The organism is Faecalibacterium sp. An77 (assembly GCF_002161315.1).
Lineage (GTDB): Bacteria > Bacillota > Clostridia > Oscillospirales > Ruminococcaceae > Faecalibacterium.
The window spans coordinates 1-57671 of sequence record NZ_NFHK01000008.1; the positions used below are offsets into that span (position 1 = coordinate 1).

52 protein-coding genes and 1 pseudogene (1 of these 53 running past the window's edge) are annotated in these 57671 nt (G+C 56.1%); 26 read left to right on the forward strand and 27 right to left on the reverse strand.

The features are described from left to right. Window positions 1–531 precede the first annotated feature (531 nt). From B5G28_RS04485 to B5G28_RS04545, 13 genes are all read right to left on the reverse strand, one after another. Window positions 532–2484: an AAA family ATPase gene (locus B5G28_RS04485; protein WP_087246528.1), complete on the reverse strand. Its 1953-nt coding sequence runs from the start codon at window positions 2482–2484 to the stop codon at window positions 532–534. Window positions 2485–2495: 11 nt separating this feature from the next. Then, entirely contained in the window at window positions 2496–3320 is an 825-nt protein-coding gene (locus B5G28_RS04490) for a hypothetical protein (protein ID WP_087246529.1), read from the reverse strand. 18 nt (window positions 3321–3338) lie between these two features. Further along, on the reverse strand, window positions 3339–4295 hold the full coding sequence (locus B5G28_RS04495) for a hypothetical protein (RefSeq protein ID WP_087246530.1): 957 nt from the start codon (window positions 4293–4295) through the stop codon (window positions 3339–3341). 20 nt (window positions 4296–4315) lie between these two features. Continuing rightward, the gene (locus B5G28_RS04500) at window positions 4316–5563 is read right to left on the reverse strand and encodes a hypothetical protein (protein WP_087246531.1); all 1248 of its coding nucleotides are present in this window, start codon (window positions 5561–5563) and stop codon (window positions 4316–4318) included. Window positions 5564–5592: 29 nt separating this feature from the next. Then, entirely contained in the window at window positions 5593–7092 is a 1500-nt protein-coding gene (locus B5G28_RS04505) for a hypothetical protein (RefSeq protein WP_087246532.1), read from the reverse strand. Between the two features lie 59 nt (window positions 7093–7151). Next, window positions 7152–7952 (reverse strand): hypothetical protein, encoded by an 801-nt coding sequence (locus tag B5G28_RS04510; RefSeq protein WP_087246533.1) that lies wholly within the window; start codon window positions 7950–7952, stop codon window positions 7152–7154. Between the two features lie 133 nt (window positions 7953–8085). Next, on the reverse strand, window positions 8086–8931 hold the full coding sequence (locus tag B5G28_RS04515; RefSeq protein ID WP_087246534.1) for a hypothetical protein: 846 nt from the start codon (window positions 8929–8931) through the stop codon (window positions 8086–8088). Between the two features lie 15 nt (window positions 8932–8946). Further along, entirely contained in the window at window positions 8947–9918 is a 972-nt protein-coding gene (locus tag B5G28_RS04520; protein ID WP_087246535.1) for a hypothetical protein, read from the reverse strand. Window positions 9919–9941: 23 nt separating this feature from the next. Beyond that, window positions 9942–10862, reverse strand: a complete 921-nt coding sequence (locus tag B5G28_RS04525) for a hypothetical protein (protein ID WP_087246536.1) — start codon at window positions 10860–10862, stop codon at window positions 9942–9944. A 38-nt stretch (window positions 10863–10900) separates the two neighbouring features. Beyond that, window positions 10901–11428, reverse strand: a complete 528-nt coding sequence (locus B5G28_RS04530) for a hypothetical protein (protein WP_087246537.1) — start codon at window positions 11426–11428, stop codon at window positions 10901–10903. Beyond that, window positions 11406–11840 (reverse strand): hypothetical protein, encoded by a 435-nt coding sequence (locus B5G28_RS04535; protein ID WP_087246538.1) that lies wholly within the window; start codon window positions 11838–11840, stop codon window positions 11406–11408. The genes B5G28_RS04530 and B5G28_RS04535 overlap by 23 nt, the downstream gene beginning before the upstream one ends. Before the next feature lie 2 nt (window positions 11841–11842). After that, window positions 11843–12526, reverse strand: a complete 684-nt coding sequence (locus B5G28_RS04540; protein WP_087246539.1) for a hypothetical protein — start codon at window positions 12524–12526, stop codon at window positions 11843–11845. A gap of 59 nt (window positions 12527–12585) precedes the next feature. Then, the gene (locus tag B5G28_RS04545) at window positions 12586–13749 is read right to left on the reverse strand and encodes a hypothetical protein (protein WP_087246540.1); all 1164 of its coding nucleotides are present in this window, start codon (window positions 13747–13749) and stop codon (window positions 12586–12588) included. 440 nt (window positions 13750–14189) lie between these two features. Here B5G28_RS04545 and B5G28_RS04550 point away from each other — a divergent pair, with 440 nt between their 5' ends. The 12 genes from B5G28_RS04550 (at window position 14190) to B5G28_RS04600 (ending at window position 26034) form a co-directional block, all read left to right on the forward strand. Further along, window positions 14190–14753 carry a hypothetical protein gene (locus B5G28_RS04550; RefSeq protein ID WP_087246541.1) on the forward strand — a complete coding sequence of 188 codons (564 nt, stop codon included), beginning with the start codon at window positions 14190–14192 and terminating at the stop codon, window positions 14751–14753. Further along, entirely contained in the window at window positions 14750–15931 is a 1182-nt protein-coding gene (locus B5G28_RS04555) for a hypothetical protein (protein ID WP_087246542.1), read from the forward strand. Before B5G28_RS04550 ends, B5G28_RS04555 begins: the two co-directional genes overlap by 4 nt. A gap of 81 nt (window positions 15932–16012) precedes the next feature. Beyond that, entirely contained in the window at window positions 16013–16942 is a 930-nt protein-coding gene (locus B5G28_RS04560; protein ID WP_242967459.1) for an EcsC family protein, read from the forward strand. 3 nt (window positions 16943–16945) lie between these two features. Further along, window positions 16946–17371 (forward strand): DUF1810 domain-containing protein, encoded by a 426-nt coding sequence (locus tag B5G28_RS04565; protein ID WP_087246544.1) that lies wholly within the window; start codon window positions 16946–16948, stop codon window positions 17369–17371. Between the two features lie 13 nt (window positions 17372–17384). Continuing rightward, window positions 17385–18686 (forward strand): hypothetical protein, encoded by a 1302-nt coding sequence (locus B5G28_RS04570; RefSeq protein ID WP_087246545.1) that lies wholly within the window; start codon window positions 17385–17387, stop codon window positions 18684–18686. 97 nt (window positions 18687–18783) lie between these two features. Further along, complete coding sequence (locus B5G28_RS04575; RefSeq protein ID WP_087246546.1) at window positions 18784–19464, forward strand: HD domain-containing protein; 681 nt, start codon at window positions 18784–18786, stop codon at window positions 19462–19464. Between the two features lie 306 nt (window positions 19465–19770). Further along, window positions 19771–21978 carry an ADP-ribosylglycohydrolase family protein gene (locus B5G28_RS04580; RefSeq protein WP_158099576.1) on the forward strand — a complete coding sequence of 736 codons (2208 nt, stop codon included), beginning with the start codon at window positions 19771–19773 and terminating at the stop codon, window positions 21976–21978. Window positions 21979–22044: 66 nt separating this feature from the next. Beyond that, window positions 22045–23199, forward strand: a complete 1155-nt coding sequence (locus B5G28_RS04585) for a metallophosphoesterase (RefSeq protein WP_144265473.1) — start codon at window positions 22045–22047, stop codon at window positions 23197–23199. A 25-nt stretch (window positions 23200–23224) separates the two neighbouring features. Further along, window positions 23225–23890, forward strand: coding sequence for a hypothetical protein (locus B5G28_RS04590; RefSeq protein ID WP_087246549.1), 666 nt, complete (start codon window positions 23225–23227; stop codon window positions 23888–23890). A 19-nt stretch (window positions 23891–23909) separates the two neighbouring features. After that, window positions 23910–24488: a hypothetical protein gene (locus B5G28_RS14390; protein WP_144265474.1), complete on the forward strand. Its 579-nt coding sequence runs from the start codon at window positions 23910–23912 to the stop codon at window positions 24486–24488. A 59-nt stretch (window positions 24489–24547) separates the two neighbouring features. Next, the gene (locus tag B5G28_RS14935; protein ID WP_087246550.1) at window positions 24548–25546 is read left to right on the forward strand and encodes a macro domain-containing protein; all 999 of its coding nucleotides are present in this window, start codon (window positions 24548–24550) and stop codon (window positions 25544–25546) included. Continuing rightward, window positions 25543–26034 carry a hypothetical protein gene (locus tag B5G28_RS04600; RefSeq protein WP_087246551.1) on the forward strand — a complete coding sequence of 164 codons (492 nt, stop codon included), beginning with the start codon at window positions 25543–25545 and terminating at the stop codon, window positions 26032–26034. Before B5G28_RS14935 ends, B5G28_RS04600 begins: the two co-directional genes overlap by 4 nt. 134 nt (window positions 26035–26168) lie before the next feature. Here B5G28_RS04600 and yfcC read toward each other — a convergent pair whose 3' ends face one another. Further along, on the reverse strand, window positions 26169–27686 hold the full coding sequence (yfcC, locus tag B5G28_RS04605; protein WP_087246552.1) for a putative basic amino acid antiporter YfcC: 1518 nt from the start codon (window positions 27684–27686) through the stop codon (window positions 26169–26171). A gap of 202 nt (window positions 27687–27888) precedes the next feature. Here yfcC and B5G28_RS04610 point away from each other — a divergent pair, with 202 nt between their 5' ends. The 9 genes from B5G28_RS04610 to B5G28_RS04650 all read left to right on the forward strand — a co-directional run bounded on the left by B5G28_RS04610 (window position 27889) and on the right by B5G28_RS04650 (window position 37324). After that, entirely contained in the window at window positions 27889–29211 is a 1323-nt protein-coding gene (locus B5G28_RS04610; protein ID WP_158098871.1) for a Sapep family Mn(2+)-dependent dipeptidase, read from the forward strand. 116 nt (window positions 29212–29327) lie between these two features. Continuing rightward, complete coding sequence (locus B5G28_RS04615; protein ID WP_087246554.1) at window positions 29328–30473, forward strand: glycerate kinase; 1146 nt, start codon at window positions 29328–29330, stop codon at window positions 30471–30473. A gap of 371 nt (window positions 30474–30844) precedes the next feature. Beyond that, complete coding sequence (locus tag B5G28_RS04620; RefSeq protein WP_087246555.1) at window positions 30845–31642, forward strand: DUF4097 family beta strand repeat-containing protein; 798 nt, start codon at window positions 30845–30847, stop codon at window positions 31640–31642. A 481-nt stretch (window positions 31643–32123) separates the two neighbouring features. Further along, window positions 32124–32816, forward strand: coding sequence for a hypothetical protein (locus B5G28_RS04625; protein WP_087246556.1), 693 nt, complete (start codon window positions 32124–32126; stop codon window positions 32814–32816). Between the two features lie 14 nt (window positions 32817–32830). Next, window positions 32831–33835, forward strand: a complete 1005-nt coding sequence (locus B5G28_RS04630; protein ID WP_087246597.1) for a GGGtGRT protein — start codon at window positions 32831–32833, stop codon at window positions 33833–33835. 252 nt (window positions 33836–34087) lie between these two features. Further along, complete coding sequence (locus B5G28_RS04635) at window positions 34088–34399, forward strand: hypothetical protein (RefSeq protein WP_087246557.1); 312 nt, start codon at window positions 34088–34090, stop codon at window positions 34397–34399. Between the two features lie 18 nt (window positions 34400–34417). After that, window positions 34418–35896 (forward strand): DNA methylase, encoded by a 1479-nt coding sequence (locus tag B5G28_RS04640; RefSeq protein WP_087246558.1) that lies wholly within the window; start codon window positions 34418–34420, stop codon window positions 35894–35896. A gap of 12 nt (window positions 35897–35908) precedes the next feature. Continuing rightward, on the forward strand, window positions 35909–36391 hold the full coding sequence (locus B5G28_RS04645; protein WP_087246559.1) for a hypothetical protein: 483 nt from the start codon (window positions 35909–35911) through the stop codon (window positions 36389–36391). A 21-nt stretch (window positions 36392–36412) separates the two neighbouring features. Then, on the forward strand, window positions 36413–37324 hold the full coding sequence (locus B5G28_RS04650; protein ID WP_087246560.1) for a CorA family divalent cation transporter: 912 nt from the start codon (window positions 36413–36415) through the stop codon (window positions 37322–37324). 83 nt (window positions 37325–37407) lie between these two features. On the opposite strand, the gene B5G28_RS04655 is transcribed toward B5G28_RS04650, so the two are convergent. The 9 genes and pseudogenes from B5G28_RS04655 to fucO all read right to left on the reverse strand — a co-directional run bounded on the left by B5G28_RS04655 (window position 37408) and on the right by fucO (window position 48479). Beyond that, on the reverse strand, window positions 37408–39501 hold the full coding sequence (locus B5G28_RS04655; RefSeq protein WP_343215542.1) for an alpha-galactosidase: 2094 nt from the start codon (window positions 39499–39501) through the stop codon (window positions 37408–37410). Continuing rightward, window positions 39489–40022 (reverse strand): annotated as a pseudogene (locus B5G28_RS15130) (PTS transporter subunit EIIB); the annotation flags it as partial. The gene B5G28_RS04655 and the pseudogene B5G28_RS15130, both read right to left, overlap by 13 nt. 16 nt (window positions 40023–40038) lie before the next feature. Continuing rightward, window positions 40039–40788 (reverse strand): GH32 C-terminal domain-containing protein, encoded by a 750-nt coding sequence (locus B5G28_RS14650; RefSeq protein WP_158099578.1) that lies wholly within the window; start codon window positions 40786–40788, stop codon window positions 40039–40041. Between the two features lie 180 nt (window positions 40789–40968). Then, complete coding sequence (locus tag B5G28_RS04670; protein ID WP_087246564.1) at window positions 40969–42654, reverse strand: FAD-dependent oxidoreductase; 1686 nt, start codon at window positions 42652–42654, stop codon at window positions 40969–40971. Window positions 42655–42893: 239 nt separating this feature from the next. Then, complete coding sequence (locus tag B5G28_RS04675) at window positions 42894–43322, reverse strand: cupin domain-containing protein (RefSeq protein WP_087246565.1); 429 nt, start codon at window positions 43320–43322, stop codon at window positions 42894–42896. 176 nt (window positions 43323–43498) lie between these two features. Then, window positions 43499–44326, reverse strand: coding sequence for a rhamnulose-1-phosphate aldolase (rhaD, locus tag B5G28_RS04680; protein WP_087246566.1), 828 nt, complete (start codon window positions 44324–44326; stop codon window positions 43499–43501). 37 nt (window positions 44327–44363) lie between these two features. Further along, window positions 44364–45782 carry an arabinose isomerase gene (locus B5G28_RS04685; RefSeq protein ID WP_087246567.1) on the reverse strand — a complete coding sequence of 473 codons (1419 nt, stop codon included), beginning with the start codon at window positions 45780–45782 and terminating at the stop codon, window positions 44364–44366. Between the two features lie 13 nt (window positions 45783–45795). After that, the gene (locus B5G28_RS04690; RefSeq protein WP_087246568.1) at window positions 45796–47103 is read right to left on the reverse strand and encodes a rhamnulokinase family protein; all 1308 of its coding nucleotides are present in this window, start codon (window positions 47101–47103) and stop codon (window positions 45796–45798) included. Between the two features lie 227 nt (window positions 47104–47330). Continuing rightward, window positions 47331–48479, reverse strand: a complete 1149-nt coding sequence (gene fucO, locus B5G28_RS04695) for a lactaldehyde reductase (protein WP_087246569.1) — start codon at window positions 48477–48479, stop codon at window positions 47331–47333. A gap of 204 nt (window positions 48480–48683) precedes the next feature. Here fucO and B5G28_RS04700 point away from each other — a divergent pair, with 204 nt between their 5' ends. Further along, on the forward strand, window positions 48684–49553 hold the full coding sequence (locus tag B5G28_RS04700; protein WP_087246570.1) for an AraC family transcriptional regulator: 870 nt from the start codon (window positions 48684–48686) through the stop codon (window positions 49551–49553). Between the two features lie 37 nt (window positions 49554–49590). Here the strand turns inward: B5G28_RS04700 and B5G28_RS04705 are convergent, their stop codons facing one another. The 3 genes from B5G28_RS04705 to B5G28_RS04715 are packed head-to-tail and all read right to left on the reverse strand — an operon-like array spanning window position 49591 to window position 51842. Further along, the gene (locus B5G28_RS04705) at window positions 49591–50367 is read right to left on the reverse strand and encodes a hypothetical protein (RefSeq protein ID WP_087246571.1); all 777 of its coding nucleotides are present in this window, start codon (window positions 50365–50367) and stop codon (window positions 49591–49593) included. A 13-nt stretch (window positions 50368–50380) separates the two neighbouring features. Next, on the reverse strand, window positions 50381–50818 hold the full coding sequence (locus tag B5G28_RS04710; protein ID WP_087246572.1) for a hypothetical protein: 438 nt from the start codon (window positions 50816–50818) through the stop codon (window positions 50381–50383). Window positions 50819–50843: 25 nt separating this feature from the next. After that, window positions 50844–51842, reverse strand: coding sequence for a LacI family DNA-binding transcriptional regulator (locus B5G28_RS04715; RefSeq protein ID WP_242967460.1), 999 nt, complete (start codon window positions 51840–51842; stop codon window positions 50844–50846). A gap of 416 nt (window positions 51843–52258) precedes the next feature. On the opposite strand from B5G28_RS04715, the gene B5G28_RS14945 reads away from it, so the two are divergent. The 4 genes from B5G28_RS14945 (at window position 52259) to B5G28_RS04730 (ending at window position 56595) form a co-directional block, all read left to right on the forward strand. After that, on the forward strand, window positions 52259–52486 hold the full coding sequence (locus B5G28_RS14945) for a hypothetical protein (RefSeq protein ID WP_242967461.1): 228 nt from the start codon (window positions 52259–52261) through the stop codon (window positions 52484–52486). A gap of 66 nt (window positions 52487–52552) precedes the next feature. After that, window positions 52553–54010, forward strand: coding sequence for an extracellular solute-binding protein (locus tag B5G28_RS04720; protein WP_242967462.1), 1458 nt, complete (start codon window positions 52553–52555; stop codon window positions 54008–54010). Between the two features lie 108 nt (window positions 54011–54118). Next, window positions 54119–55627 carry a glycoside hydrolase family 32 protein gene (locus tag B5G28_RS04725; RefSeq protein WP_087246573.1) on the forward strand — a complete coding sequence of 503 codons (1509 nt, stop codon included), beginning with the start codon at window positions 54119–54121 and terminating at the stop codon, window positions 55625–55627. Continuing rightward, complete coding sequence (locus tag B5G28_RS04730; RefSeq protein WP_087246574.1) at window positions 55624–56595, forward strand: carbohydrate kinase; 972 nt, start codon at window positions 55624–55626, stop codon at window positions 56593–56595. The genes B5G28_RS04725 and B5G28_RS04730 overlap by 4 nt, the downstream gene beginning before the upstream one ends. A 126-nt stretch (window positions 56596–56721) precedes the next feature. On the opposite strand, the gene B5G28_RS04735 is transcribed toward B5G28_RS04730, so the two are convergent. Next, window positions 56722–57671, reverse strand: partial view of an ABC transporter ATP-binding protein gene (locus B5G28_RS04735; protein WP_087246575.1) — the 3' portion only. It continues 685 nt past the right edge of the window; 950 of the gene's 1635 nt are visible here — the last part of the coding sequence; its start codon lies beyond the right edge, outside the window — the gene reads right to left on this strand; it ends in the stop codon at window positions 56722–56724.

The window sequence follows — 57671 nt, forward strand, 5'->3', positions numbered from 1 at the left end:
CCGGCGTATTAAGGCAAAGCTAAAGGGCCTGCCGCCTGCAATTCACAGACAACAAGCCCTTTCAGCTGTTTGAACTATTTTTATTTCAAATTATTGTCTAACTTTTTGGGGTCACTTCAAGGTCGCTCTGGCAGCGTCGATGCACAAATTGGTCTTTATTATCTTTGCAGTTTTGCGTGACCAGAAACCTTTTGAGCTGAAAACACCAGAGCAACATGCAGCTGAACAGGGATTTGTAAAGGCAGCCTGACACTTTTGAGAAACGCAGTCCCTGAAACAAATGCAGGGCTTTATTTGCTATGCCCAAATTAAAAATTTGGCAGCGTTTGCTGCCCTTGTTTTCCGCTTAGCGTAAGTGGCTGACAGGGTCAAGAGCGGCGAAGCCGTGGTGCAAACCATCTACTCTTGACCCCGTTGGTTACTTATGCTATTGACTTTGCTTAATTGGTCTGCCTCATTCAGAGCGTGAAGGTGAGGCTAAAATTCCGGCAGGATGGTATGCTTGATAAGTATACCTATTTCGTGCGGAGCTTACCATTGTTTATTTTCTGCTCGAAGATTCATCTGTTGGATTATCGGATCTTTAAGTTCGTTGAACATATTGATATCATATTTTGCCTGCGACACACACTTTAGTCCCTGGCGCCACTTCCATGTTTTTCCGTCAAAATGGATATCCGTAAAATCAAACGGGATATACTCGTATATTTTGTCTAAATATTCAACGTTGGACAGATTTTGAGGAACACCAACAACTTCTGGAACACCGACATTTAGGAAGGGATTTCTTTGCATATCACACCAGTATTCTACAGTTTCCTGGAAATTGGTTTCCCCATATGGCTTACTTTTTGCCGCAGCATAAACCAGAAGCTCAACAAGTTTCTCGGTACTGCAGGGAAGAATGCTTTCACCGCTACCAAACAGCATCATCTTTATATCCTGTACCAGCCCCTCTAAGTCAGCACCCGTGAAGAACTTGTGTTTCATATCTGCAATTTGATCGAACGCAGTGTTGCAGACGGATCGCAATACTTCCGTTTTCACCTTGCCATTCATTGTAATTGCAGCATCAAATAATTCAGGGGCGTCCAAAGCGGCTCTTTCAAGATGGGTGACAAGAATCTCCACACATTGTCTCTGCATGGGAAGGAATGTGTAGTATTTTCTCTCGAAACGGCCTCTGCGCAGGAGCTCGGACGGGAGGGAGTTGATGTGGTTCGCTGTGGCGCAAATAAAGCACTGCTTTTTGTTTTCCTGCATCCAATGAAGAATTTTTGCCAGGCAGCGTTTGCCGACACCAGAATCTCCCTTGCCGGAATCCTCTTTGTTGGGAAGTTCTTTTTCAATTTCGTCAATCCACACCACACACGGCGCGGATGCTTCAATCATTTTCAGTACCCGGTCCAGTTTGGCCTCCGTACCGCCTACATTTTCATTCAATACAGAAGCCATATTAAACTGAATCAGCGGGATCCCGAGGATTGTAGAAACATATTTGGCGAGCAAGCTCTTCCCGCTTCCCGGCAATCCAGCGAGCAGAACCCCTTTGGGAAATTTAACTGAATATTTTCTTGCCCTGACTGGGTCATCCAAAATTTTTTTCGCCTGCAAAAGCCAGGTTTCCAGTCCCTCCATACCGCCGGGTCTCACAATATTTTCTGTGTTGATGAAAGAGAGCGTGCCGTCCATAGAGAGCGCCTGTTGCTTTAACTTGAATATTTGCTTTTTTGCGGCAGTATCCAATCTGCTTTCTGTTTTATCAGAGCCAGTAAAGTATTTCTTGCGGGCAGCTTCGGAAAGCCCCCTCACAGAGCAGATCCCCTCTGTACTGGACAGCGTGTCCAGCACATACCGGATTTGTTTTCTGCTCATCCCTTTCAGAAATTCAGCATAGGGATCCGGATTCTGCAAATACGATTCTACTGTCAGTTCTGTTTTTGTATAGCCGGGAAAATTTTTCAGTGCAGCATTCTGGAACCCAACAATCATCTCGGCAATTTCGTACATGCCAATCAGCGGGATATCCACTACCTGAACAAATTGATCGTATCCTTCGGGAATCGTATCTTCCGGTGCAGAACCGGAAACAATGATCAAATTTTTTCCCAGAGCCTTTTCGGTGCCCGCCTGGTCCAGCATGCTGATATAGTTTGTAATAATATCCTTGAACATGCCGGGCCGAGATTCCATAAGTTTCCAGTCCAGGCATATGTGAATCTGCGGACCATCGATAAATCGGAAGTGATCCTGCCACTTACTAATCCATTGGGGCGCATGACCAAAGTTGAAGGACAGGTTATCATATTTCTCTCCCTTTCTGTATGCCACACACGCACCATCCCGCATCAGCTCAAAACAGTCCTCCCGGGACAGTAATGCATGAATTGCATCGCGATCCTCTGTAATCAGGTACAGGATGGGTTTCAGGTATTTGCTCTCCCGGATCTGTTCAGCAACTTCATCCAAAACGGGTTTGTACATACAAAGTCACCTCATTCCATCGGTGTCCACCGGATATCTTCTTGATTCAGGGTAACGTCGCGTACCGGCACAGATGGCAGCTCTGTACAAAATCGGAGATTATGAACCAAAGATCCATCTTCCTGCAAAACAACATAAAACATTTGATTCAGCAGGACTTTGACCGGCCGCTTTTTTGTATCTTCGATTTCAAAGGCGGAACCGTTGACCAAATGACCATCTATCGTAATTCCCAAATACCCCGAAGCAGGATTTTCCGCCACCGTTGCAAATCCCCTTAAAGGATAATTCTTTGCATCCGGGAGAGCGGCAACGAGCTGATCGCCATAATACAATTTTGGGTCTTTTCCATTGTGCAGCTCAATTCTTAGCTGCTGCCGGGCAGGGTTGCTAGGACAATCGGAGAGATAGCCTTGCTTTTGCAGGTATTCCAAAAATATTGACAGATCCTGCTCTGTCGCCGTGTAATCTGCGATTTCCAACAGTTCCAGTATAATATAGCTCACGCACTGAAATTTAGTTTTCATTTCATGATTTATTTTTTTCTCACAGTCAAGCAGCTGCTTGTGCAGCTCTGCATTGTGCTCAAAGCAGACGGTCTGATCGATCTTCCAATCACTGCGATATTCCTCTTGCCCAAAAAAATCGCTCAGTGCGGCGAGCAACCTCGAGAATCGGTCTTTTATAGTTTGCGGAAGATGCGGCAGGTCACACATATCGCTCACCCACTTCCAGATCGCAAATTGATTGTCAAGTTCAGTCAAGATGTCCGGCAAAAAGAACGCTTTGCGGAAGGCAGGTAAATTTTTATCTACAGTATATCCATGAATCAACATATATGACCCTATCCTTCCTCACCACTTGAACAGATCTTCTGTTGTTTTTTCGGGAGTATCCTTCTTGTTCTCGGGTTTGACAGGCTTTGGAATGGAGGCGTCCCGGCCTGCAGGCGCTGAACCCCCCAGGCCCGGAAGAGCGATCCTCAACGTTTCATCTGCAGGATTCTTCCAGGAAATTGCTCCGGCGGTCAGTTCACTGTCAATCATGATCCTCTCAATCGTCTTTCGGTGCTTCTCATCTGCAAAGCCCGTATATACGCTTTTGTATTCCCTGTTGTACTCGGATATCGAGCGGCAAAGGTCAAGGAAGCAGGCTTCCCACGATGGATAAGCTTTTTGCGTCCATTCCCGGGTGGAATTGTTTAAATAGTCATTGCACCGAAAACAATGAAACTCCGTCTCTGTTCCAAAAGAAACAGAGCATTGATGCATGCCATGAAAAAACGTTGTCCACGTCTTGCCGGCATATACCACGGCGTCTTCTTTTTTATCTGCGTAATGTTCTGAAATCGAGACGACAGCGGGAATGATCCACTCTTTGTCCGAAAAAAGCCGGTCCAAAAGGAGTTGCAATACATGATCGGCTCCTTCCCACAAAACATGGACGGGAAAGGAGTATGCAACGACCACAACGCCGCCCGTCGGCTTTTTGATCAGTTCAAGCGTAGACTCTCTGATAAAAGAAGAAATTGCTTCTTTGTATGTAACACTGGGGGTACAGTGAAAATCAAAATATTGGGGTGGAACAACAAAATCTGTTATCCCTTGCCATTCCACTTTTTTACAGCGAGAGCGAACGCTCACCAAGCCGGCGGACTTGGGTCCGCCGGCTTGCTTAGCTTTTGAACAGAATAATTCAGCCTCACCAATATGAATGCCGACCACAAACAGGGGAAGCATCCCCCTTTTGCCAGTGCAGGCAGTCAGCTTGCTTTTTCCTGCCGGTGAAAGGAACTCCGTTATTTTCTCCATTCCTAAACGACCCCTTATATTCAGAATTTGAAGAGATCCTCCGTTGTTTCGTCTTCAGGCCTTTTGACTTGCGCAGCCTTCTGTTCCCTCTTCACTGCCGGCATCAAGGGCTCCGGAATTTTGTTTCCTTCCGTTCTGAAAGAATTGGCGTCAACGGAAGAAGGGGGCTGCTGTTCATTGGGAAGGTTTATGGGGTTAAGACCATGTTTGTTTGTCTGCAGCTTCCGCGCTTTCGCCAAACCGACAAGACCGGCAGCCATGCAGACAACAGCTGCTGCCAGCGTACCCGTCAAAAGCAAACCGCTCATCCAGCCTGCTGTAATCGAGACGATCACCGAAATCAACAATACAGCGCCGACTGCAATTAAAAGGATGCTGACCTTTTTCCCCCGAAAATCGCTCCCGGAAGCATCTGCCTGGTCCCCGCCATTTACAGTCGCTGCTTTGTTGCGGCCTCCGGCTTCGTTTGTTCTGCCTGTATTGGCATAAGAGCTTTCGCTTTGGGAAAGGCCGGGACTCACCAAATCTTTTTCGTTGCCGGCCCGACTGTGGTTGCCGGTATCACCGCCGCCGCTGTTTTTCTCAATTCGGCGAGCCGTAGGAGGCTTTTGACCCGGTGTGCTCCGAGATACATATTGGAAGGCTGTTTTTTCATCCTTCAAATCGTAGATTGTAACATTCGTGCAAACGCTTATGGCCTCGCCGGCCGCGGCTCTTTGGATGGCATATCTCACCAACCGATCCGCATTTTCAGTGACTTCAATGTGGGCAGGTTTAAAATCGTCATTCCATGCTTTGCGGGCATTGCCGGGCAGATAGCGATAAGGCACCAGCTCCTGATGCTCTGCCCAGGCCGCATTTTTCGAAAGCTCCCAGTTGGGGCGAATGTATTCTGCAACCAGTTCTGCAAATTCGGTCAAGCTCGGAAAGGTGCAAACCTGGGTGAAATCTTTTTGCTTCCAGACATACCCAATGAAGCCGTAAACGGGGCGATTCACCTCATCGACACCCTCCCAACCGTCAGAAAACAGATCCCGCAAATAACATGCAATCCCTAAAACCACATAGCCTGATTCCGCAACGACGACCTCAACCTGCTTGTGTTCGCTGCGCAGAGGTTTTACCTCCTCCATTGCATTCATGGCATACTCCAGAATCGGTTTGACCGTTTTTGCAGAAAAATCCTCCGGCTGAACTTTGAACCAACCGCCGGGAAAGCCGATATGCCTTTCTTTGGTATAAATCAAAACAGATGCCTTGCCAACCATTGTGTACCTCCACATTTCAATTGAAGCACTTATAACTTAAACGGATCGTCATCATCACTTTGCGGCTTCACCGGTCGTCCGCTATTGTTCTGCTTGGTTCGCTGAATTAGCGGATCACTGTTTGTCGGAATTTGCAGATCCGGCTTTAAATGCTCTTTTTTACTTTTTGGGGTAACCCGAACTTTTGTTGCATCCGGGTTTTCTGCAGTAGGCTTGAAAAAATCTAAAAGGATCTCTTCTTTGGTCCGTAAGTGTATCTGAACATTATATACCACAATAAACACCCTGAATTCTTTTTCTCCATTCAAGCCGTTTACAACAAATCGACCTCTATTATTAATATGCCCCCATTCTTGTTTGCAAAAAAATATTAAGATATCTTTACAGATTTTCTTAAAATAATCCAAGCAAATAGGTTCGGGGAAAGAGAAGCGTATTAATTCTGGATCTTCAGTGAAAAACTTATAATCAATAGTATGTCCGTAGTAGTTACGAGAGGTCGTCACAAGGTACTCTATAAATCGCAAGTTAATCTGCCGTGTTGCATCGCACGGATCGTAATCGAATTTTAAAAACACATTCTTTGATTCTTTCATCTTTAATTTTTCATTAGAAGGAATAAGCTGTAATATCTTCGATAAAAATTTAAACCAGGATCTGCTATCAGCTTTGTTGTTTATAGAAATTCCAATAGTATCAGGCCGCTCTGCGGAATCCCAATCTGTTTCAGCCGATCTGCGATATTGCTCCGTTTCTGCTGCAGTCTCGGGCTTGGGTGTGCTTTTTGCGGGGGTGTAGCTTGCATTTTCAATACACACCACCGGGCCGCCTTTCAAGTCTGCGGTCATATTCAAAAAGACGCTTCCTTCTTCGTCAAAGTATAAGTCCGTACAAAGGGATACGATCTGCTTTTGGATGGCCTCCGAGATCGTCTGATGGATCAGCGCATTTTCTTTGCTTCTATCAAAGGAATAGATTTTCCTTTTGTTATGGTTCAGTGCGACGGTCTCAACGGGCGTCGGTAAAGGTTCCCCTGAAACTGCGTACTTATAGGGAAGCGCAATGCCTGCGCGGGTGTCATAAGCCCATACAGAGTTAATGGAATCTTCCCAATGTTCAAGAATCAGCTCATGAAACACGGCGCCAAAAATAGAAAGAGAGGGAAATACAATCTGTTGAACGGGTGTTGTTTCCAGATTCCAAACAAAGCCAATGAATCCGGGACATCCTCTGCCTGTGAAATCCACAAGTTGATACGGAATGTCCTGAATTTCCGCTGCCAGATACTGTGCATAACCGGAAATGCCCAAAATAAGGTACTTTCCTGTGCCGATAACTACACGCCTGAGAGACCCGCTTGCTTCAGGAATTTCACGGGGCTGATCCATTGCATCCTGCACATACCGGTGAATTTCTGTCAATTCCTCTTGCTTCATACCTTCCGGGTAATGAGAGAACAGTGAGGGAAAACCGATATGGAGCTGTCTCACTTTAATTAAGCAAGAAGCAAACCCATTCATCATTTCCATCCGTTATTCCTCCTAAATAAAAGTTTGCAGCGCTTGGTTTAATGCTGCATGGCCATTAATTATAGTTCTGATTCATCGATCAATTTTCCATCTTTATAGAATCTTACTCCCTTTAAATCACCATACGTCTTTCCGCACACCACTTTCAGGGCAGCAAGGAGCGGTTTTTCTGCATTGAACGGGCAGAACGGGCCTCCATCCATAAATTTATATCCCAATGCGCTGATGGGACAAATTGCTGCAATATGAGCGCCATGTCCCTTTTGTCCATCAAACCACTGAGGAAAAGTTTCCTTGACAATATGATCAAGCCTTGTGCTGTTCACCAGATTCGAATCTATCGTATCTATTTTTGTTACGACAAAACAAAGGAAGGGCAGCTTTCCGTCATTATGTCCGAGATAGTTGAGCAAGAAATTATCAATACCTAAACCTGATTCACCATCTGATTGATACCAATAATCTGCAATATCTTGTGTTGATCCAGTCGCATGCGCTATCGTGTTTCCATCCATGCAGATCATAATACAATCCGATTCGCGGACAAGATTCCAGTCATAGTCATCGCAACCTTGCACCACATGCCCACTTTTTACGTCCACCCACTCAATCGGAATCCTTCCACTGTGTTTGTCTTCCATATACAGTTCATAAATCATGTTATAGGGGCGTTCCGCAGGAATACGCTCAGAATAAGATAATGTTTGGTCAGACAGCGAAAATACTTCTGTGTAGAGTCTGCTGTAGGGCCATGAAATATATCCCATGGCGTTTTTACATTCCGTCAGCAAATTCTTTACCATCCCCAAAAAGAAGCAATACCGTCCCGCCGCTGTGGAACTAATAATAGAAATCTTCATACGTACACATCTTTCATCAATGATACGGACCTGGCAATCAAGAATTCATGGTTCCTCATTACAGCATATACTTGGCTTTCCTGCGGGCAAATGCATCCTGCACCTGCCCGCAGCCTATGCCGAGTTTGCCGGGTCAGTCCGGCCAGGAAACCTCACTCCCATTAACATACAGAGGTAATGCACGCAGGTCCTGCAATAAGTCGAATTGTTCCGCAGCCATCATTTGGTATACCGGGTGTGTATCCGGCAGTACATGAAGCATCTTGTATATATAAAAATACAAAGCTGCAAACAGTGGATATTGGACATTTCTAGGTCTCAGCTTACCGCCTTCCGCAATGTCCTTTCCCAGAGACACCGGGCAAATCGTGACCACACGGTCCATGCCCCCTCCCTGATAGAACAGAACAGGGATACAGGCTTTGACAAAGTCTTTGATTGTCTCTGAATCCTGCAGTTTGGGCGAAACTGCATCATATTTTGTGATCAAAATGCACACAGGAGGGAATACATCGGATTTTTCAGCTACACGCAGCAGAGCATTGCAAAGATCCGCACCATAAGCGCTGTAAAAGTCATCTGTAATATTGTCAAGATTATCTTTATTCCCCTGCAAAAAACTGCCGTCTACACATACAAACAGGCAGTCTACGCAGCATAATTTTTTAGAAAGACGATCTCGATTCCCCAAAAAATACTCGATTGGGCAATCAATCCACTGTACATCTGCAATCTTATTTCCGCTATCCAACAATTCAAAAGTGTATTCTTCCCAGCAACCATTAGTGTCTGGCCAACGTTTATTGGAAGGCAGGGATGCATCTGCCAGATTCACCATTTTATTTTTTAACTCTAGGCCTACCTTTAAATCGCTTATCTTAATTGAAAAATCACTTTTATCAAAAGCTATTTTTTTTAGCATTCCCAGAAAAAAAGAAGTTTTTCCACTGCCTGATGCACCGATGACGCCGATTTTCATAGATATTTCCCCTTCTTAATCTGGCCAGTTTACACTTTCACCGTTAATATACAAGGGCAGCGAATTCACCATCGCAAGCAAGTCTTTCAGATCGCTCTCGGCCGTATTGATCAATTCGATCACTGCCTGCTTCTGTTCCTCGGACAGAATGGGGGGCTTAGGGCTAATTATTCTCCCAAAGAAACTTTTTTCATTATAGGCTTTCGCCATCTGCTCGCTTCTCTCAAGGAAATTCCTGTATTTTTTTACGATCTCCTGCACAGCCGCATACTGCATCAAATAGGTGGCAAAGCAGATGGGACGTTCCACATTTTTAGGTCTCAGCTTACCGCCTTCCGCGATATCTTTCCCCAGAGATACCGGACAAATCGTGACCATACGGTCCTTGCCCTTCCCTTTACGGAACAGAACAGGGAAACAGGCTTTAGCGAAGGCTTTGATTGTTTCTGAATCCTGCAGTTCGGGCGAAACCGCATCATACTTTGTGAGCAAAATGCACACAGGGGGAAATGCATTGCCGGATTTCTCTTCTGCACGCATCAGCGCATTGCAAAGGTCCATACCGGAATGGTTATAAAAGTCATCTGCAATATCTTCAAGTTCGTCTTTATCTCCCTGCAGAAGACTACCATCCACACATACAAACAGGCAGTTAGCGCCGTCCAGAAGGTCAATAAATTTATCATCCACTCCCATTACATATTCGCCGGGATAGTCGACCCACTCCAGACTATCCAGCTTATTCATATTGTGGAGCAGATCCAAATTGTATGTTTCCAGCTTAGCACTGGGATCCGGCCAACGCTCATCCACGGGAACACTGGCGTCGCCCAAACGGAGGATACCGGCACGAAGCTTCCTGTATGCTTCACTGTCGTTGATCCGAAGGCTGAAGCCGCTGACGCCTCTCTGCATCTTATGAAGCATTCCATAGAAATAGCAGGTCTTGCCGGAACCAAGTGTACCAATGATCACGATTTTACTCATTTTTATATTCCTCCGATTTGTTTTTAGAAGCAAAATGGATCTTCCATTTGCTTAACTCTGTAATATGTGCCTACCTCATAATCATCATAGAACTTCTTTAGCGACTCAAACTTCTTCTGCATTTTTTCATACTTTGGGATTTCCTCGTTTTGCAGCACCTGAAAACGTTTTCTCGCTTCATTTCGTTCAGCATTAACTCCGAAGAAATCTGTTAAACCAGCCCAAAGACCAGATCCCCACTTATCATTGATTCTCTCAATCTCTGCCTTCAGTCTCTGTGCTTCCACAGATACCTCTCGGCTGTACCCAACCAACATTAAACAGGCCATTGCAAAGTCGAGATCCATCATACAATCCGGTGCACATGCAGTGGGGATCGCTATAAAAGCCAAATTATTATTTTTATCTGTGATCCTTTTCAAGTCGGACACAGAATCCAGCAGTCTGTTATAAGTTTTATCATTCAAATCAATTCTGTCAGATTGAGTAAATGCCACCATTATGATTTTTTCATGGTCATCCACTTTAAATGCGTTATTTAGGTGAGTATATAACTGATCAATTGAGTCCTCAATGTCTACTCCGTTGAGGATATCATATGAGCTGAGAAAAAGAATAACGGCATCGGATCTGCCAATCTCATAATGAAGCTGGCTTACATCGATATCATGAATGCTCTCACCGCGAATATCCGTAAGGGAGAAGTTCATTACAAAATCTCTTCCGGAATAGAAATTATAATCGTAACTGCTCATCTTAACGGTTGCATCAGGGTAGGTTCCATATTTCCGAAATTCCTGGTACGCATTATAAAGGTTCGCGTCTGCTTTCTCGTTTGTACATTTCACTTTGAAACCTTGAATTCCATCTCGCATCAAGCCATAGGTGCTCATCATGAAAGTCGTTTTTCCGACAGCTGAGTCACCTATCATTGTGATCCTCATAGACATCCTTCTTTCTGTTGAGTTATTCGTTTGGTTAATCAGAAAGCAGCTTTATTGATTCCCTCCTGATAGTCTGCGATGTTGGCCTCGCAATCAAGAATTTCATTCTTCAAAGATTCTACGAGAGAAGTCAGGTTGATCAGCTGTTCTTTTTTGTTTCGAAGAGTTGTTTCCCATTTGGATTTTTCTCTGTAAAGCGCAAGGGAATAGGATTGTTCGTCCATTTCTCCGTTTAAAAACTGAGCATACAATTCGTGGAACTTCTTTGTCTCCTGTTCCTCAGGGATTTCCGGCACTACTTCCCGAGGACCGCCGACATAATTGCCGGCTGTTTTTGAGGATGAAGTGCTGCGTCGTTCCATGCGGGAAAGGCGTTTTTTTGCATAGGCCCTCAAATCGACTTCCGAAATGGTATATCCTTTTCTGCCGGGGTCGCCCTCTTCTTGTACAAGCAGGTCGCCTGTACGAACAGCTCGTCTTAATGTTTCCAGACTGGAAGGCATTCGGTTGGCGCCATACTCTTTAGCCAGGAAGGTTAGTGCCTCAGGAATGGTATAAAACTTCATCGGGCTGCTCCTTTTCAAAGTTCTCTTCCCCATTTCCCGGTGTATCCGCCTCTTCGCTCTCTGCTATCCTTGTCAGTACCGTCTTATCAATCTCCAACCTAGTCAGCGGTTGTGCCAAAGCATATTTTGCCTCATTCGGTTCGCGAAGAAGCCAGTCCATCATCAGGAAAGCCCCTATGGGATGCAGGCCTGCATTTTCAACAAGACCGGAAACCGTGAACCCCTCAATCTCTCTGTCCGGAAAGTCTCCGATTTTATCCCACCGCAACAGCTCCTGCTGTAATTGTGGGTCCATCCGCTCGATTTTGAGGGCAGCGGACATTAAAGCCGCGCCGGAATACCCGTTTTTTTGCAATAACGGCAGCCACCGCTCACCTTCTGCGGGCTGCAGAACTTTAAAGTTCTTAAACATGATCAATGTCCTCCTAGGGGAACACTCATGCCATAAGCCCTTTGCCAAATTCTATTGGTAAAGTTTCTGGCATCAAATTCGATGGATTGTGATGAATATGCTTCCATGTCAAGTCCGGCATCCACATAATTTGCCGTTGTATAGCGCCATGCTCTTCTGCGTTGGTAGGAAACCCCGCGCGTATTGACCAGGGTCATGATTTCGAACTGCATAATATGGCGAAGTTCATGGATTACCGTTCCAACCAGATGTTCAAGCACATCCTCATTATCCAACCGAAGCAGATTGGCGTTTATGTATACCGTTTTTTGATCCACGCGGGTTCTGCCGAATATAACACCGCTGTCCGAAGAAAACAGTTCCGGGTCGTCGGTGACGATTACCTCTACATTCTCCAGGCCATAAATCTGAATCAATCGATGTGCAAAGTCTTCGATCACTTCACATCGGCTTTCAAAGTCCTCCGTTAAAAGCAACGAACCGGGTGGACCGGGGAAGAACTGTTGAATCAATTCCGAAGATTGTTCAATCAGCCTGTTCTCTTCGGGAGAATAAATATGCTGAATATCAACCCGATAGATTCCAAGCATACACTCAAGACGTTCACGGAGATACTCGACTTTTCGTTGTATGGAATGAATCATTTGGCCGACTGCGGTTTTTACCTTTTTAATCAGTATTGCCATCGTTTACCACCTTATAATGAAACACAGCCATGGCAGTCCGAATGCCGGGAAATGATTGCTTATACCTTGGCAAACGTTTCGGTCTTGCCCTGCAGGGTCTGCACAATCTTGGCTGCAACCCAGCAGATAACTTCTTTGGCTTTGGCAACACCATTCTTTACAGCAGGAATAATGTGATCGAAGGTATACTGATACACAGTCTTTGCACCGCACTTCAGGGCATTATATGTTGTATCTGCAATTTTCCCAGAAACATCAATTCCTTTTTCCAGCCACAAAGTAAACATGTCCGAAATACTGTCAATGCTGCCCAAGATCAAAATGCCCGCGACAATTCCGCCAATGAAACCGGTGCCAAACACATTGAATGCAGCTGCAGTGCCCACATACAAAAGGAGTTTCAGCGCATGCCACAGAACAAAACCCACTGCCAGAGTCAGCACAACGGCGCCGATCGCCTTGAGAATATCGTATGCGGCATCTGCGGTCATCTCTCCGATGCTGACCTTGGTTTCGATATTCACCACGTCAATGCCGTGACAAGCCCCCAGCACCAGATTGGCATCCGGCGTATCGTCGGGGATAGAGGGAACCTGGCCATTATGGTGGGCAACGCACACCGCGGCAGCTGCGCAGTACTTCAGGTCGTTGTCATTCCAGAGTTCGGTGGTCACCACGTGAATGTTCTCTGCATCGGCCTTACTTTCCAGGAAGGATTCAAACGCTTCGGTCATGTACAGGGGCAGTACAGAGTCTTCGATGGAAGCAATCAAAGCCTCATCGATCCGCTTCACCATCTCAGGAGTAAAGGCCTCGGATTCCAACATGGCCTTTTCATCTTCGGTCAAGCACTCTTCTTCTCCGTCTACAGCACCGGCGTTCAGTTTGCGGATGGCCTGAAGAACCCCCAGCTTATACCTAGCGGCCTCCTGCTCATTTAGTCCCTGCTTCTCAATAGACTCAGCCATCTTCTGAGAGATCCAGGTCCCGACATCGCCTTCGAAGGCTTCACGGCAGGATGCATTATAGGAATTGACGGTCGGAATCACAATCTCATCAATCAGTTCCGCCGCTGCTTCTTCGGAATATCCATTTGCTGCTGCATATGCAACCAGGGCTTCACGGATGTTCGTAGCGTTGTCGACAGCGGAAGCGATTTCTTCTGTGCGCATGGCGATGGCCTTCTGCTCTTCCTCGGTAATCGCAAACATCTTGTTTTCCATAATGAACGCACCTTTCTAATGAATATAAATAAAATGTCAGACGATCAGGCGGCTCCTTTTGAACAGGCCGATCCTTACGATAACAAAATAATACTACACAATTGTAAGAATGTCAACATTTTTTTGACTGTGTAGTGCTTTTTGAAATGTCATCCATCTGCAGCAGGGAAACAATGCAGCTTTCTGAACATATTTTACGAACACGACCCATCATTCGACGATTGAGATTGTGCGGAGCGTCGATTATATGTGTCGCAAAGTAATACAACATATTGACAACAATTAAATTGTGTAGTATTATGCTTGTATAAATTGCCGTGATGATACAGTCGACTGAATGAAATCTATCAGGGATAGCCTGTATCAGGGAATATCTGCAGACCGTCAAACTGCTCCGAGCGGCTGCGGAATTCTGCAACAATGGCCAAGTACAGAATGCTTTGGAGATCCTCTATAATGCGGGTTCCGGTGTTCCCAAAAACGATCTAATTTCGCTGTATTGGTTTGACCGCGCTTCTGACAATGGAATTACGGAGGCCAAGGCGGATCTGAACGGTATCTTGAACGCATACCGCAGCAGCCTGTCTGCAGAAGAACCTCCTCGAGCGGAAGAAACTATGAGCATTGAACAGCAGCGGAAGAATATAATTCGGATTTGCATGAGAAGAATGCCAGAGGTGATTCAGAAAAACACAAGCCTGGCAGGAATCTGTAAGCCCTGTCGGGCCAGGTTCGATCATCCTGGTACACCCAATATCGGATTCTTTCAAGTGGAGCCTACCGAGCTAAACGGAAAACCTTATGCCTTTAAAATTGGTATATTTCGTGCACGTGCTGACCTTTTGGTCTCCTCGTACATGATCATGAGCAGGATGGAGGATATCCTCGGGTATCTGTCGGATAAAAGTCATCTGCCAGTGCTGGTATCTACTTTTCAAGATTTTCTGAATCGGTGGATGAACAATTGGAATGAAAGTATAAAGACAAAGAGGACTTTTTTATGACTGGTAAGCAATTATACGATATCATCTGCCGTTTTCCACAAGAAATCCTGCCGGGGGGCCTGCGGGCAGAGATGGCGTTTATCCATTGGAAACAGGAATCTGGATGGATTGGAGAATTTTGCTTTTCTGCCCCGGAAATGGTGCTGCCCCATCTATACATGAAACTTCATCTTCCGGGCGGAGAATTACTGGTGTTAAAAAATCGGGCCCCGGGATGTTATGTTATTCCAGAGGGGCAACCTCGTCTGGAACCTAAACAAGAGATATTGTCGTATCTGGATCAATGTGCTCCGTACATTGAGGGTGGAGCGCCAGATGACAATGTTAAGAAAAAAATATTGGAAGATTGGCCCTGTTGCCTCAAGATCTCAAAGACTTTGTGGAAATGGTGGATTAATTGCCTCGAACGTGAAGGAAATCTCAATCTACGTAAACATCATCCTGAACTTGGAAATCATCCCGAGCTATGCAATACTCCGCCGCCTCAGTGGCTACTAAACTACTGGACGGTGGAGCGAATTGCCAACTGGAAGAATCCGGAATATCCACTGGATGATTGCACGGATGAGGAACTCGAACTTTGGAACTTTGGAAACAAATCGATTGCAAAGGCGTATGCCGCCGATCGGCTGTGTGCAGACTTGCCGAGGTTGTTCTATGATCGAGAATCCGGCTGGAGCATTGAGTACCTGTATTTTTTCAGAGATGAGTTTCGAATTTCTCCTGATACCTGGGAGCCGCAGTACAGGATGCGGTTCAGATGGCCATCAGGGGTACTGATAGAGGCGGAGAACCTTTCGGAAATTTTTGAGTTTACAAAGCCCTGGGGGAGTCCATGGTATGTGTCTGAGTCAGAAAAACACTATCTGCACCAGTGCCGGTTGTTGCTGGAAAAAGGTGTCCCCACAGAGAATCAGGTGAATGAATTGCAAGGGCTCTGGTTGAGCAATATGCCTCTCCAGGCTTTCAAATGGCTGCAGATGAATGGTCGGATTCATGAAGGAATTCAGCGTGGGATGCTCTATCCGCGATGGCCTCAGAATAAAGCTACCTTCTCAGTAGCCTGGCGCATGGAGATGTCCAAAGGAATCTATTTGGGCAGCCCAGAGGTGGCAGAGTACTGCGTCCGGTCACTTGAGGCTGCTGAGCCAATGCTGAAATCTTGGTGTAAATCATAAGCCGTTTTCGTTGACCAACGAACAGTTACATAACAGACCGCCCCGGACCGATATCCACAGCGGAAAAATACCAGGAATCTTATGATGAAAAAACAATATTATCTCTCAAAACAGAAAAAACTGCTCCAGAAGGAGCTGCTCCGAGTCGAACGTCAGGAGCAGGTGCTCCGGCGGGAGGCCCTCAGCGCAAAGCCGCCCGCCTGGAAAGCAGCTCTGGAGCAAAAAGTCCCGGAGAAAATCCGAGCGGGACTTGAAAGCGGGTTTCGCAAGGGGTTCACGATTGTGTTCGCCAACGGACGCACCATCATCGAAAAAAGCTATCGAAAAGAAGAGCTGAAAGCCAACCATGCTGTCCATGACTACGCCATGCAGATGAAAGGCGGCCGAAAAGAGTGGCGGCAGCTCCGCAGGGGAGCCAAACAAGCGGACTGGCTGAACCTCGCTGCGACCACAGCTGAGGGGGTGGGCCTTGGAGCGCTTGGCATTGGTCTGCCGGACATTGTCCTCTTTCTTGGGATGCTGCTTCGAGGCATTTATGAGACTGCTTTGCACTACGGCTTTGACTATGAGGATCGGTGGGAACAGCTGCTGATTCTCAAGATGATGGCGACCGCTTTGAGTACCGGAGAGGAATGGGAGCACCATCACAGCGAGTTGGATGCACTGCTGAAAGAAGAAGCTCAGCAGGTCTCCGAGCAAGCTTTTGCGGACCAGATCGACCAAACCGCTTCGGTTTTTGCGGTGGAGCTGCTGGCGCTGAAGTTTGTCCAGGGGCTACCGGTTGTGGGGATTTTGGGCGGTGCAGCAAACCCGGTGTATTACGCCCGGGTATTGAAGTATGTTCGCTGCCAATATGAAAAACGGTATCTGCAAAAGCAGCTGAACCGGATTGCTGCCACCGAGGAGACAGCCGTCAAACATTCATTTTGGCGGTTGTTCCGCTCTCCATCGGCTGATTCGGTAGGACATACTGCTCAGGAAAAGGCGGCAGAAACTTGCGAGGAGGAGTAGCAGATGTGGGATCTGGAGCGGTTTGTTCTTGCGCAGCAGGTCAATTATGAGGATGCGCTGCGGGAAATGCGCTGCGGCAGAAAACAAACGCATTGGATGTGGTATATCTTCCCACAGCTACGGGGATTGGGTCGAAGCGCGATGTCCATGCGATATGGTTTGGACGGTCTGGAGGAGGCCCGGGCCTATCTGGCCCATCCGGTCCTGGGACCGCGGCTTTTGGAATGCTGCGAGGCGGTGCTGAAAGCAGATTCCAACGACCCGTGGGAGGTATTTGGCTCCCCGGATGATCTGAAATTCTGCTCCTGCCTGACCCTGTTTGCGCTGGCTGCCCCCTCGGTGCCGATCTTTGAACAGCTGCTGGATAAATTTTATGGGGGCCAAAAAGATCTACGCACCATCCAAATCCTGAACCGAAAAAGCAAGTAAAGGAGTGTTCACCATGACCCTTCAGAAAAAGGACGTGCTTTTGTTCCTCCCCGCACTGGGAATTCTGGCTTTGTATCTGGCCACTCAGCTTTTTGCAATGGACTCAGGTCTGGAGGAAACTACAGCTGCACTTTTGAGCTTTACTGCACTGGCCTGCTTTGCCCGTGGGGGACGGCTGGCGGACGATCCTACACGTCCTCTCTGGCGGAGCATTTTCTGGGGACTTTTGGGGGCAGCCATCCCTTTTTTATCCGCAGAGCTTGTATTGTACCAGGACCTGGAAATCCTCGCCCCTCTCTGCGGGGAAGTTTTGTTTCCGCTGCTGCTCCTCCTCTGCCTGGCCGCTGGGGCAATGGCCTTTCTCCGGTGGGCCGGGAAAATGGCCGGCGACAACAGGAAACTCTGGCATCTCTGGCTGTTCTTTTTAGGGGCGGCACTGCTCAGTTTTACGTTCACAGACAGAGCCTGGCGATGGGACGCGGCTTACCTCTGGTTTTGGTATCCTCTGGCTCTGCTCAGCCTTCCGTGCTCCCTTCCTGCACTGTATTGGTGGCTGAAACGAGTCTTTGCGGATTCTGCAAATGGACAAGGCTTCTTGCTGACCGCAGCTTACTTTGCTCTGGCGGCCCTTCTGTACGGGATTACGACCGGGATAGTTTCCCGCATGATTGCAGAGTCACTGAGAGCCGACCCCGTGATCGGCGCTTATCAGATCATCCTCTGTGTCCTGGTGTTCTGGTCAGAGAACAAAGCGGAGCCAGTGACTTCCGGACCTGTTGCGGCAGTGGGGACTGCCCTGTACACTGTGGGTTGTGCTGTATTGACCTTCTTTTCCAACGAGCGGCTGCGGGAAATTCTGTTTTACCTCGGCGGCCCGGCCATCCGAATTTCGACTGCTGTCAGAGAAGATTGGCTGGGATATCATTGGACAGCAGCCAAAAGCTTTTTCAGCGGGAATATCGGCGTTATGGATGCGGCCTTTGCCGGAACTCCGAACAATTACTATCAGCTATTCTTCTATGCGGACAATCCATTGTTTCCCTACGCAATGGCGATTTTGGGAGCGATGATCGTACTTGCAGTTTTGGAACTTTTACTGCTGGCGCAAAGAAAATCAACAGACCCCTGCACAGCCCGCTGCCAAAAGTATCTTCCGGTGGGGTTTGCGGTGCGGATGATCCTGGCCTCTTTAAGCATGATCGGGATGTTCCAGAGATTTCAGATGAATTTCCCGTTTACCGGGGCTGCGGTGCTGGACCTTTATATTCTCCTTCGGCAAAAAGATCCCAACAAGCCGACTTTTGCGAGTACCTGACCGGGCAAAAGCTATTTTTCTTCCGGAAAAAAATTGAAGCGCCGGAAAAACGGGTGCGGTATTATGATATCAATCAAGGCAAAGGAGGAAAGGAAAAATGGCAGAGAAAATGGCATTTGACATGAACGACAACTATTGCGAGCAGGACACCATGCAATATATTAAACCCTATATGTTTATTAAAGGGTATGCCATGGGCCGAAGATTGCCCCAGACCATGCTTGCTCTGCCTGTAGCCCGGAAACTCCATGATGGGCAGTACCGCAAAGACGGAATGCCCTATTTTACACATCCTCTGAAGGTTTGTTCTACCCTGATCAGTTACGGAATCGACGACGATGTCACACTGGCGGCGGCGCTTCTCCATGATGTTCTGGAGGACTGCGGGGAACTTCTTCCCAATGGCGGCCAGAGCCTGGTTGAAGAGTATGGCATTTCCACCGAGGTGATGGAGACTGTTTCGTTGCTCAGCAAACGTTCTGGTCTGAACGATCAGGAATTGGGCGTTTACTTTCGAAAAATCGAGAAGTGCCCCAGAGCGGCCTTGATCAAACTGGCGGACCGGTTGCACAACAGCGGAAGTCTTTATACTTTTACAGACGAAAAAATGGCGAAATATCTGCGAGAAACAAAGCTGTTCCTGCTCCCGATGGCTTCCTACTGCAAAAAGTATTATCCCCAATATTCCAATGCCTTCAGTATTCTAAAAACCAACATTACAGCCTTGAACAGCAGCATGGAGGCAATGCTGGAACGTGTTGTTCCGGTGACGAAGTAAATTTAAAAGAAGGCGCCTTGTATGCAGCGTCAAACACAAAGAGAGGACGCGATTTCTCTACGGTTCGGTGGGCCGGCCGGCAGAGCTGCTGGAACATAACGCTAGATCGAAAAGTTACCATCAAAAACCTGAATCAATTTTTGGACTGTCTTATTGGTGGGGCTGCCATTCTGGAGTTTAAGGTTCTTTATCTTTGCATGGGGCATATGGGACAAACCGGTTCATACAAACCTCCGTTTCTATTGAACGGCTCGCAGTAAAGCACCAGTCATTTCGATGCTACAGTTCCTTGAGGGTTCGCTTTGGATGACCAAAACCATTGGTGGAGGAGAAAAGATGACAAAAATACGGGATGGGCTCTATGGATTATGTGTGGCAGATGCGCTGGGAGTGCCGGCAGAATGCCGTACCAGAGAAGATTTGCGAGAAAATCCCATTACCGGGATGTCGGATGGCGGTCTTCGGGGACAAGCTGCAGGGTTTTGGTCGGATGACAGCAGCATGACCCTTTGCTTGGCCAAAAGCATTGCTGAGTCGGGATATTTTCACACCCATGATATCATGGAACGGTTTCGGCAGTGGTTTGAAACAGGGGCTTATACACCGGGAGGAAGATGTTTCGACTTCGGTCATACCTGTGCCAGAGCCATTCATCGGTATCAAAAAGGTGTGACTCCCGCACTGTGCGGCAGCAACAAAAGGGAAGAAAACGGAAACGGCTCCCTGATGCGGATTCTGCCCCTTGCCTTTGTTCTGTACGGAAAATATGGAAAAAACGTTGCTTATTCTTCCCGGGCAATGGCTGATATTCATACCATTTCCGGCTTAACCCACCGGCATCCTCTGGCACAATCTGCCTGCGGAATCTATATCTCCATTGCATGTCATATTCTGGGCGGGGAAATCATCCCTATGGCCGTATATGACGGCGTGGAGAAGGCGCTGGAGTGGTATGGCAGGCATAGCCGGTTCGAAGGCTGTCTGCCGATTTGGAAGCACCTGCCGTTTGTCGCGCAAAGAAAAGAAGAATCCATCCGAAGTGGCAGTTATGTGGTGGAATCTTTGGAATCCGCTCTCTGGTGCCTGCTCCGGACGAAAAACTACCGGGACTGTGTTCTCAGGTGTGTCAACTTGGGATATGATACCGACTCCACAGCCGCCATTGCCGGTGGACTGGCCGGGCTTTACTATGGTTACGATGCGATCCCCCAGGAGTGGATTTCTTCGCTGGCGGGAAAAGAGATCATAGAAGACTGTGTACAGGGATTGGAACGGTACTGCATGGAACATCATCTGATGCCAGAAACCCCGCCCCACAGCCTGGATGCCATCCGGCAGTCGGACCGGCAGAGCGATTGGAATACCGCGCTGGACCGGAAGGCAAGGACGAAGGACAAGAACAAATTTCTGGGCTGTCTCATCGGCGGAGCCGCAGGCGATGCTCTGGGCTATGCAGTGGAATTTCTGCCGGAGCAGGCCATTTTTTCCCGGTACGGGAAAGACGGTATTACAGAATATCGGCTTCAGGGTGGCCTTGGCCGGATTTCCGATGACACCCAAATGACCTTGTTCACCGCCAACGGCCTTCTGGCGGGCAGAACCCGGGGCTGTATGCGAGGCATTATGGCTTCTTACCCGGATTACATCGCCCAAGCCTATCAGGAATGGTATAAAACCCAAATCTGCAATTTTCCGGCAAAAACGGATTTCAAGCTCTGTTGGCTGCTGAATGTTCCAGGGCTGTATGCCCGGCGGGCCCCAGGAAACACCTGCATGAGCGCCATTGAAGCCGGCTGCCGGGGCAGCATTGAGACTCCTCTCAATAACAGCAAAGGCTGCGGCGGGGTCATGCGGGTGGCCCCGGTGGGGCTGTATCTGGGGAGTTCTCAGATGGCGGGCCTGGCGGTTGATTTGGTAGCTGCGGATGCCGCCGCTCTGACCCATGGCCACGAAATGGGGTACATCCCCGCAGCAATGCTGGCGCATATTGTCCGGCTGGTTTCTCATAGCCAGGATATTTCTCTGGAGGAAGCGGTTTGGGACAGCACGGATGCAATCCAGCGGCTTTTTCCTCGGGCGGTCCATCTGCCAGAATTTTTGAAAAAGATCCAACTGGCGGTGGATCTGGCAAAACAGGGAGGAAACGATCTCGAAGCCATTCATGCTTTGGGACCCGGCTGGTGCGGAGACGAAGCTCTGGCGGTCGCCGTCTACTGCGCCCTGAAATACCAGGACGACTTTGACAAAGCATTGGCTGCGGCGGTAAATCACGGCGGCGACAGCGACTCCACCGGCGCTATCACCGGGAACATCCTGGGCGCGTACCTGGGTTTGTCCCGGATCCCGGAAAAATACACCCGAAATCTGGAACTGCTGGATGTGCTTACTGAGATTGCCGAAGATCTGTATTATGACTGCCAGGTCAATGAATACACCGTTGCAGAAGATCCCCGGGATATCGCCTGGGAGAAAAAATATACGGAGGTCACATACGAAGGAGCCGGACGGGATTGAGGGCGGTGCCCCACAGCAATACGGCTGGTTGTGGTGCGTCTTTTTCCAGAGAAAGGGGGATGAAATGTGGAAGGTACCATTAAACAAATATACCCTGGATGTGCAGATGGATGGTATCGCCTAAAAGCAAAAGGATGCATAGCAGCCTGCATTTATTGGGCGGATCAATATGGAATGCTCCCTGACTGGACGCCAATTGCTTGTTTTCCGATTGGACCAAATGGAATAGGATCGTATCAGATGACCGGAGGGCGGGCTGTGCCAGCGGAGGCAACCCATTTGCTGATGCGGGCGGTCTCTGCCGATCTTGCTTCTGCAGGGGAAGTACTGGTGCCGATTCCCATGGCAGGAAGTCCACCTGCAGAAGAGCCTGCGCAGCGGTTTCTGGTTTTGTCGGATCTGCATTTGAGCAGCAAGCCCTGGCAGATTCGGAAAGCGCTTTCTTTGGGAAAAGACTGTGATGGCATCCTCATCCCCGGAGACATTACCAACGACGGAACCCCAGAGCAGTTTGCTTTATTCTGGCAGTGCGTCACTGAAGCAGCACCCCGGACACCCGTATTTACTGTTTCCGGAAATCACGACTATCCTGTTTTTCCTCTGCCGCAGATTCAGGAGGGAACCTGGGATTATCCTGCCTTACAGCAGAAGCTGCTCGACAGGGCAGGGATTCTAGGGTGCATTTGCAGCACGGATTGCAGCGGAGCTTATGCTGCGGTTCTGGGAAATACCGAGATCCTGGGACTGAATGCCGCCACCCATTGGCGCAGATTTCGTTTCCCGGAATCAGCGCAGCTGGAATGGTTGGCCGGCCGGCTGAAGGACAGCCGCGCAACGCATCGGATTATCTTGTGTCATGCCCCTTTGGCGACCCACCGGCCAAACCGCGGGGCGAAAGATCCCCCCTATCTGAACCGAAATCAAACGCTGCAGCAAATTATGGATTCCCAAAAGAATGTCCTTTTTCTTTCCGGGCACACCCATTTTTCCTTGAACTGCCAGACCGGTTGCGTCGAACGGGACAAAGTCGGAAATCTCTATATCAATGCCGGGTCAATTCACCCCACTACATTGAAACCAGAGGAACCACTTCAGCCCTCTTGCTGGGTGGAAGGAAACGCGGTGGAACTGTTCATCCAACAAACTGAAATCACGGTGACGGGAATCTCAATACCCTCCGGGAAACGAATCTCCCGTGGGTATTACCGTTTTAAAATCTGATCTTTCTCAAACAGGAGGGATCTCTGTGCTGAATTTACTGGAAGATTATATCTCCCACAGCCTGCCGGAACAAAGTGAATTTGAGACCAACCCCAATCTGCTGAAAAAAGTGAGCAGGGATGGGAGTTTTCTGCCGTTTTATGGAAATACGGTGGTGTTTCTGCTGGAGGATCGGACAAAAGAAATTCTCTCTGCGCTGCAATCGCAACTGTATATGAAGGCAGGGGAGATGCTATCTCAGCCGCTGCATCCCGATACCTTTCATATGACACTCCACGATTTGCTCAACGGCACAGAGCCAACTGCTGACCTGTGCCGGAAAATGGAAGAAACAAAACAGCAAACAGAATTCCTTCTTGCCTCGTGGAGAGCGCAGTCCCTGCTGCGGATGAAGGCAACTTGGCTGTTTAATATGGTCAATACTAGCACGGTTCTGGGGCTTGCGCCGGCAGATGAAGAAACCGCTTTTCGTTTGGACGCCCTGTATACGGCGATGGAGTCCATTGTCCCGCTGGGATACGGGCTAACCCCACACATTACGATGGCCTATTTTCGCCCAGGCAGATACTCCCCGGAACAACTGCAATCTCTGAGAAATGCTCTTTGCCCGATTGACCTGGAACTGGAGCTGCGTATGGATCGGTTGGTGTATCAAACGTTTACAGACATGAACCATTACCAATCTGGCTGATTGGATGAGAGGAAGATCCATGTTTGACCTGAAAAAATTGTTCACTAAAAAAACAACTGCCTCCCAAACAAAAAGAGAGCGCCCTCAATTTCATATGAAGCCCCAAGTGTTCGGCAACGGAACCAGGGTTCGGTACAGTCGATCTATGTATTCTGCCCAAAGCATTCGATGGGTAAGCGCCGAACAAGATGAAAATGGAGAGCCGGCAGCAACGCGTGTGCCTGTTGAATCTTCAAGAAAATTTCGCTATCCCGGCAGATTTACTGCCGACGGGAAAATCTATCAAGATTGGAGGCAACTGTGCTGTAAGGAGACGAATGTCTCCGGAGTATATACTGACGTCTATGGTCGATCTGTCTTCTGCTATGCAGAACGGTTTCCCTGTTTCGACAGTGAGGATTACCTTTATGAAAATCGCTTCTATCGCTGGTTTTTTATCTTGGATGAAGGCAAAATAACCAGAGTGTTTTACACGGATGGATGCAATCAGATTGATGTTACAGAAGATGTGGCAAATATTGAATATACCTGCTGGAAGGATCTCAATCGTCTTCCTTTTTGGAATGCGGACGTCTGCGAAGACAAAAAACGGTATTGACAAGCAGATACTTGCCGATTTCAAGTTATAACAGGACATATCCTTAGGATAAGATTGGAATGAAGAACAAAATTGATCGTTTTCGTCTGGAATATGACTATCTGAGCAATTTTTATCCTGTCTGTGTCAGGGTGGAAGGGCTGGAGTATCTCAGTGCAGAGGCCGCTTATCAGGCGGCAAAATGTGCGAGACAAGAGGACCGAGCGCTTTTTACGGAATTGGGGTCCCGGGATGCAAAGCAGCTGGGGAGAAAACTCCCGCTGCGTGCCGACTGGGAGGCCGTAAAAGTACAGGAAATGGAGAAAATTGTCCGGGCAAAGTTTGCACAGAACCTCCATCTGGCCCGCTTCCTGACCGAAACCGGTGATGCGGAGCTGGTGGAGGGAAACACCTGGCACGACACCTTCTGGGGCGTGGACCTGAAGACCGGCGCGGGAGAAAATCATCTGGGTAAAATTTTGATGGCCCTCAGGGAAGAATTCCAGAAAAACGGACTTCCGGAACAGGATCAGCCGCCCTGCTTCCGATGTGAGACAAGTGAGGACAGAATTCAGGTTCAGCTGAGGGATATTACGCAGATCCCCTGTGACTGCATCGTCAACGCGACCGATGAGACCTTACTGGGGAGCGGAGAGGTGGATATGGCGATCCATCGGGCCGCAGGGCCGCAGCTGCTGGAAGCGTGCCGTGCACTGGGAGGCTGCTGTACCACAGAGGCAAAGTTGACCGGCGGCTATCGCCTGGCTGCCCGCTGGATCATCCACACCGTTGGCCCCCGTTATCCAATGCCCGGGCATACTGAGCTGCTGGTTCAAACATACCAGAACGTTTTGAATTTGGCCAAAGAGCACGGTCTCCACTCGATTGCCCTTTCTGCAATATCGACCGGAAGATTCAGTTATCCCAAAGCAGAGGCTGCTGCAGTTGCAGTGGATGCCGTCAGGAGATGGAAGCGGGAACACTCTGACTACGCACTGGAAATTATTTTTGCGGATATGGATCTGGTGACTTATCGGTGCTTTTGTAAAGCATTTAAAACAAAGGAGAATTCGCAATGAACGAAAAACAGACTGTGATGGTACTCCAGGGCGATGTGGAGCTGGAGACCCTGTCCAATACAGCCTTCCCCTGGTATGACCCTGATTCCAAGGAGCGGGAAATCCAATTCCGTGAAGCGTATGTAATAGAACGCAACGACTGGGACAAAGGGATACAGGGCTGTGTGTATCAAATCAACAGACGGGAGTTTACGGACCTGTCTTTTGCCAAGGGAAAGACGCTTGCAGAATATCCGGATCGTTATGAAATCCGGCAGCATATGGATGGAACAAAGTTTTTATTCTATTATTCCAGCATTCCAACCTTTGACGATGCGGACTGGCTGTGGGATCATATAGGTCATTTGGTGGTGTATTATGATGGCAATGAAGTTGTCCTGATTTCCTGCCGTCATGGCGCAAAAATCCCCAGGATTAAAGTCTACATTGGTTTGATAAAATCAAACTCCAATTTTGACAGGTGCCTAACTCTTTTGAAGAACGTATAAGTCATGACCCCCGACTTTGCCGGGGGTCATGACTTCAGGACCGTGCGAGCGCCCGCGCCCGCCCGGTCACAAAGCAATACAAAAAGCGCGGCTTTTCCGCTGAGGAAAAGCCGCGCCCGGGGGTTAGAGTTCGATCAGGCGAAACCAATCATGACGGCCGCAATCACAAAGATGGTGGACAGCACGAAGAGCATGCCCTGCATTTTAATCTGGAACTTGGCCCACTTGCCCCATTCCAGACGGGCCACACCCAGGACGCCCAGCAGGCAGCCGGAGGTAGGGACGATGAGGTTGGTCAGGCCGTCGCCCAGCTGGTAGGCCAGAACGGCCACCTGGCGGGTGATGCCGGCCAGGTCGGCCAGAGGCGCCATGATGGGCATGGTGAGGGCGGCCTGGCCGGAGCCAGAGACCACCACGAAGTTGAACAGGCTCTGGAACACATACATGAGCCAGGCCGCCAGCACACCGGGCACGCCGCTGAGCAGGTTGCCCAGGGTGTACAGGATGGTGTTCATGACGCTGGGTGTGGTGGGGTCGGTGCCGCCCAGCACAATCACAATGCCCTGGGCCATGCCCACCACCAGCGCTGCGCCCACCAGGTCGGCGGCGCCGCTCTGGAAGGAGGAGGCGATATCCGAGGCCCGCATGTCGTTCAGCTTGAAGATGCATCCGATGATGCCGGACACCAGGCCCATCACAAAGAACTGGGAGGCGATTTCGGGGATGTAGTAGCCTTTCACCACCACGCCCCAGACGGTCCAGACAATGGTGACCAGGATGGTCAGCAGCACCAGGCCCTGGCCCAGGGTGAAGGGAGCCGAAGCGGCGTCGCTCTGGGTCATCTGGTTGCGGTAGTAGGCGTCGCTCTCATAGGCAATGGAGGACCGGGGATTTTTCTTGATTTTGTGGGCGTATACCATGGTGAAGAGGACGCCGGCCAGGGTGAACACCACCCACATCACAATCCGGAACCCGGCGCCGGACAGCACCGGCACCCCGGCGATGCCCTGGGCAATGGCCAGGCCGAAGGGGTTCATCCAGCTGGTGGCGAAACCAATCTGGGTGGCCACATAGGTGACGCAGACGGCCACCACCGCATCGTAGCCCATGGCGATGGTCAGGGGCACAATGACCATGGCAAAGGGAATGGCCTCTTCGCCCATGCCGAAGACCGCTCCGCCCAGAGAGAACAGGGTGAACAGCACCGGAATCAGGACGATTTCCCGGCCTTTGGTTTTGCGGATCATGGCGTGGATGCCGGCATCCACTGCGCCGGTCCGCATGACAATGCCAAAGGCGCCGCCGATGACCAGGATAAAGGCCACAATGCCCACGGCGCTGCCGGTCTTGTCGCCGGAGGTCAGGCCCTCAAACACATAGTTGAGCATGCCCTGGCCGCCGAAATCCTCGGTGCCGAACAGGGCCACGCCGTTGCGCACCCGGTTGCCGGCCTCGTCCAGCTGGTAGGCGAAGCTGTCCGCCGCAATGACGGTGCGGGTCTTTTCGGTGTCCCCCACCATGTAGCTGACCTCCTGCGTCTGGAAGCTGCCCACCGGGATCAGGTAGGTCAGCACGGCGCAGAGCACCACCACCGCAAAGATGATCACATAGGTATGCGGCATCTGGATGGCTTTTTTCTTTTGATTTTCCAAAAAACATTCACTCCCTGAATGAAAATTCAGCGCCGCATGCCCTGTTTTTTTCGGTACACCGCGACACACACTTTCCTATAGTAACGTAAAATGCAAAAAAATGCAATGTGAAATCGGAAAATAATTGAAAATGCGGCCCGAACCCGCTATAATGACTCTGTATGTGCCGTATAAAACAAGTTTTTGCCACAGGAGTCACAGTATGATGATGCGTAAATACCAGGACGAAATCGTCGCCGCCGTCAGCCGGCTGGTGGAGATTCCGTCGGTTTTTTCCGAGAGCAGCGAATATCCCTTCGGCCCCGCCGTGGACCACTGTCTGGACGCGGCCTTGTCCATGATGGCGGAGCTGGGGTTCCGCACCTTCAAGGCCCCCGACGGGATGTATGGCTATGCCGAAATCGGGGAAGGGGAACTCTTTGGGGTGCTGTGCCACCTGGATGTGGTGCAGGCCCGGCAGGAGGACGGCTGGGATCACGACCCCTTCTGCCCCGTGGTCCAGGGGGACTGGCTGTGCGGCCGGGGCACCCAGGACGACAAGGGGCCCAGCGTGGCCGCCGTCTATGCCCTGAAATCCCTGCTGGATGAGGGCCGCACCCTGAACAAGCGGGTGCGGTTTATCTTCGGCATCGACGAGGAAACCATGTGGGATTCCATCCACGCCTACTGCGGCCGGGAGGAAAAGCCGGTCAGCGGCTTTGTGCCTGATTCCACCTTCCCCCTGACCTACGCGGAAAAGGGCCTGCTGCAGCTGCAGCTGAAGTCGGATGCGCCGTTCGCCCTGCCCTGCCAGGGCGGCGACAGCATGAACGCCGTCTCCTCCCACGCCGAGTGCCCCCGGAATGCCGCTGTGGAGCAGGCGCTCGGGGAGCTGGGCCTTCCGTTCCACTGCACCGAAACCCAGGTTTCGGCCGAGGGCATCACCGCCCACGCCAAAAACCCCTGGAAAGGGGTCAGCGCCAACCTGAATTTGCTGCGTGCCCTCCGCAGGGCCGGCTTCACCCATGACGCCATCGCCTTTGCCTGCGATGTGCTGGATGGAAAGTTCCGGTTTGAGGGCTTCACCGATGGGGATTTGTCCGACTTCTCCGGGCCGGTCACCGTCAATCTGGGCAAGTTTGCGCTGAATGAAAAGGGCGCGGTCCTGTCCCTGGATCTGCGGCTGCCGGTAACCCGGGAGAAAGAGGAAATCCTGGCCATTGTCCGGGAAAAGGCCGCATCCTATCACCTGACGGTGGAAGAATTTGACTGGCTGCGCCCCATTCATGTCCCCCTGGACAGCCCGCTGGTGTCCAAATTGCTCCAGGCTTACCGGGAAGTCACCGGGGACGCCGAGACCGAGCCCTATATCTCGGCCGGAGCCACCTTTGCCCGGGCTTTTGACAACTGCGTGGCCTTCGGCGCCAATATGCCCCACAGCCCCACCACCGAGCACCAGCCCAACGAGCGGGTGTCCATCGAAAAGCTGCTGGAGGCAGCCGAAGTGTACCGCCGCGCCTTCTCCTCTCTGGTGCTGGAGGGCTGACCGGCTCGGAATCACCGCAAAAAGAAACCGACACGCCCGGTTGGAGGGCCTGCTCTGCGGAGCAGACCGCCTGACCGGCGCGGCCGGGCTGATTTGACAGAGGAGGCAAAACCGCAATGAAAATCTTGCTTGCATCGGATTCATTCAAAGGGTCCCTGACCTCACAGCGCATTGTCCAGCTGCTGGAAAAGGCGGTGGGGCAGGTCTTTCCCCAGGCGGTCACCGAGGGGATGCTGGTGGCCGACGGCGGAGAGGGGACCATGGAGGCCATAGTGGCCGAGCTGCAGGGAAGCGTCCGGACGGTGGAAGTCCGGGGCCCCATGGGCGCGCCGGTGCAGGCATCCTATGGCCTGCTGCCCGGCGGACGGGCCATCATCGAGATGGCCCAGGCCTCGGGCCTGCCTCTGGTGCCCACGGAACAGCGCAACCCCATGCAGGCCACCAGTTATGGCACCGGCCAGCTGATCCGGGACGCCCTGGAACGGGGCATCCGGGATATCACCATCGCGGTGGGCGGCAGCGCCACCAACGATGGCGGCATGGGCGCCCTGGCGGCTCTGGGTGTGCGGTTTCTGGACGAACAGGGGGAGCCGCTGGAAGGCTGCGGGGCCGACCTGGCCCGGGTGCAGACCATTGACCTGAGCGGCCTGCATCCCGCCGCCGCCCAAACCGCCTTTACGGTGATGTGCGATGTGACCAATCCGCTGCTGGGCCCCAGCGGCGCCAGCCATACCTTTGGCCCCCAGAAGGGGGCCGACCCCGCCATGGTGGAGCAGCTGGAACGGGGAATGAGCCGCTACGCCGCCCTGGCGGAACAGGTGACCGGCGTCAGCGCCGCCTTTCAGCCTGGCGCCGGCGCCGCCGGCGGGCTGGGCTTTGCCCTGATGGCCTTTCTGGGCGCCCAGCGCAGGCCGGGCATTGAGACGGTGCTGGACCTGATCCATTTTGACCAAAAGCTGGAAGGTGCAGACCTGGTCATCACCGGCGAGGGCCGGATGGATTGGCAGTCCTCTTTTGGCAAGGTGCCCGCCGGCGTGGGCGAGCGCTGCAAGCGCGCCGGGGTGCCGGCGGTAGCGATTGTGGGCGGCCTGCTGGCCGGCTATGAGGAAATCTACCGCCACGGCATCTGCAGCGTGGAAACCACCGTCAGCGGCGTCATGAGTCTGGAGGACGCCATGGCCCACAGCGAGGACCTGTACCTGGACGCCGCCTGCCGCCTGCTTCGTTCCATCCGCTGCGGCATGGAGATGCGGGGACGGTAAAAAGATTCAGACCATGAAAAAAGACCTCCTGCGGCAGAATGAAACCTGCTGCGGGAGGTCTTGCTGTGTTCAGAAGGGCAGGGGGAGGATGCCCGGGGCCTTTGGAATCACTGTAAGGAGGACATTGGAACGCTATGGAATATCCTGAGTACTCCGCCCCGGCGGCCCTCTGGCCTAATGACCGCCGGAATCGGGACGGCGTCTACAGCGGTTCGGCCCTGTGCACCGGGAGCCGTCGTTGGCCGCCGGTTTCCCGCCTTTCACTGCAAAAAGGTTGCAAGGGTACTGCCGGGGTGCTTAAATAATAACAAAGGCCCCCGGGGAGGCGTGGCCGGAAAAGGTTTCAAAATCAGAAAGGAAGTATCGTGTTGATGAAAACAAAATGGGTATCCAGAGTTCTTTGCGGCCTGCTTTGCGCCGGTCTGCTGTGCGGTTTTGCTGCGCCCCCGGCAGAAGAAAACGCTGACCTTGTGCCCCGTCAGTTCCAGACGGCCCAGCAGATCGACCGGATCAGCGTGGAGGACGCGATCTCCAACGTCACCATCCGCACCGCCGACACCGACCACATCACGGTGGACTACGCCGACACCACCGAAAAGCCCCTCTACACCATTTCGGTGGAGGACGGCCTGCTGAGCATCCATACAACGACGGAGGAATTCGAAGGGAAGAACATATCCCTGTTTAAGATTAGGATGGACGGCAAAACCGTTTCCGGACGGCCTGACCATGATCTGGTCATCACCCTGCCCCAAAAGCAGTACCAGGAACTTTCGGTGGCGTTGGCGGTGGGGACCCTTTCGGTGGAGGGGGTGAAGGCTTCCCAGCTGACGGCGGAATCCGCTGTCAACACGGTGGAGCTCAGCGGCATCCAGGCGGATCAGCTGAACACCGCCAGCGCTGTCGGTCAGGTAACTGTGCGGGACTCCCAGATTGGGAACGCTGAGATCGAAGGCGCCGTCGGCGGCGTGGTGGTCAAGAACGTCACCGCCTCCGGACAGGTGACGGTGAGCAATGCGGTGGGCAGCGTCTCCCTGGAAGATGTGACGGCCCATGAACTCATCGTCCAGTCTGCCCTGGGTTCTACTTCCTACAAGAATGTGAAGGCCTCCTATTCCAGTGAGGTGGGCATCTTCAACTGGAGCAGCGGGACCGTTTCCCGGCCGTAACCCGGGTTCGGTTTGACAAAAGCAAAAGCGCTGGTTTTCCTTTCCGGAAGCCGGCGCTTTTCTTTTAAGGTAAGAAAAGCCCCGCCCGCCGCGGCGTTTTGCACCCGGAAAACCGCCCCGAAGGCCGGTTCCCGCCCGCTGTCCGGGCCCTCCCGGACCGGCCGGGACAGGGGAATTCAAAAAAATTGTCAAAAATTTATCGTGTGAAACCCCTGTGAATCCGCGAACGCTCGATGAAAGATGACGGTCCGGGGCCGGATCCAAAAAGAAATCGAAAAAAGGAGGGTTGCATCACCCGGGAACATGTGCTATAATCAGGTCGGGAATGAAGTTCTCACGTGGCGAATGCCTAAAGTGCTTTGCTTATTGTAAGCTGACGACTTCTGCAAGCTTAGGATGCCTGCGGAACCGTCAGCTTTTTTGCTCTGGGCCAAGGCGTTTTGCCGTCGGGAGGGCATCATTGAAAAAAGGAGGTAATATTATGATCTATTCCACCGAAGTAGAGCATATGTGCCCGGTTACGAAGGGTGCATATCATGGCCCCGCTCCCATCCCCGAAGAGGGTAAATGGGTGCAGGCCAAGGAAATCAAGGACATTTCCGGTCTGACTCATGGTGTGGGCTGGTGTGCCCCCCAGCAGGGCGCCTGCAAGCTGACCCTGAACGTCAAGGACGGCGTCATCGAGGAGGCTCTGGTGGAGACCCTGGGCTGCTCCGGCATGACCCACTCTGCAGCAATGGCTTCCGAGATTCTGCCCGGCAAGACCATTCTGGAGGCCCTGAACACCGACCTGGTCTGCGACGCCATCAACGTGGCTATGCGCGAGCTGTTCCTGCAGATCGTCTACGGCCGCACCCAGACCGCTTTCTCTGAGGGCGGCCTGCCCGTCGGCGCCAGCCTGGAGGACCTGGGCAAGGGCCTGCGCAGCCAGGTGGGCACCATGTTCGGCACCAAGCTGAAGGGTTCCCGTTACCTGGAGATGGCCGAGGGCTATGTGACCCGGCTGGCCCTGAACGAGAACAATGAGATCATCGGATACGAGTTCTTGAACTTGGGCAAGCTGACCGACGCACTGAAGAAGGGCGTGGACGCTGCTGAGGCAGTTGAGAAGGCCAAGGGCGTGTATGGACAGTTTGCAGACGCAGTCAAGTACATTGATCCCAGAGTGGAATAAAGGGGCGGATGAAAATGGCACTGTTTGAAAGTTATGAACGCCGCATCGACCACATCAACGCCGTTCTGCACGAGTACGGCATTGAGTCGGTGGAGCAGGCGAAGGAAATTTGCACCTCCAAGGGCTTCGATCCCTACAAGATCGTGAAGGAGATCCAGCCCATCGCATTCGAGAACGCCGGCTGGGCTTACACCGTCGGCGCTGCTATCGCCATCAAGAAGGGCTGCAAGACTGCTCCCGAGGCTGCCGAGGCCATCGGCATCGGCCTGCAGGCTTTCTGCATCCCCGGCTCTGTGGCCGATGACCGCAAGGTCGGCCTGGGCCACGGCAACCTGGCAGCCATGCTGCTGCGCGACGAGACCGAGTGCTTCGCCTTCCTGGCCGGCCACGAGTCTTTCGCTGCTGCTGAGGGCGCCATCGGCATCGTGAAGAATGCCAACAAGTCCCGTACCAAGCCCCTGCGGGTTATCCTGAACGGTCTGGGCAAGGATGCTGCACAGATCATCTCCCGCATCAACGGCTTCACCTACGTGCAGACCCAGTTTGACTACGCCACCGGCAAGGTCAACATCGTCCGCGAGATTCCCTACTCCAAGGGCGAGCGCGCAGCTGTGCGCTGCTACGGCGCCGACGATGTCCGTGAGGGCGTCGCCATCATGCACCTGGAGAAGGTGGACGTGTCCATCACCGGCAACTCCACCAACCCCACCCGCTTCCAGCATCCTGTCGCCGGCACTTACAAGAAGGAGTGCATCGAGCAGGGCAAGAAGTACTTCTCGGTGGCTTCGGGCGGCGGCACGGGCCGTACCCTGCACCCCGACAACATGGCAGCTGGCCCCGCTTCCTACGGCATGACCGATACCATGGGCCGTATGCACTCGGACGCTCAGTTCGCCGGCTCCAGCTCGGTTCCCGCTCACGTCGAGATGATGGGCTTCCTGGGCATGGGCAACAACCCGATGGTTGGCGCTACCGTCGCTGTGGCTGTCGCTGTTTCTGAGGCAACCAAGAACGACTGATCCCAGGCCTGAACCCTGCGGGGGACAAGTCCCCCCGGGCAAAGCTTAAAATAGAACGTGCCGATGATTTCCCTTTGGGGGTCATCGGCACGTTTTTTGTTTGCGGGGCCAGCCCCATCCGGGAACAGATGTTGAAAATGCGTCAAAACAAATAGTTGTTCTCGATATAACATTGACAACCAATCATAGACGTGATACCATAGAGACAGAATCCATTTTGTGGGCTGATACAGAGTTTGGAAGGTGATCTCGATGGAATTCAGGCGCCACTGCACCCCGGATGCGTCCGTCCGGCCCCGCACCCGGCGGGTTTATGTGAAGGTGACTTCGGAGTTCGACTCCACCGGCTATATGCAGCCGGTTTCCATCACCTGGGCGGACGGCCGCACCTTTCCCATTGAACAGGTGCGGGATTTCCGCCCGGCGGGAATGGCGGGCAGCAGCCTGCCGGGGGACTGCTTCACCGTCCTGATCCAGGGCAAAGAGAAACTGCTGTTTTTCGAGCACATTGACCCGCGGTTCACCGGCCGGCTGGGCCGGTGGTTTGTGGAGAAAACGGTCTAATCAAAGAGGGGAGTTTGGATGCCGAAACAGCGCACATACCTTGCCATCGACCTGAAAAGCTATTACGCCTCGGCGGAGTGCGCCGCCCGGGGGCTGGACCCTCTCACCACCAACCTGGTGGTGGCGGACGCCAGCCGCACCGAAAAGACCATCTGCCTGGCGGTGTCGCCCTCCCTGAAAGCCCTGGGCATCCCCGGCCGGGCGCGGCTGTTCGAGGTGGTGCAGAAGGTCCGGGAGGCCAATGCCGCCCGGCTGCGGGCCGCCATCCGCAGCGGCGCCGCCCCGCGGAAAGAGGGGAGATACTGCCTGTCCGAGCCCTCCTACGACGCCGGCGCCCTGGCCAAAGACCCGACCCTGGAAATTTCCTATCTGGTGGCCCCGCCCCGGATGGCTTATTATGAGAAGGTGTCCCGGCAGGTCTATGGCATCTACCTGAAATATGTGGCCCCCGAGGACATGGTGGTCTACTCCATTGACGAGGTGTTCATCGACGCCACCCCCTATCTGGACCACTACAAGATGACCGCCCACGAGCTGGCCAAAACCATGATTCGGGAGGTGCTGTACACCACCGGCATCACCGCCACGGCAGGAATTGGAACCAATCTCTATCTGGCCAAGCTGGCCATGGATATCACCGCCAAACACGCCGCCCCCGACAAGGACGGGGTGCGGATTGCCCGGCTGGATGAAGAATCCTTCCGGTATCTGCTGTGGGACCATAAGCCCCTGACCGATTTCTGGCAGGTGGGCCCCGGCACGGTGCGCCGCCTGGAAAAACACGGCATCCACACCATGGGAGAGCTGGCCCGGGCCAGCATCCAGTGTGAGGAGGTGCTGTTTCAGGAGTTCGGTGTCAATGCGGAAATCCTCATCGACCACGCCTGGGGTCTGGAACCCTGCGGCATGAAGGAGATCAACGCCTACCGTCCCGAATCCAACAGCCTGTGCGAAGGGCAGGTGCTGTCCTGCCCGTACCCCTGCGAGAAAGCCCGCATTGTGGTGCAGGAGATGGTGGACAGCATGGTCTACCAGCTGACCGACAAGGGCCTGGTCACCGACGGGCTCACCCTGGATATCGGCTACGACCGGGAAAATTGCGATACCGGCCTCTATCGGGGGCCGGTGCAGGTGGACCGGTATGGACGCAGCCTGCCCAAGCCCGCCCACGGCAGTACCCGGCTGGACGCCCCCAGCAACCTGGGCAGCCAGCTCAGCGAGGCAGTCCTGAACCTGTTTGACCAGATCGCCAATCCTCATTTGACGGTCCGGCGGCTGACCCTGACGGCCAACCGGGTGGTGAAGGATCAGGGAATTTTCCAGACCGATTTCTTCACCGATACCTCCAAGCTGGAAAAGGAAAAGAGCCTCCAGGAGACCATGCTGGGCCTGAAAAAGAAGTTCGGCAAGAACGCCATTTTGAAGGGCACCAACTACCTGGACGGGGCCACCATGCGGGACCGGAACGGCCGGATTGGGGGCCACAAGGCAGAATGAGAGGGGAAGAAGATGACCGATTGGAAGGACACCCCGGAGGGCCGGGCCGCGGCGCAGAAGTATGGGGATATTCTGCCCCTGTCCCGCCCCGAACCCTCCCGCAAACATCCCCGGATGCCGCTGGGCAGCCGGGCCAAGATCTTCAGCCCCTTTGCCGCCCTGCGGGGCTTTGATGAGGAGCTGTCGGAGGAGAGCGCCCGGACCCGCCGCGTGCCCAGGGCGGGCCTGTCGGAAGAGGAACAGGCCGCCCTGTCCGAAAAGCTGGCCCGGCTGACCCGGGGCGATGGGGTGACGGTGCGGTATTTCTGCCCCGACCGCCTCCGCCCGGAAAACCCGCCGGTGGGCAGCTATGAGACGGTCACCGGGTACGTCCAGGAGGTGGACCCGGCGGCGCAGCTGCTGCGCCTGGAACGGGACGCGCCCCATCAGGGGCCGGGCATCGGGAAAGGGCAGCGGCTGGACATTCCCCTGGAAGATGTGGAAGCAATCTGGTAAACGGAAAGGATGGGGGACTGGATGTATCGATACAATTTGTCCGATGGCCTGGCGCCCGCAGAGGAGCCGGCAGAAGGAACCGGCGGCACGGTGCTGCTTCTCACCTCAGAGGAGCTGTCCCGCAGGATGGACCAGGAGGACCGGGATCACCTGGTCTGCCATACGCCCCTGGCCCGGGATGCCCGCATCTGCAAGGCAGAGGTGCGGCGGGGGTACCGGAACGGCACCATTGTGACGCCCCGCCAGGCCAAAAACGGGGACCCCATTGCCTTTGGGTATCTGCTGTCCCGGGATCTGGTGGTGCTGTGCGACGACAGCGGCACGGCCCACTCCATGGTGCAGCGCCTGCGGAAGGAGAACCCTCAGAAGGAAACCAGCGCCAACGGCTTTTTCTGCGGCTTTTTGGCCCTGCTGGTGGAGAAGGATCTGCGCCACCTGCAGTCTTTGGAGGACCGCCTCTCCCAGATGGAGGACGAAGTCTCGGCGGGCCGGCTGGAAAACTTCAACGCCGGCATGATGGTCCTGCGGAAGGAAATTTCCCGCTGGATCAAGTACTATACCCAGATGGACGAGCTGGTCTGTGAATTGCAGGAAAACGGCGACTTGTCCGACGCCGAGGCACAGATGTTCCACCGGGTGGAAAAGCGTCTGGGCCGCCTGCTGGAGGAGGCCAAGGCCCTGCGGGAATATGGTTTGCAGCTGCGGGAGATGTTCCAGGCGGAGATGGACCTGCAGCAGAACCGGATCATGAAGATTCTCACCATCGTCACCACCATCTTCCTGCCCCTGTCCCTGGTGGCCGGGTGGTACGGCATGAACTTTACCGGCATGGTGGAGCTGACCTGGAAGTATGGCTATCCCGCCGTCATCGTGGCCAGCGCCCTGATTGTTCTGCTGTGCCTCTATCTCATGAAAAAGAAAAAGTTCTGGTGAGGGCATCCCCTCCCACTGCATAAAAAATCCGTACCCCGGCGCCTTCTGCCATAGGTACGGATTTTTGCGTTATGAGGGCGGTTTTAGCCCGGTTCCCGGATGAGCTCCCAGACCGTGGCCGCGTCGTCCTGCTTGATCAGAGGGGCCGTCAGGCCCAGGGTGGCCAGCTCGTCCCCGCCGTACAGCTGGCCCGAGGCAGCGTCCCGATAGAGGCCGTCTCTGTCCAGGAAGGACAGCCGCACCGGCGTGTGGGCAAAGAGGGGGTCGTACCGGGTCTGGAACACCTGCACCAGACACCGGCTGCCGTCCCGGGCCACAGCGGCCCAGCCGGTGTAGGGCCCGGGCAGGTCCAGGGTGAAAAACCGGCTGGACTGGACCCAGCGGCGCTCGGCTTTCCGCTGGGCGATCTGCCCGGCCAGATCTGCAAGCTCCTCCGGGGTGAGGAGGGTCAGATCCAGCTCATAGCCCAGGTTGAACAGCCGGGTCGCCTGCCACCGGGTGTCCAGCGGGGTGACGCGGCCGGTCTGGTGGTTGGGGGTGATGCTGACATGGGCCCCCATGGCCACCGGCGGATACAGCAGGCTGTACCCTGCCTGAATGGCCAGACGGTCGTGGCCGTCGGTGTTGTCGCTGGTCCAGTTCTGGGCCACATAATAGAGCATCCCGGGGTCAAAGCGTGCGCCGCCGCTGGAACATCCCTCGATCAGCAGACGGGGATAGGCGGTGGTGATCCGCTCCAAAAGCCGGTAGAGACCCAGCACATAGCGGTGGGCGGTTTCCCCCTGGCGGGCGCCGGGGGCCAGGGAACAAAAGTCGGTGAGGGGGCGGTTCATGTCCCACTTGATGTAGTCGATGCCGCTCTTTTGCAGATAGCCGTCCAGCACGTCAAAGAGATAGTCCACCACCTCGGGCCGGGACAGGTCCAGCAGGTATTCGTGGCGGCCCTGGGTCATGGAATAGCCGGGGGTCTGCAAAACCCAGTCGGGATGCTGGCGGAACAGATCGCTGTCGGCGGTGACCGCCTCCGGCTCAAACCACAGGCCGAACTTCATTCCTTTGCCGTGGACGATCCGGGCCGCCGCCGGAATGCCTCCGGGCAGCTTGCGCAGGTTGCACCGCCAGTCTCCCATGGAATCCCGGCTGGAATTACCCTTCCGGAACCACCCGTCGTCCAGCACGAACAGTTCCACCCCCAGCTGGCGGGCCAGCTCGGCCTGACGCTCGATTTTGGACAGGGTCACGTCGTAATACATGGACTCCCAGGAATTGAGAAGGATGGGCCGCTCCGCCTCCGCGAACCGGGGCGGCATCAGGTGATGGAGGTACAGCTGGTGGAAGTTCTGCCGCAGGCCGTTGAGGCCGCCGGTGGTGCAGTTGAGGATGGCCTCAGGGGAGGTGAACCGCTCCCCGGGCATCAGCTGCCAGGCGAATCCGTCGGGGTGCAGGCCGATCTGGGCCCGCACCATCCCGAACTGGTCCAGCTCCGCCTGTGCCAGAAAGTTCCCGCTGTACACCAGATGAAACCCCACCGCCAGCCCCCGGTCGGCGGTGACGTCGGGGGAGAGCAGGGCGAAAAAGGGCTGGTGCTGGGGGCTGCTGGACCCCCGGACGCTCTCAATGCGCTGGACCCCGTGGTGCAGCGGGAACCGCTGCCCGTTGGCCTCTTTGGCGTGGGTGCCGTAGAGGGTCAGCATCTCCCAGGGCAGGGCCGGAAGTTCCAGAGACGCGCTCTGCAGGTTGTGCAGGGTCAGGGGCCGGGCGCCGGTGTTTTCCGCCACCTGATGGCGGGCCACAATCCCCAGCCCGGCGAACAGGGTGTAATACAGCCGCACCGTCAGCCCGGCGGCGGGGTCGGAGAGGGTGATTTCCAGGGCGACGCTTTCGCCGAGGGCCGCAAAGGCGGCGGGCAGCCCTTCCAGGGCCGGTTTTTCTTCCAGGGGCCGCCAGGATACAAAGTCCAGCTGGGTGTGACGGACTCCGTCCGCCTCGGCCTCCACGGCGGGAATCCGGAAGTCCCCCCGGCTGCGGGCGGGGTATTCAAAGGGAAAATCGTCAAAGGAGACGTTGGGCACCGAACACTCCTCGTGGCAGGTGTTGTACCCCCGCTTGAAGTAGACCGGCTGTCCCCCGCCGTGCCAGCGGCGGAGGGCGGGGCCGAAGTACCGGTGGACCAGCAGACCAGCGCCGGCAGGAAGGAGAAGGCGGTGTCGGTGAGAATCTGGGTGAAGGTGAGCAGCTGGGCGGGGACGTCGGCGGCGGTCAGGCCAAAGACGTTCAGGACCGCCTCCTGGGTCAGCAGGCCCCGCAGGCCCATGAACAGACCGGTGGCCACCAGCACCGGGATGATGGGGACGAACACGTCCGAGAACATCCGCACCGCCCGCTGGAAGGCGTTGCCGTAGACCGGTTTCTGCTGGGGCTGGTCGGAGCCGGAGGCCACCGCGTCGGCGTGGCCCACCAGCTTGACCACTTCGTCGTAGATGCGGTTCACCAGGCCGGTGCCCAGGATGATCTGGTACTGGCCGGCGTTGAAAAACGAGCCCTTGACGTTGTCCAGGTCTTCCACGGCCTGGGTGTCGATCTTGTCTTTGTCGGTGACGATCAGCCGCAGCCGGGTGGCGCAGTGACGGACCGAGACGATGTTTTCCTTGCCGCCCACCTTTTCGATGATGGCAGCGGCCAGCTCTTTGTCGGACATGATGGTTCCTCCTTGTTCAGATGGTGCGAATCGGGCGCAGAGTGATGCCGCAGCCGTCCACGCCCCGGACGTCCAGGCCCAGCGTCTCGCTGGTGGGGTAGATGCGGGAGGAGAGCACCGTGCTTCCTCCGTTGATGAAAAGTTCCAGACTGGAGCTGTCGCTCCAGATTTCCAGGCGGTCGAGATGGTCCAGGGGACAGGTCTTGCTCTCGGGCCGGCCGGTGAGCCAGCCGGTGCGGGTGAAGGTGAGGGTCCGGGCCGCGGGGTCAAATTCCAGGGCGGCCTCGCCCCCGTGGAAAGTCAGGCGGAACGGCTCATCCCCCGCCGTGGGGCGGATGTCCAGCCAGAAGGCCCGGTCGGATAGCTCACTGGGCCGGATGGGCTCCCCCAGCAGGCTGTAGAGCTCCTCGGGAGGCGTCTGCCAGAGCCGCCCCTCCCGCCAGTGGAGGACCCGGGGCATGGTCAGGCAGTGGACCGAGGGTTCCCCCGCCGCAAAGGCCTGTTCTTCGGCCTCCTCCATCCGGGACATCCAGGCGAACAGCAGCCGCCGCCCTTTGCCGTCCACAAAGGTCTGGGGGGAGTAAAAGTCAAAGCCGCCGTCGGTGAGGATGAGGCCCTGGTCCAGATTGGCGTCGGCGGGGGAGAGGGTCCCGGTCTCCTCGTCAAAGGTCACCGGCTTGTAGGCCGAATAGCTGGACAGGCAGGTGGCGGTGGTGGCAAGCTCTCTGGGGTTTGAGGATGCCTTTGCCTTTTCGCGGCTGTTCAAAAAGCGGGTGGGCTGCTCTCCCAGCGAGTTCCGCAGCCAGAAAAGCCCGCCTCAACCGATCCCATAAAAACAACCATGCGCCAAAGACCCAACGGAAACGGTCTCTGGCGCATGGTTTTGTTGTATAGGAGAAATCATCCCGGGCGGCGTATGGGCTCCGCCGCCGGAAGGGATCCGCGGTTAAAAGAGATAGTTGGTGACAATGGGCTCCCGCTTTTGGGTCACATCGTTGAAGTACTCATAGGCACAGATGCCCAAAAAGCCGCCCGACACATTGTACACGTTGGTGAAGCCGTGGCCCTGCAGGGCCAGGACGGCGTTGTAGCTGCTCTGGCCAATCTGGCAGTGGACGTAGACCGGCCGGTCGGTGGGGATTTCGTCCAGACGGCTGCGCAGCTGGGCCAGAGGGATGTTGACCGAGGTCTTCAGATGGCCCTGATGGTACACCGCCGCGGGGCGGACGTCCAGAATATAGGCGCCCGACTCCACCAGATCCCGCACCTGGTCCACATGGACCTGACGGAACCGGTGGGCCAGCAGGTTGCCCGCCACTAGGCCCGCATAGTTGGCGGCGTCCTTGGGGGCGGAGAAGGGAGGCGCATAGCACAGTTCCAGATCCCGCAGGTCGTCCACCGTGCCGCCCAACTTGATGAGGGTGGCGGCCACGTCAATCCGCTTGACGGCGTCGCCCTTGGAGATGGCCTGGGCGCCCAGCACCCGGCCGGTGGGCACCTCAAAGATCAGCTTGTAGTGGAGCTGGGTGCTGCCCGGCATGATGCCCACCCGGTCCTTGGGCAGGACGTAGGCCACCTCATAGGGGATGCCCTCCTGCTCACACTGGGCGGCGGTGAGGCCGGTGCTGGCGGCGTTCCACTCAAAGACCTGGATGCAGCTGGACCCGATGAAACCGGTGTTCCGCACCGGCAGGCCGTAGATGTGGTCGGCAGCCTGGCGGGCCTGCTTCTGGGCGGGGCCGGCCAGCTGGACCATGGCGGGCTTGCGGGTCAGGGGATTGAATACCTCCACCGCATCGCCCACGGCGTAGATGCTGGGGTCGCTGGTGCGGTAGTTGGGGTCCACCTTGATGGCGCCCCGGGGGTTCATTTCCAGGCCGGCCTCGGCGGCCAGCGCGGTGTCAGGACGGACGCCCACCGCCATCACAACGGCGTCGCCTTCAATGACGCGGCCCGAGTTCAGCTGGACGTTGGACTGCTGGAAGGCCACCACCGAATCCCCCACCACCAGATCCACGCCGTGGTCGATCATGGCTTTCTGGAGAATCTGGACCATGTCGTAGTCGTAGGGCTTCAAAATCTGGGGCATGGCCTCCACCAGGGCCACCTGGTAACCGGCCTCCCGCAGGTTGACCGCCACCTCCACCCCGATGAAGCCGCCGCCGATCACCGACACCTTCCGGACGCCTTTGTCCTTCAGGAAGCCGTAGAACCGGCTTACATCCTCCACCGTCTTGACGGTGAAGAGGTTGGCGTTTTCGATGCCCTGAATCCGGGGCACCACTGCGTTGGCGCCGGGGGAGAGAATGAGGGTGTCATAGGCTTCGTCGTACGCCCGGCCGGTGGCCAGGTCTTTCACCCGGACCTTCTTTCCGGCGCGGTCGATGGACAGGACCTGACTGTTGGCCCGGGTCTCGATGTTGTAGGCCCCGTGGAGTGATTCGGGGGTGTTGAGGACCAGTTTTTCGGTCTGGTCCACCGTCTCGCTCAGCCGGTAGGGGAGACTGCAGTTGGAATAGGAGACGTGGGCGCCTTTTTCCAGCAGGAGGATTTCGGCCTGCTCGTCCAGCCGCCGCAGCCGGGCTGCTGCGCCGGCGCCGCCTGTGTTGCCGCCAACAAGAACATACTTCATGGTTTTGCACTCCTTTTGTCACATCTGAGAAAGGGCAAAGGCTCTTTTTAAAACCAGTATAGAGCAAACCGCGGCAAAAATCTGTGTTTGTGTCACATTGCCCGCCCCAAAATACAAGGACGCCCCCCGGGCGCAGCGAACGGCTGTACCCGGGGGCGTTTTGTGCCCTCCGGCGGGAAGCACCGCCCCGGCTGGGGCGGTGGGGGATTACGCGGTCCGGCAGGGCTCAGATGGGAGGCTTAGTGCTCGGCATCCTCTTTGGTGGGCTGAACGGTGCCCCAGGGATGCTGCGGGGGTGCGTAGATGGACGACAGCTTCAGGCAGCCGCAGCCGGCGTTCAGGATGTTGTGCCAGGTGCCGCAGGGGACAAAGACGGCGTCGCCGGCGCTCAGGGTGCAGGTGACGGTCAGTTTGCACTGGCAGCTCCCCATCTGAACGGTGGCCTTGCCGCACTCCACCCGGATGCACTGGTCCACGTCGGGATGCATCTCGAGGCCGATGTCATCGCCCTCCGGAATGCTCATCAGGGTCATCTGGAGATGGTGGCCTGTCCAGAACGCGGTCCGGTAGTCCTCATTGGCCCGTGCAGCGCAGACGATGTTGGCGGCATAGGGATTGGGGCCGTGGTCGGTCTGGTTGCAGGTGCAGTCGCAGGAATGGTTGTTCATGGGATGTTTCTCCTTTCGTTGTGAGTTGTCCCATGGTATGCAGCCCGCGGCGGCGGTGTGCGGCCGGGCCGGGGAACCCCGGCCCCGGGTCCCGGACCCAAAAAGGCGCGCGGCCCGCCCCAAAAGGAGCAAAACCGCGCGCCCAGGCCGCAAAGCAATGAAGTTTGGAGGGAAAATCAGTCCAGGAACTTTTCGTTCAGGGTGACGCCGAAGTCCCGGGCAATGGCCCGCAGGTTGTCGTCGGTGATGGTCTGACGGATCAGGCCGCCGCCCATGGACAGGACCTTGACGTAGATTTCGGCGCTCTTTTCGATGGTGTGGGCCAGGCCGAAGGTGATGTCAAAGTCGGGGCCCGAGGTGAACAGGCCGTGCTGGGCCCAGATGGCTGCCTGATAGCTCTTCATCAGCTCGGAGGTGGCCATGGCGATGTCGGCCCCGCCGGGGACCATCCAGGGGCAGACGCCCACGCCCTCGGGGAAGACCACCGGGCACTCGGTGGCGCTCTGCCACAGAGCGCGGGAGAAATCCCGGTCGGTCAGGGGCAGGATGTAGGTCAGGGCGATGACGTTGGTGGCGTGGCAGTGGTAGATGACCCGGTTGGCGCCGCCGGTCACCGCCTTGCGGACGCTGTGGTTCATGAAGTGGCTGGGGAACTCAGAGGTGGGGCGGGCGCCGCCCTCCAGGCCCCAGACAATCCGCCAGCTGTCGCCCTTGTCGTTGATCTCCACGATGCCGATGCTGTGGACGGGGTCCAGCTCCACATTGCGGAAGAACTTGCCCGAACCGGTGGTGATGAAGTACTCGCCGGCCAGGTTGTCGGCCTGAACGCCCATGTTGACCCATTCGCCGGGCTGTGCGTTGAAGAAGGGACGGCACTGGGCCACTTCCTCCTCCTTCATGCGGTAGGTCAGGTTGCCGCCGTTGCGCTCGTGCCAGCCCTGGAGCCAGCCGTCGTTGCACATGCGGATATAGCCTTTTACGATCTCAACATCCAGAATACCCATGGTCAGATAACCTCTCTTTTTCTTCTTGGTTTGTGTGTCAGCGGGTGATGATGTCTACCGGGACGTCAAAAATCTTGGCGACCTTCAGAATGGTGTCAATGTGGCGGCCCGAGGCGGCGGCCATGTGATGGGTGGGGCCGGCCTCGCTCCAGCGGTTGCAGAACTCCCGTGCGCCGCAGGTGAAACGGGTGCGCATGTTGGTGTCGCCGAAGGTGAAGATGGGGCCCTCCTCGTTGACGCCCTCGGCCACCACGAACTTGAAATGGCCGTCCTTGTCCTGGGTGATGCCCAGATAGGTCACGGGGCCCAGATGGGGATAGAACTGGGTCAGATAGCCGCCGCCGGTCTTGCCGTGGAAGACGGGGACGATCTTCATGGTGGGCTTTTTGGCCGAGATGTCGGCGTCGCCCGAGCCGGAATGGCCGATGATGCAGATATCCTCATCAAAGTCGATGGAGTACATCTCGGACAGCTGGCCGCAGCCGGCGATGGTCTTGAGGATGGACATGGCCATGGACACCTTGATGTCGCCCTCCACGGCGCAGGCCACGCCCTGCTTAATCAGCATCGAGAAAGCCGGGATCAGCATGCTGTCCAGCACCCCCGCCTTGCCATGGGCGAAACCGTCGTAGTGGGAGGCGATGAAGGCGATTTTCTCCTCCTTGACCCACTCCTCAAAGGCCACCACATACCGGGCCATCTCCCAGACCTTTTCGATGGTGCCGCCGCCCTCGATGTCGAAGGTGTCCAGGATTTCCTGGGCCTTGGCCCGGATGGCGTTTTCGTCGGTGATGTGGTCGGCGATGGCCCACATCTTCTCCCAGTCAAACTGTTTGGTGTACAGGTACATCCGGTTGTACAGGTTGGTCTCGTCGATGTACAGGTCCATCATGCCGGGATAGGGCCGGCCGATCTGGGCCAGGTTGGTGTCCCGGAAACGGCGGCGCACCTGGGCGGCGCGGCACCAGTCCTCGATCTCGGCCTGGACCTGGGGGTCGCCGCCCTCCACCACGCCGGTGATGACGGCATGACGCTTGCCGGCCCGCTCCAGGTCGGCCACCATCTCGCCCACGGCGCCGCAGGCGTACAGCTGGCCCAGCCAGGTGGGGGTGTCGGTGTTGGCGTAGTCAGGGGCCTTCTTTTTCTGGACGTTCACCAGCACCACCGGCACGTTCAGGTCCCGCACCGCGGGCAGCATATTATAAGAGGTGGCGTAGGTCAGCATCTGAAGAATCACCAGGTCCACGTCGGCGGCCCGGAACTTGTCGCCGGCAGCCATGGACTGTTCCTTGGTGGTGACGATGCCGCCGTCGATGATCTCCACCGTCTGGGGCAGGGTCTTTTTGAAATTGGTGTACTGCTGCTCAAACTCGGGCACCAGAGAGGGGAACTGGGGCAGGTAAGCGCCCAGGGCGATGGCGAACACGCCGACGCGGGCTTTGGTTTCAACTAACATGGGGTCAACCTCCTTAGCGAATGTTCATCTGAATCTTCAGGTTGCCGATGGCGGTGGCCTCGATGGGCAGCGCCTCCACCTGCTTGCCGGTGTAATGGGCGGTGAGCTGGTTCAGGGTGGCATTTTTGGCGCCGCCGCCGGCGATGTAGAGCTTGTCCCAGTGCCGGCCGGTGACCGCCTCCATCTCCCGGTAGGCCTCGCCGTAGCAATGAGCCAGGGAATGATAGGTGCTGTTGATGAGGTCGGCGTCGGTGGCGGGAGCCTCGCCGGTCTCGGCCAGGGCGGCGCAGATTTCGGCCCGCATGTCCTGCGGGGCCGAGAAACGGGGATCGTTCACGTCAAAAATCCGGGTGTAGGAGCTGGTTTTGGCCAGCTCCACCATCTCGGCAAAGGAGATCCCCAGCTGCTTCTGGATGCACTGGATGATCCACAGGCCCATGATGTTTTTTAAGTAGCGGATGTAGCCCACACCGCCCTCGTTGGTGAAGTTGGCTTTGCAGCTGGCGGGGGTGGTGACGGGCTTGTCCAGCTTGATCCCCAGCAGGCTCCAGGTGCCGGAGGACAGGAAAGGCGCGTCTCCCTGGTCCATGGGGATGCCCTCCACCGCGCTGGCGGTGTCGTGGGTGGCGCAGAGGACCACGGTGGTCTGTCCGCCCACCTCGGCGGCCACTTGGTCGGTCAGCGGCCCCAGGACGGTGCCGGGAGCGGTCAGCCGGGGAAACAGGGCTTTGGGCAGGCCCAGCCGGTCCAGAATTTCGGGGTCGTACTCCCGGGTCTGGGCGTTCACCAGACCGGTGGAGGTGGCGTTGGTGTACTCCCGGGCCTTGACGCCGCACAGCTTCCAGAGCAGGTACTCGGGGATCATCAGGAAATCCTCGGCCTGGGCCAGACGGCCGGCCTTTTGGTCCGCGTACAGCTGATAGATGGTGTTGAAGGGCTGGAACTGGATGCCGGTTTTGGCGTACAGCTCCTCAAAGGGGATGCGGGCGTGCACTTCCTCCAGCACATCCTGGGTGCGGCTGTCCCGGTAGGCGTAGACCGGGTAAATGGGCTGGCTGTCCTTCAGCAGCACATAGTCCACCGCCCAGGTGTCGATGGATACGCTTTTGATCTGGGGATACCTGGCCAGGGCGGCCTTGAGGCCCTCCTTGACGTGATGGAACAGCCCGTCGATGTCCCAGATCAGATGTCCGTCCACCCGCTGGACGCCGTTGGGGAACCGGTAGAGTTCCTCGGTGTGCAGGGTGCCGTCCTGCATCCATCCCGCAATGTGGCGGCCCGACGATGCGCCGATGTCCACAGCCAGAAATACTTCCTGCATAACGCTCCTCCTTGCGTGTTGGTCTGGTAACAGTATAGCGGCCCGGCGGGCCGGATGCCATCGGCAAAGGTGACCGATTCTTTGTGAAAAGTACACTCTTTGCCCCGGAGCGGGGACAAAACAAAAAATCGGAATGCACCGCACAGGACGGCGCATTCCGATTCAGGTGATCCGGCCGGTTCAGGCAGGGGGCCGGAAAGCATATGGGGGATCAGAAACAGGCAAAATTACAGCTGGCTGCGGTACAGCTCCACGATTTCCTCCACGCTGGTGTCGCGGGGGTTGCCGGGACGGCAGGCGTCGGCGAAGGCGGACTCGGCCAGGAACTGGATGTCCTCCTCCTTCAGGATGCCCTTGAGGTTGGCGGGGATGCCCACGTCGGCGGACAGCTGCTTGACGGCGGCGATGGTGGCGTCGGCGGCCTCCTCGGCGGTCATGGCGTCGATGCCGGCCACACCCATGGCCTTGCCGACGGCGCGGTAGCGCTCACCGGCCACGCCCTTGTTGTACTCCAGGCCCACCGGCAGCAGGATGGCGCAGGCCACGCCGTGGGGGGTGTCGTACAGAGCGGACAGGCCGTGCGCCATGCTGTGGACGATGCCCAGACCCACGTTGGAGAAGCCCATGCCGGCGATGTACTGGCCCAGAGCCATGCCCTCGCGGCCTTCGGGGGTGTTCTGGACAGCGCCCCGCAGGTTCTCGGAGATCAGGCGGATGGCCTCCAGATGGAACATATCCGAGATGGTGCAGTGGCCCTTGGTGATGTAGCCCTCGATGGCGTGGGTCAGAGCGTCCATGCCGGTGGCGGCGGTCAGGCCCTTGGGCATGGAAGCCATCATGTCGGGGTCAACCACAGCCACTTCGGGGATGTCGTTGGTGTCCACGCAGACAAACTTGCGCTTCTTCTCCACGTCGGTGATGACGTAGTTGATGGTAACCTCAGCGGCGGTGCCGGCGGTGGTGGGGACAGCAATGGTAAAGACAGCGTGCTTCTTGGTGGGAGCTACGCCTTCCAGGGAGCGGACGTCGGCAAACTCAGGGTTGTTGATGATGATGCCGATGGCCTTGGCGGTGTCCATGGAGGAGCCGCCGCCGATGGTGACGATGCAGTCCGCCTCAGCGGCCTTGAAGGCAGCCACGCCGTCCTGGACGTTCTGGATGGTGGGATTGGGCTTGATGTCGCTGTAGACCGAGTAGGCGAAGCCGGCGGCGTCCAGCAGGTCGGTGACCTTCTTGGTGACGCCGAACTTGATCAGGTCGGGGTCGGAGCAGACGAAAGCCTTCTTGTAGCCGCGGGCGGTCAGCTCGGGGACGATGTTCTCGATGGCGCCGTGGCCGTGATAGGAAATCGTGTTCAGAACAATGCGGTCAGCCATAATAAAATCCTCCTGAATTGCGGTGCGCCAGAAATGGCGCCCTGTTTGGATTGACTGAAAGGTAACAAACCTGGTAGCTTCAGTATAAAAGGTTTGGCCCAAAATTTCAATGGCCAAAAGTGACAGAAACTTTGTGAAAAGTCCACTCTTGTGCACAATGGGGGAAATACAGTATACTGAAAGGGAAAGGGAGGGATGGCACAGATGCTGACCTACAATATGGACGTCACCCCCGAGAGCGTGTGGAAGCGCACCACCCCCAGCGAGGCGGAGCTGGCCCAGCCCTACTACTGCACCGAGGCGGGGCTGTTTTATGCGCAGCAGCGGTTTTCCACCGCCCGCACCGACAAGGAGAGCTATATTCTGTTTTATACCCTGCGGGGGGCGGGCCTGGTGGAACAGAACGGCAGCGATGTGCTGCTGGGTCCGGGGCAGGCGCTGCTTTTGAACTGCCGCACCCCCCAGAGCTATTGTACCGCCCCCAAACAGAGCTGCTGGCACCACTATTGGGTCCACCTGGACGGGGCGGGGGTGGCGGCCATGGAGGCGCTGCTCCACCCGGAAAAGAAACTGGTGCCGGTCCAGCTGGCCGGCACCCGGATGCAGGAGCTGTTCGAGACGGTTCTGGCGGAGATCGAGCGGGGGACGGTGGACAGCATGGTCCAGCGGGGACTGGTGCTGCATGAGATGCTGGCCCTGTGCGCCCAGAACCTTTTGTCCCAGGGAGAGGCCACCAGCGCCCGCCAGGTGATCCTTCAGGCGGCCGAAACTTTGCGGCAGAATTACCAGCAGGAGCTGAGCCTGGCCGGCCTGATGGCCGACGCCCATATGAGCAAGAGCTATTTTCTGCGGCTGTTCCGGCGGTATATGGGCACCACGCCCTACAATTACCTGGTGAATTTCCGGATCACCCAGGCCAAGGAACTGCTGGTCCTGACCGACCACACCGTCAGCGAAATCGCCCGGGAGGTGGGGTTCGGGGACGCCAGCAATTTCTCCACCCGGTTTTCCCGGGCCACCGGCCAGAGCCCCCTGCAATACCGCAAAAACGCCCTGAAAAGCGCCGAAAAATAAGCGGGAAAGCGTGCTTTGACGCTTTCCCGCCTTGGAATCAGGTGGTTTCCCGCCAGGGGTCGCCCTCGATCTGGACAAACTGCTTTTCAATCTGGAAGGCCTCGTCCAGGGGGCGGTAGAGCATCAGCTCGCAGACCAGCAGAATGAACCACAGCCCCACAAAGGGCACCAGGGCCAGGGTCCAGGGCGCAAACAGGACGTACAGCAGAAGGTACCCCACCTGCAAAAGGGCGGCCCCCAGCACCCGCCAGAAGTATTTGAGGGTGAACAGGACGGCGTTGTACAGCCGGTCCTTGTTGCTCTGCTGGAACAGCACCAGCTGGGGCCAGTACAGCAGATTCAGGGCGGCGAAGAAGGCCGCGCTGAACAGACGACAGGCCAGCAGGGTGCCCCAGCTGGGGAAGGCGGGGGCCGACCACAGCATGTACATCATAAAGACGTACATTCCCGTCAAAAGACCCACCAGCGCGCCGGGCAGGAGACTTGCCCGGCTGTTTTGTTTCCAGCTGCGGCGGTAGTGGTCCCACCAGGAGCCGGGCGCGTCCCGCAGGCCCCGGAAAAGGCTGTCGTACAGCGCTGCCAGAAAGGGCCCGAAGATGGCCCCGCCCGCCAGGCTGGCGGGGATCAGCACCAGGACGCTGGAGCTGAGGACCGAAAAGGTCACCCCCAGCACCAGAGGCAGGGCGCCCAGGGTGGTCAGCAGGTTGACCTTGACCCAACGCCCGGCGTAAAAGGACAAAAGCTGCATGTACCGCTGAAAGCCCTCCATCCGGCGGCTCTCATCGTAGCTGTCATCGGCGAAAAACATACCCATGGTCTGTACCTCCTCAGGTCAGGTCTGCACTGTAGTGGACCCCGTCCAGGACGTCGGACAGGATTTGTTCCACGTCCCCGCCGAAGTCTTTCTGACAGGTCAGCTCGGCCACAAACACAAAGTTTTGGTACACCGCAAAGGCGGAACACCCGCGGTCGTAGGGGTTGGCGTCGCTGCCCAGGGCGGCAAAGGCCTCCTCGATGGCCGCCGCCGTGGCGTCGGGCAGGGCGTTTTCCCCCACATAGGCGACCTGGTAGTCGGGCCGGACCTGACCCAGCCCCAGGGCGCTGTGGGCAATGTCCAGCACCGCCAGACCGACCACCATCCCGGCGATCACCATCCCCTTGTGATAGTGCCACCAGTTCCGCCATTTCTGGGGGGGGGTGGGGTCCGGGGGCGGGGGATCGGGCTTCACATCCCGCAATTTCCAGTTCAGGTATTGGCTTGCCATACAGGGAGTGTCCTCCTTTCCTGTGTCAGAGACAGTCGCGGGTGGTGCCGCCCGGCTGATACCGCACCGGCAGACAGATCAGCGCCGGCAGGCTGGAACGGTCGGTGCTCAGCAATAGATCCACCGCGGTCTGGGCCATCTGGGGGATGGGCTGGACGATGGTGGAACAGTAATAGTCGTCGCTGTCAAACCGCTGGATGCCGTCGAAGCCGATCATCTGGACATCCTGGGGCACCCGCAGGCCCAGAAGTTCCAGCCGCTTCTGGATCTCGTAACAGAGGCGGTCGGTGTTGCAGAAGATGCCGTCGTAATCAAAGGCCCCGTCGTGGGTGTGGGAGGCCAGAAAGGCCTCGAAGGGGGCGAACCCGGCCTCGTTGGGCAGGTAGAGGGATTCAAACTCCACCTGCCGCTCCCGGCAGACCGCCTCAAAGCCCATCCGGCGCTTGTCGGCCTCGCCGGCCACATTGGACCCCTGCCGAAGGAACAGGAGTTTTTGGCAGCCCAGCTCCAGCAGCTTCTGGGCGGCCAGCTGGCCCCCGCCGAAGTTGTCCGAGGCCACGCAGGGGATCTCGGCCCGGAAATGCCGGTCGATGCTGACAAAAGGCAGCTGGGGGTCTACTTCCAGGTTGGGGTTGTAGGTCAGGGCAATGATGCCGTCCACCTTGTTCTGGCGCACCAGGTCGATGCACTGCTGCTCGGCGGTGCTGTCATAATTGGTAATAGTCACAATGGTGCGGTAGCCCCGCTTCATCAGGGTGCCGATGATGGCGTCGGACAGGCTGGCGAAAAAGGGATGCCGCAGGTTGGGCCAGATCAGGGCCACCGTGTTGGTTTTGTTGGTCTTGAGGCCCCGGGCGTAGCTGTTGACCTGGTAGCCCAGCTTGCGGGCGGCTTCCTCCACCCGGAGGCGGTATTCCTCGCCCACCGGAATGTGGTTGAACACCTTGGACACGGTGCCCAGCGCCACGCCGGCTTCGGCGGCGACGTCTTTCATGGTGGGGGCGGTGGTTGTCTTTTTAGCCATAGAATCCTTCCTTACAGGCCGCGGACGGGGTATTTGAGTGGAACGTTTCATGAACTTCTTGAAGAGAAAGGGGCTTTCCAGCCCGGCCCGCGACGATTTTCCAATGTTTGTTGGCTTCATTATAGCAACTTCCCCCTGGAAAATAAATTGAATTTCATGAAACAGGCCGTGAAACGCCTCTTTTTGTGATGGCTGACAATCCAGATGTCCTCCTTTTGTGCAATTTGGAAAAAGCGCTTTCCACAAAAAATATCCTTGACAACAGAAAAAATCCGGATTATCATAAAGGCGAACCAAACATGTAACGTTTCACGATGAAGCGCAGCCCGGCCTGTCGGGCTTTGTTTTACAGAAAACTATGAAACGTTACACAGAACTGGGAGGGCCGGAAGCATCCCGCTGGCAGGAAAGGAGGAGTGCCTGCTGAACGTTGTCCGTATCTCTGTGATTCTTTGAAAGGAAGTGAGGGAACATCATGCGTTCCAAAGTACAAGCGAGCACAGCGGCGGTCCAGCTCCCGCAGAGGCGCCGCAGAAAGACGCTGGGCCGTCGCCGCTGCTTCCGCCCTGACCGGCTGCGGGTCCAAGAGCAATGCCCCGGTGGCCAATGAAAACGGCGTGGTGGAGAGCACCGAACAGACCTAGTTCACCATCATCGGCGGCCAGTCGGCCCTGTCGCCCGGCCACGCCGACAACCAGGTCCTGAACGCCATGCAGGAGAACGCCGGCATTTCCATCGAGTGGAACACCATGAGCGACTCCCTGGCCGAACAGGTCAACATCCGCATCGCCGGCGGCGACCTGCCGGACGCCTTCATGGGTGTGGGCTTCTCCAACTATGACCTGACCAACTACGGCGCCGACGGCACCTTCATCAACCTGGACCCCTACATCACCCCCGACATCATGCCCAACCTGTCCGCCATCCTGGAGCAGAACCCCAACATCCGCTCGGCCATCACCATGAGCGACGGCTGCATCTACGGCCTGCCCGCCGCCGAGCAGATGGGCACCGCCGGCATCGGCAAGGAGGAGGACTACTCCATCTACACCATCCCTCAGTTCTCCATGATCAACAAGGCATGGCTGGACGACCTGGGCCTGGCGGTTCCCACCACCCTGGAGGAGCTGCACACCGCCCTGAAGGCCTTCAAGGACAACGACATGAGCCATAAGTTCTATGGCAACGACGCCGGCACCACCATTCCCATGTCCACCGGCTTTGACCAGTGGTGCTGGGGCCAGAATATCTTCTACGCCGGCTTCGGCTTCACCAACTGGCCCAACGACGTCTGCAACGACCTGGTCCTCCAGGGGGACGGCACCATTCAGTTCATGTGCGTCAACGACAAGTACCGCGAGGCGGTGACCTACTTCCACGACTGGTACGCCGAGGGCCTGATGGATGTGGAGATGTTCTCCCAGTCGGATACCCAGCTGATGTCCAAGTGCCAGCAGGGCTGGGTGGGCGTGTCCACCTGGTGGTACATTGATGAGCTGATGGGCGACTACGCCAAGGACTATGTGTTCCTGCCGGTTCTGGCCGGCCCCGACGGCACCAGGAACGTCACCGTCCGCACCGGCGGCGGCACCAACTCGGGCCAGCTGTCCATCACCTCGGTGTGCCAGAGCCCCATCAACCTGCTGAAATTCTTCGACCAGTGGTACACCGGCGAGAACGTCATGCAGCTGCAGTACGGCCCCATCGGCGTCTACTTCACCCAGCAGGACGAGAACGGCGTCTGGAACTCCATCACCGACGCCGAGGCCCAGGCCCAGTTCGGCAAGAGCGCCGGCGAGCTGAAGGGCGAGTATGAGGTGGCCGGTCCCAAGCTGATCCTCTCCCAGTACTATGAGGAGAACTTCCACATGGAGGACCGGGCTGTGGAGCGCCTGACCGACCTGTACGACTACTGGCTGCCCCAGGTCACCGATACCAGCGTCTACCCGGTGGACTGCGTGTTCACCATCGACGAGCTGGACACCATCGACCGCTACAAGTCCGACTTTGAGAGCATGGTCTCGGAGCAGGAGGGCCTGTGGATTCGGGATGGCGGCCCCACCGATGAGGAGTGGGAGGCCTATAAGCAGATGCTGAGCGACACCTGCGGCATGGACAAGCTGCTGGAAGTCTACAAGAACGCCTACGCCCGCTACACCGAGGCGTAAACCAAGCCAATTTCCTGCATTTCTCCTTCCAGGGCAGTCCCGTCCCGCAGCGCAGCGGGGCGGGACAGGGAAGGGGACAGAATATTTCATCATCCGGGAGGAAGCTCCATGATCAGTGAGAAGTTACAGCGCGCACGCGATTTTGAAGCCCGGTACGGGGCCTATATCCCCGACGGGGAACGCCCGGCCTTTCATGTGACGGGGACGGTGGGCTGGATCAATGACCCCAACGGTTTTTCCTGCTATAAAGGGGAGTACCATCTGTTTTATCAGTACCACCCCTACAGCAACAACTGGGGCCCGATGCACTGGGGCCATGTGAAAACCAGGGATTTCATCCGCTGGGAGCGGCTGCCCGCCGCCATGGCCCCCGACACCGACGCCGACCGGGACGGCTGTTTTTCGGGCAGCGCCATCGAGCTGGCCGACGGGCGGCAGATGCTGGTGTATACCGGCGTGTATGAGACCCGGCGGGCCGACGGACAGGTGGAGGCGTTCCAGCAGCAGTGCGTGGCCTTCGGGGACGGGGTCAACTACGAGAAATACCCCGGCAACCCGGTTCTGGACGGCAGCGACCTGCCGGCCGGCGGCAGCGTGCTGGACTTCCGGGACCCCAAGGTCTGGCAGGACCCGGATGGTACATTCTATATGGTGGCGGGCAACCGCACCCCCGACGGCAGCGGCGCCATCCGGCTGTTTGAGAGCACCGACGGGACCCATTGGAGCTACGCCTGCACCCTGGATTCCAGCCGCAACGAGTATGGCCGGATGTGGGAATGCCCCGACTTCTTTCCCCTGGACGGCCAGCAGGTGATGCTGGTGAGCCCCCAGGAGATGACCGCCGCCGGCCTGGAATTCCATGCGGGGTTCGGGTCCATCGCCCTGATAGGCCGCTATGACCCCGCCGCCCGCCGCTTTGCGCGGCAGCGGATCCAGTCCATCGACTACGGCACCGACTTCTATGCGCCCCAGACCCTCCAGAGCTACGATGGACGCCGGATTATGATTGCCTGGATGCAGAACTGGGCCACCACCAACTGTCAGCCCCAGGGGACCCGCTGGTTCGGCCAGATGACCCTGCCCCGGGAACTGTCCCTGCGGGAGGGCCGCCTGATCCAGAACCCGGTGCGGGAGCTGGAAAACTACCGCGGCCACAAGGTCAGCTATCAGGACCTGCTGGTGACGGGGGAGACCAACCTGAGCGGGGTGGCGGGCCGCCTGATGGACCTGACGGTGACGGTCCGCCCGGTGGACGACCGGCCCTCCTATCAGGCCTTCAAGATCCACCTGGCCAAAGACGGCCAGCGGGAGACCCTGATCCGGTATAAGGTGGCCAACAGCACCCTGCGTCTGGACCGCACCCACAGCGGCTTCCCCTATGACATTGTGAACGTGCGGGATTTCCCGGTGCGCCCCCGGGACGGGGCGGTCAAGATCCGGGTGGTCATGGACCGGTACAGCCTGGAAGTCTTTGTCAACGACGGCGAACAGGCGGCCAGCATGGTGATTTATACCCCGCTGTCGGCCCAGTCGGTCAGCTTTGAGGTGGTGGAAGGGGCCGCCTACATCGACGTGGAACACTACAGCCTGAACTTCGGGCAGGAGGACGCAGAATGAACCGGAAAGGATTTGACGTGGTGGCCCTGGGGGAACTGCTGATGGATTTCACCCAGAACGGCCTCAGTGAACAGGGCAACAGCCTCTTTGAGGCCAACCCCGGCGGCGCGCCCTGCAACGTGCTGGCCATGCTGCGGAAGCTGGACAAGCGCTGCGCCTTCATGGGCAAGGTGGGCCGGGACGGCTTTGGCCGCCAGCTGGCCCAGGTGGTGCAGGAGGCGGGCATCGACACCCGGGCCCTCCGGTTTGACCCCGAGATTCCCACCACCCTGGCCATTGTCCAGACCCTGCCGGGGGGCGACCGGGATTTCAGCTTTTACCGCAAGCCGGGCGCCGACGCCAACCTGGCGGCGTCGGATCTGGACGAGGAATTGCTGCGGGACTGCCGGATCTTCCACTTCGGCACCCTGTCCCTCACCAGGGAACCCTGCCGCACCGCCACCCAAAAGGCGGTGGCCCTGGCCAAAGAGGCCGGCGCGCTGATCTCTTTTGACCCCAACCTGCGGGAACCTCTCTGGCCCAGCCTGGAGGAGGCCCGGGCCCAGATCGCCTGGGGCCTGAGCCAGTGCGATATCCTCAAGATTGCGGACAATGAGCTGCTGTTCATGACCGGCCGGGAGGACTTCGCCGAGGGCGCGGCCATGCTGCAGCGCCAGTACCCCAACATCCGCCTGCTGAACGTGACGGCGGGGGCCGCCGGCAGCTATGCCTTCTACGGCAGCCGGCACACCTTCCAGCCCGGGTGTACTTTGGGCGGGGTCATCGAGACCACCGGCGCAGGGGATACCTTCTGCGCCAGCGTCCTGAACTTTGTGCTGGAACACGGCCTGGAGGGCCTCACCGCCGACGATCTGGACCAGATGCTCCGGTTTGCCAATGCGGCGGCCTACCTGGTCACCACCAAAAAGGGCGCCATCCGCTCCATGCCCGACCGGGCCGCGGTGGAACAGACCATGGCCCGGGCCTGACCGCCCATCAAAATGGACATTCATCCTTCCATTCAACACGAGACGCCCGCCGGCATCCCTCTGGGGACCCGGCGGGCGTCTCTGTGTGTTTTCAAGAAGGAGTGAGCTTGGGAGAGGGGAGGGGGATCAGGCACCGATGGCGTTGCCGGTGTAGAGCTGGTAGTAGCGGCCCTTCTTGGCGATCAGTTCGTCGTGGCTGCCCCGCTCGATGATCCGGCCCTGTTCCAGCACCATGATGCAGTCGGAGTTTTTCACGGTGGAGAGCCGGTGGGCGATGACGAAGGTGGTGCGGCCGGTCATCAGGGCGTCCATGCCCTGCTGGACCAGTGCCTCGGTGCGGGTGTCGATGGAACTGGTGGCCTCGTCCAGGATCAGCACCGGCGGGTCGGCCACCGCCGCCCGGGCGATGGCCAGCAGCTGCCGCTGGCCCTGGGACAGGTTGGCGCCGTCGCCGGTCAGCATGGTGTCGTAGCCGTTGGGCAGGCGGCGGATGAAGTCGTCGGCGTTGGCCAGGCGGGCCGCAGCCAGACATTCCTCGTCGGTGGCGTCCAGACGGCCATAGCGGATGTTGTCCATGACGGTGCCGGTGAACAGATGGGTGTCCTGCAGCACAATGCCCAGAGAACGCCGCAGATCGCCCTTTTTGATCTTGTTGATGTTGATGCCGTCGTAGCGGATTTTGCCGTCGGCGATGTCGTAGAAACGGTTGATCAGGTTGGTGATGGTGGTTTTGCCTGCGCCGGTGGAGCCCACAAAGGCGATCTTCTGGCCCGGGGTGGCGAACAGGTTGATGTTGTGCAGGACGATCTTTTCGGGCTGGGTCAGGTCGGGGGTCTCGGTCAGCACCTCGGCGATACGCTCGGCGCTGGCGGTGCTCATGGTGATCATGACGAACACCATGGACAGCATCATCAGGCTCATGAGGACGCTCATGACGTAGCTCAGCAGGCTGGTCAGCTCGCCGGTGGTGAGGCTGCCGGCCACGATGAAGTGGGCGCCGAACCAGGACAGGCCCAGAATCGAGCTGTAGACCACCAGCATCATGATGGGGTTGTTGAGGGCCAGCAGCTTTTCGG

Excerpts from the sequence above, each read along its gene's own strand:
- B5G28_RS04485 (WP_087246528.1), bottom strand. The coding sequence starts at position 2,484 with ATGTACAAACCCGTTTTGGATGAAGTTGCTGAACAGATCCGGGAGAGC.
- B5G28_RS04490 (WP_087246529.1), bottom strand. The coding sequence starts at position 3,320 with ATGTTGATTCATGGATATACTGTAGATAAAAATTTACCTGCCTTCCGC.
- B5G28_RS04495 (WP_087246530.1), bottom strand. The coding sequence starts at position 4,295 with ATGGAGAAAATAACGGAGTTCCTTTCACCGGCAGGAAAAAGCAAGCTG.
- B5G28_RS04500 (WP_087246531.1), bottom strand. The coding sequence starts at position 5,563 with ATGGTTGGCAAGGCATCTGTTTTGATTTATACCAAAGAAAGGCATATC.
- B5G28_RS04505 (WP_087246532.1), bottom strand. The coding sequence starts at position 7,092 with ATGGAAATGATGAATGGGTTTGCTTCTTGCTTAATTAAAGTGAGACAG.
- B5G28_RS04510 (WP_087246533.1), bottom strand. The coding sequence starts at position 7,952 with ATGAAGATTTCTATTATTAGTTCCACAGCGGCGGGACGGTATTGCTTC.
- B5G28_RS04515 (WP_087246534.1), bottom strand. The coding sequence starts at position 8,931 with ATGAAAATCGGCGTCATCGGTGCATCAGGCAGTGGAAAAACTTCTTTT.
- B5G28_RS04520 (WP_087246535.1), bottom strand. The coding sequence starts at position 9,918 with ATGAGTAAAATCGTGATCATTGGTACACTTGGTTCCGGCAAGACCTGC.
- B5G28_RS04525 (WP_087246536.1), bottom strand. The coding sequence starts at position 10,862 with ATGAGGATCACAATGATAGGTGACTCAGCTGTCGGAAAAACGACTTTC.
- B5G28_RS04530 (WP_087246537.1), bottom strand. The coding sequence starts at position 11,428 with ATGAAGTTTTATACCATTCCTGAGGCACTAACCTTCCTGGCTAAAGAG.
- B5G28_RS04535 (WP_087246538.1), bottom strand. The coding sequence starts at position 11,840 with ATGTTTAAGAACTTTAAAGTTCTGCAGCCCGCAGAAGGTGAGCGGTGG.
- B5G28_RS04540 (WP_087246539.1), bottom strand. The coding sequence starts at position 12,526 with ATGGCAATACTGATTAAAAAGGTAAAAACCGCAGTCGGCCAAATGATT.
- B5G28_RS04545 (WP_087246540.1), bottom strand. The coding sequence starts at position 13,749 with ATGGAAAACAAGATGTTTGCGATTACCGAGGAAGAGCAGAAGGCCATC.
- B5G28_RS04555 (WP_087246542.1), top strand. The coding sequence starts at position 14,750 with ATGACTGGTAAGCAATTATACGATATCATCTGCCGTTTTCCACAAGAA.
- B5G28_RS04560 (WP_242967459.1), top strand. The coding sequence starts at position 16,013 with ATGATGAAAAAACAATATTATCTCTCAAAACAGAAAAAACTGCTCCAG.
- B5G28_RS04565 (WP_087246544.1), top strand. The coding sequence starts at position 16,946 with ATGTGGGATCTGGAGCGGTTTGTTCTTGCGCAGCAGGTCAATTATGAG.
- B5G28_RS04570 (WP_087246545.1), top strand. The coding sequence starts at position 17,385 with ATGACCCTTCAGAAAAAGGACGTGCTTTTGTTCCTCCCCGCACTGGGA.
- B5G28_RS04575 (WP_087246546.1), top strand. The coding sequence starts at position 18,784 with ATGGCAGAGAAAATGGCATTTGACATGAACGACAACTATTGCGAGCAG.
- B5G28_RS04580 (WP_158099576.1), top strand. The coding sequence starts at position 19,771 with ATGACCAAAACCATTGGTGGAGGAGAAAAGATGACAAAAATACGGGAT.
- B5G28_RS14390 (WP_144265474.1), top strand. The coding sequence starts at position 23,910 with ATGTTTGACCTGAAAAAATTGTTCACTAAAAAAACAACTGCCTCCCAA.
- B5G28_RS14935 (WP_087246550.1), top strand. The coding sequence starts at position 24,548 with ATGAAGAACAAAATTGATCGTTTTCGTCTGGAATATGACTATCTGAGC.
- B5G28_RS04600 (WP_087246551.1), top strand. The coding sequence starts at position 25,543 with ATGAACGAAAAACAGACTGTGATGGTACTCCAGGGCGATGTGGAGCTG.
- B5G28_RS04610 (WP_158098871.1), top strand. The coding sequence starts at position 27,889 with ATGATGATGCGTAAATACCAGGACGAAATCGTCGCCGCCGTCAGCCGG.
- B5G28_RS04615 (WP_087246554.1), top strand. The coding sequence starts at position 29,328 with ATGAAAATCTTGCTTGCATCGGATTCATTCAAAGGGTCCCTGACCTCA.
- B5G28_RS04620 (WP_087246555.1), top strand. The coding sequence starts at position 30,845 with ATGAAAACAAAATGGGTATCCAGAGTTCTTTGCGGCCTGCTTTGCGCC.
- B5G28_RS04625 (WP_087246556.1), top strand. The coding sequence starts at position 32,124 with ATGATCTATTCCACCGAAGTAGAGCATATGTGCCCGGTTACGAAGGGT.
- B5G28_RS04630 (WP_087246597.1), top strand. The coding sequence starts at position 32,831 with ATGGCACTGTTTGAAAGTTATGAACGCCGCATCGACCACATCAACGCC.
- B5G28_RS04635 (WP_087246557.1), top strand. The coding sequence starts at position 34,088 with ATGGAATTCAGGCGCCACTGCACCCCGGATGCGTCCGTCCGGCCCCGC.
- B5G28_RS04640 (WP_087246558.1), top strand. The coding sequence starts at position 34,418 with ATGCCGAAACAGCGCACATACCTTGCCATCGACCTGAAAAGCTATTAC.
- B5G28_RS04645 (WP_087246559.1), top strand. The coding sequence starts at position 35,909 with ATGACCGATTGGAAGGACACCCCGGAGGGCCGGGCCGCGGCGCAGAAG.
- B5G28_RS04650 (WP_087246560.1), top strand. The coding sequence starts at position 36,413 with ATGTATCGATACAATTTGTCCGATGGCCTGGCGCCCGCAGAGGAGCCG.
- B5G28_RS04670 (WP_087246564.1), bottom strand. The coding sequence starts at position 42,654 with ATGAAGTATGTTCTTGTTGGCGGCAACACAGGCGGCGCCGGCGCAGCA.
- B5G28_RS04675 (WP_087246565.1), bottom strand. The coding sequence starts at position 43,322 with ATGAACAACCATTCCTGCGACTGCACCTGCAACCAGACCGACCACGGC.
- rhaD (WP_087246566.1), bottom strand. The coding sequence starts at position 44,326 with ATGGGTATTCTGGATGTTGAGATCGTAAAAGGCTATATCCGCATGTGC.
- B5G28_RS04685 (WP_087246567.1), bottom strand. The coding sequence starts at position 45,782 with ATGTTAGTTGAAACCAAAGCCCGCGTCGGCGTGTTCGCCATCGCCCTG.
- B5G28_RS04690 (WP_087246568.1), bottom strand. The coding sequence starts at position 47,103 with ATGCAGGAAGTATTTCTGGCTGTGGACATCGGCGCATCGTCGGGCCGC.
- fucO (WP_087246569.1), bottom strand. The coding sequence starts at position 48,479 with ATGGCTGACCGCATTGTTCTGAACACGATTTCCTATCACGGCCACGGC.
- B5G28_RS04700 (WP_087246570.1), top strand. The coding sequence starts at position 48,684 with ATGCTGACCTACAATATGGACGTCACCCCCGAGAGCGTGTGGAAGCGC.
- B5G28_RS04705 (WP_087246571.1), bottom strand. The coding sequence starts at position 50,367 with ATGGGTATGTTTTTCGCCGATGACAGCTACGATGAGAGCCGCCGGATG.
- B5G28_RS04710 (WP_087246572.1), bottom strand. The coding sequence starts at position 50,818 with ATGGCAAGCCAATACCTGAACTGGAAATTGCGGGATGTGAAGCCCGAT.
- B5G28_RS04715 (WP_242967460.1), bottom strand. The coding sequence starts at position 51,842 with ATGGCTAAAAAGACAACCACCGCCCCCACCATGAAAGACGTCGCCGCC.
- B5G28_RS04720 (WP_242967462.1), top strand. The coding sequence starts at position 52,553 with ATGCAGGAGAACGCCGGCATTTCCATCGAGTGGAACACCATGAGCGAC.
- B5G28_RS04725 (WP_087246573.1), top strand. The coding sequence starts at position 54,119 with ATGATCAGTGAGAAGTTACAGCGCGCACGCGATTTTGAAGCCCGGTAC.
- B5G28_RS04730 (WP_087246574.1), top strand. The coding sequence starts at position 55,624 with ATGAACCGGAAAGGATTTGACGTGGTGGCCCTGGGGGAACTGCTGATG.